Raw genomic sequence first — 57671 nt, 5'->3', positions numbered from 1 at the left:
CCGCTTTATCTTTTTGCACAGCGCCACTGGCGGCACGTCCCTGGATGCGATCCTGAGCATATTCGAGTGCGTTCTGGTAGGACATCTCACTGCTGCCAAGCCCCTGAATCCCCACAAACAGGCGCTCGTAGTTCATCATGGTAAACATGGCATTCAGGCCTTTATTCAGTTCTCCCACCAGATAGCCTTTGGCCCCATCAAAATTCATGACACAGGTGGCGGAGCCGTTAATGCCCATCTTGTGCTCAATGGAACCACAGGCAAGGGCATTTATTTCACCCAGAGATCCATCCTCATTCACCAATACCTTAGGTACCAGAAACAGTGAGATGCCTTTAGGCCCGGGAGGTGCATCCGGCAGCTTGGCCAGCACCAGGTGGATAATGTTCTCAGTAAGATCGTGCTCCCCACCGGTAATAAAGATTTTGGTACCGGTGATGGCGTAGCTGCCATCGCCATTGTCTTCCGCTTTGGTACGGATGATGCCAAGATCGGTGCCCGCATGGGGTTCCGTCAGACACATGGTACCCGCCCACTCACCGGAATACATTTGCGGCAGGTACGCTTCTTTTAACGCATCGGAGGCATGGGCATCAATGGCCAGACAGGCACCGGCCCCCAGGCTGGGGTAGAGAGTGAATGCCAGGCTGGCACTGCAGACCATTTCATCAAATTGGGCAGCCAGTACCTTGGGCATCCCCATACCACCGTAAACCGGGTTACCACCCAGCCCGCTCCAACCGCCTTCAGCGAACAGTTTATAGGCTTCTTTATAACCTTCCGGTGTGGTCACCTGACCGCTATCCCATTGACACCCTTCTTCGTCTCCCGGGCGGTTCAAAGGGGCAATGGTGCGAGAAGCCAGTTTGGCGGCTTCTTCCAGAATCGCATCTGCAGTTTCCTGATCCACCGTTTCACTGACAGCAGGCCACTGAGCCCACTGCTCAGCTACGTTGAATACGTCGTACATTACGAAGCGCATGTCGCGAAGGGGGGCTTTGTACTCGGCCATTACTCTCCACTCCTGGAATTTTCTTCTTACTATTGGAATACAGCCATTATGCCTTTGAGTTATACGCACAAGGACACAAAGTGGCTCATAGCTGTTTTACCGGCAGCCTGTCAGGTTTGAGCGTCCATAATGGTGTTGGTAATAAAAATGTCTGCTTCTGAAGAGAAGAGCGGGGCTACTTGACGAAGAAGCGGGAGACCCATTTATCGCACCGCACCAGGGCAGCTTTCAGTCACACAGGCTGTTGAGTTCCGTGACGCCATGTTACCTGAAGAGTCCCTGTGTTTCAGCAAAAGACTGTACTTGTGCTTCGTTGTCGTATTTAGAAATTAAAGAAAACCTCCACGCCGATGTAGCGATGATCAACGTCGAGTGACGTTTTCCGGTAAGGGGAAAAACTGGCAGCCGGAGGCATAATGCTTAACCGAATGGACAAGTTTTGTATTGTTCCCTCACCACTGTCACCACCGACCCACTCACTGATTTTGCCAACCGGGTCCAGCAGAAACAGTGCGGTAGAACCTAACACCCTGGAGCCCATCACCTCACGGTCATTGTCCAGAATTTTCTGTTTTTTCTGATAAGCCCATTCCCCATACAGCCACCCGCCGAGAGGAGTCACAATGATATCTTGAATGGATGGTGGCTCACACATCGCTTCAATGCCGTATTCATACAGGAAAGTGGACATCAAAAATGAATAAACAAACGAGTTCCACTGGTTATAGCCCGATGACCGGGCCATAACGTAGTACACACCACCAAAATAAGGGTGCCCGATATAATTGATGTACCATTTATCGGTGTCCCATACAGGCCCTGACCTGACATTGCTCCACCACTTTTTGATGGGCCTGATTTCCGATTTATCCCAGTTGGAAACACTTTCTGGTAACAGAGCGATCACTCCTAAAACCCCCAGCGCCAAACCAAACGTCACTTTGGTTTGGTACCAAAGTCTGGCCTGATTCTCTGCCGGTTTTTTATCGAATAGCGTGATGTCCCAACTTTGGTCTTTATCCCTCAAGAACCAGCGCCAGTCGTCAGAAGGCAATGGTGATTGCTGCACAAATGGTGGTGGGTGTTGGCTAAATACTTCTGCCTGACGGGTCAGATCATGATGCACAGCAGCCAGTGAAGGCCCTTGAGCAGGGTTGAAATCATCAGGAACAACAGGCGGCGATAATCCCGATAACAAAAAAAAGAAGGCAAGAAGAATTAACAGGCTTTTTATCGTTTGGGTATTCTTCTTCATGATGCGATATCAACACAGCGTGATTGCTGAATTCAGCTCCAAGGTCTTATAAGTAGTTAACCAAATGAAATTAAATTTTATAGACCATATTTTTATAGCTGGCAAAACAGTCAATGCGGCTAAAGACTGAGTTCAAACGCACCAAAAGAGTGAAAAAAGCAAGAACATCCTTTTTTACTGAGATCTTCATGAACATCCATCATAAATAAGTGCCAATTGCCGATAAAGTAAGCTAACTTAATTTAACCGTCTTCTTTTTGTTTGATCATTTGATCGGATCAAACTGTGTTGGTTCGATTGCTCGGTTCCGGAAGATAAGCTGTCCTGCAGTTCCGATATTGTTGACCAGATACTCAGGCATCTTATGCGATATCTTCTCGTCTTGATCACTGCAATCCTGCAGATTTTTTTTTCTACCTTGTTTAACCAGTTAGCCAGCAAATTGCTCAGACCTCGTGGTCGAATCATCTCCAGAAAAGAGCGTATCAAGCGCAGCTGGGTCAGAACGATCTGGCTGGTAGCAGGCACTCTCATGCTATTTAATCCGGCGCTCCCGGTGATTATGATTATTGCCTTACCCACTACTTTTCTGAGCTTTATGATTCTTGATGAAATGCGGTAATAATCTGCAAAAAAAAGGCTACCAACCGGTAGCCTCTCTGTTTATTGTTTTGCTTATGGCTGATTCACTTTCAGCCGGTCAGACCAGCGAATTAAACGTCGCCAAAATCATCCGCTTCCATGGCCATCAGGTTGTCGGCACCAGACTCAATGCACGCCTTGTGCATCTGGGCTCTTGGTAACAGACGCTGGAAGTAGAACTGTGCAGTCTGGATTTTAGCCTTATAGAACCCTTCTTCAGTGGTACCATTTGCCAGGGCTTCTTTTGCCGTCAGTGCCATCCGGGCCCAGAAGTACGCCAGGCAGGCGTAACCGGAGTACATCAGGTAGTCAACGGAAGCTGCCCCGATTTCTTCCCGGTTCTGCATGGCCTTCATACCAATCTGCATGGTCAGATCGCCCCACTCCTTATTCATGGCAGCCAGCGGCTTGATAAACTCCTGAAGTTCTTCATTGTCTGCCTGAGCCTGACAGAACTTATGAACCATCTTGGTGAAGGGCTTCATGGTAGCCCCCTGAGTCATCAGGACTTTACGACCCAGCAGGTCCAGCGCCTGAATACCCGTGGTTCCCTCATAGAGCATGGAGATACGGCAATCACGAACATTCTGCTCCATCCCCCACTCACTGATAAAGCCATGGCCACCATAGCATTGCACACCATGGTTAGCGGCTTCAAACCCGGTCTCGGTCATGAACGCCTTAACAATAGGCGTCAGGAAACTCATTTCCAGGTCAGCCTGCTTCCGGACTTCTTCATCAGGACTCCTCACCAGGTCAGCCATTTGTGCCACGTAGTAAACCAGTGCCCGGTTACCTTCCGTCAGTGCCTTGATGGTCAACAGCATACGGCGAACATCCGGGTGGACAATGATCGGGTCGGCAGGGCCATCAGGATTCTTCGGACCGGAAAGTGAACGCATCTGCAGACGGTCACGGGCATATCGAACAGCACCCTGATAAGCGATTTCTGCATGGGCAAGCCCCTGAATACCGGTGCCCAGACGGGCAGAGTTCATAAAGGTGAACATATAGTTCAAACCTTTATTGGGCTCACCAATCAGATAACCGGTGGCTTCATCAAAGTTCATCACACAGGTGGCGTTACCATGGATACCCATCTTATGCTCAATGGAACCACAGCTGACACCATTTGTTTCACCCGGAGCATCCGGGCGATGACGGGGAATAATAAACAGGGAGATACCTTTGGTGCCTTCAGGTGCCCCCGGCAGACGGGCAATAACGATATGAACAATATTCTCTGCCATATCGTGCTCTCCGGAGGAGATAAAGATTTTCGTGCCGGTAATACGATAAGTGCCGTCTTCCTGGGGTACGGCTTTGGTTTTCAGCATACCCAGATCAGTACCGCAGTGAGGCTCAGTCAGACACATCGTACCGGTCCACTCACCGGAAATCAGGCGGGTAAGGTACGTTTCTTTTTGCTCGTGGGTACCATGGGCTTCCAGAGTATTCATTGCGCCATGGCTCAGCCCGGGATACATCCCCCAGGACCAGTTCGATTCCCCCATCATTTCACTGAGCACCAGGCCCAGCGAAGCAGGGAGACCCTGACCACCATGCTCAGCATCGCTGGACAGCGATGGCCAGCCACCTTCAACAAACTGCTGATAGGCTTCTTTAAATCCAGTGGGAGTTTTAACGCCTTCTGGTGTCCAGGTACAACCTTCCTCATCACCCACACGATTCAGCGGTGAAAGTACCTGTTCACAGAATTTGGCACCTTCCTCCAGGATGGCGTCCACCATATCCGGAGTGGCATCCTGGCCTTGAGGGAGGTTTGCGTAGTGTTCCTCATAGCCCAGAACTTCATTACGGACAAAGCGGATATCTCGCAGGGGGGCTTTATATTCTGGCATGATGCATCCTCGATATTCTTTTACTTATGGATAAAGATGAGTGTAGCACGATTCAAACAACTGTTTGAAACTTACGTTTAGATCGAATAAATGTCAATACATGCCAGCAAAAGTTATTACGGGTGAATTCAAGTCAATCAAGCCAATGGTGAAATATCCAGATACCCGGCGACCTGACTGGCACTGGTCTCCTCAAGAAAGGGCACCACACCAAGACAGGGTGCTGGAATCAGGCTTTTCAGTGTATCCAGATTGTCATCATAACGGCTCATATCAGGATCCACCTGATTCGCCACCCAGCCTGCCAGCCTGACACCATCACGGAGAATCGCTTCAACGGTAAGCAAGGCATGGCTGATACAGCCCAGTTTCATGCCAACCACCAAAATGGCAGGAGTATTCAACGCTTTTGCCAGTCCGCTGATCATCTCCCGTGAGTTCAGGGGGACCCGCCAGCCACCAGCGCATTCGATTAGAGCCAGATCATTTTTTTGCATCAAGGCTCCACGGCTGTAGCCCACAAGTCGATCCAGGGTCATACGAACACCGGCTTCCTGCGCCGCAATATGGGGGGCAATGGCAGGTGCCAGAGCCAGGGGGTTTACCTGTTCGTAAGGTAGAACAAGCGTCATGGCTTCCATCAATGCCAATGCATCGTCGTTTCTCAGGCCGTTTTCACTGTGCTGACATCCTGCAGACACCGGTTTTAAGGCCAGCGTCGTTAACCCTGTTAAGCGCGCTGCCTCAAGCAGTCCACAGGTGACGACGGTTTTCCCGGCATCCGTATCCGTACCGGTGACAAAATAAGTTTTTCCCATTTTCTACTCTTCACACACTGGCTTCTGCAAGACGCCGTAAAGAACCTGATAGGTCAAAGGCAACCCTTCAGGCTGTCGTATTTGTTCATAAGCCTGTTGCAACGCTTCAAGCTTCCGTCGGGTCACCAGGCCACCTTTGTCCGCCAATACGGTATTTACCCCCAGAGCCTTTAAACTGCGCAACAGGGAGATCACATCGGGATAGAACAGTGTTTCAGGCTTCAGAGAGAACGCCTGGCAAACCAGATTACTGGCGTTCAAACGCTGTTTCTGAGTATCAAAACTGTCAAAGTGGTTAACCCGATTATCTTCCCCCGCCAGACGCCATGCATTATCCAGCTCTGCCAGGCTGCCTTCAGCCAGGGTAGAAAGACAAAAGTCCCACCAGGCTTCAGTACTCTGCACACCTCGCCAAGCACCTGCTCAAAGTTGCACCATTGAATAGCCAGGCTGGAATAGATCAGATCCACAGCACCGGACTGCAAGGGCATGGACTCAATATCACCAGAGCACCAGTCAACCCGGGGATGGCTGGTATTGTGCCGGGCAAATTGCAGCATCCCCATGGCCAGGTCCATACCAATAATCACGGCATGGTCATATCGTTCAGCCAGCGTCAGTGTGTGCAAACCGGTTCCGGTACCCAGGTCAAGAATACGGTGGGAGTTTAACGCTTTTGAGCCTGGCTGCTCTGAGCTGAGCCGGGCCGGTAATCCCAGCATCGTCCGGGCAGCGACCCGCTTCTGTAATATGGCCGCCTGATCATAACTGTCAGCAGCCCGGCTAAAATTTTCAGCGATACGCTGCTTTACCCGAGCGTTTGCCCGGTCTGTTGTCACGCTGATGGCAGAGGAGGCAGGCCGAAGACCTGCCATGCCACCGGCAACCTCATTATGGACAGGGATCGAACTCATGTTCCGACATCCCCGCTGGACAGCCGCCGCACCTCACTGATCACCGGCTCGGGATCATCCATAAAGAAACAATGCCCGCCATCAAGCACCTGAACCCGATGCTTGGCAAACGCCTGCTCAATGGCATCGGCTGCCCCCACTGGAACAAGGGCATCGTCTTTACCAAACAGATGGGTCACCGGGCAGCGAATATCACCAAATACGGAACGAAGATCACTCTTGCCCAGTATGCCCAGCAGGCTTAGCAAGGTGCTGTCTTCGGCCTGATGATCAAGGTCAGCATCAGACAGTAGTGCCTGCAGGGCTTTCGATAGCTCTTTCCGCCGTGGACTGCCGGAGCTGCACAGCAGAACAAACTGTTGCAGCGTCTTGTCACGGGACTGGGACATGCCTTGATAAAAACTGGCAAACAGCGTCGGATCCATTGCCTGCTGCCAGCTGTCACTCTGCACAAAACAGGCATTCGCCCCCAGGTTAACGACAGCGGCCACATTATCCGGATACCGGCTGGCATACAGCGCTGCCAGCATTCCGCCTAGCGACCATCCCACCAGCACCGCAGGCTTCTCAAACAGCTGGTGATCCAGATAAGTCAGCAATGAGTGCCAGTCATGGCTGGTTTTATACGCTTGTGACTCACGCACCAAACCTGGCAACTCGACAATGGAAACCCGGCGATGGTCAACATCCAGGGCGTCCGCCAGTGACGCCATGGCACCGGCTGGCATGGCCCAGCCACTGATTAAAACAATCGGGTAGTTACTCATCAGGACAACACTCCTGTCATCGATAAAGATGCGGTGGCAGGTTGATCAGAAACGTCTGCAACACCTGTCGACTGTGCAGCCATTTTAAGCGCATCCAACAGGCGATCAACATGATGCAACTTATGGGATGCACTGAAGGTAATACGTAATCGGGAAGATCCTTCAGGCACCGTCGGAGGACGGATTGCCGTGACCAGTATCCCCTGCTCAGACAACCGGCGGCTTATGGCCACCGCCCGTCTTGCACAACCAAGCAGCAACGGTTGTATCGGTGTTGATGACGGCATCAGAGGCAACCCCAGCTGCTCACAACCGGACCTGAAATAGTGAATCAGTGTCTGCAAATGTTCCCTGCGCCACTGTTGTTCCCGTAGCAGCTTCAGGCTGGTCAGGGTCGCCGACGCCACCGCCGGTGGCATGGACGTGGTATAGATATAAGTCCGGGCAAATTGAATAAGCGTCTCAATCAAAGCGTCACTGCCCGCCACAAATGCACCATAAGTTCCAAACGCTTTGCCCAATGTCCCCACCAGCACCGGCAGATGTTTCTGATCCAAGCCATAGGCTTCGGCAACACCACCGCCATTAGCTCCCAGGCAACCAAAACCGTGGGCATCGTCCACCATCAGCCAGGCCTGGTGTTGCTCAGCAAGATCCGACAGCGCCTTTACCGGCGCAACATCGCCATCCATGCTGAACACCCCATCCGTTACGATCAATTTGCGTCGGGCATGGGTTTTCTGAAGTCGGTTAGTGAGGTTATCCACATCATTATGCAGGTAACGCTGAAACCGGGCACCAGACAACCGTCCGGCATCCAGTAATGAGGCATGGTTCAGGCGATCCTGAAACACCGCATCCTGCTTACCCAACAAGGCACTGATCACGCCCAGGTTAGCCATATAGCCGTTGGCAAACAGCAGCACACGCTCTCTGCCGGTGAATTCCGCAAGTGCGTCTTCCAGCTGATGATGCGCCCGGCTGTGTCCCACCACCAGATGGGAAGCACCGCCACCGAGCCCATAGTGATCCGTTGCCTGTCGAAAGCTTGCGATAACATCGGGATGGTTTGCCAGGCCGAGGTAATCATTGCTGCAGAAGGCAAGACAGCGGTGGCCATTGATAATGACCTCAGGCCCCTGGGGCGAGTACAGGGTTTGCCGACGGCGATAGAGGCCAGCAGCATGGCGGGCCTCAAGCTCCTGTTCCAGATTAAAGCTCATCAGCCATGACCAGCCATGTTTCGATCCGACTGGCTGGCCATGGCATCGTAGTAATGGTCATTGCTTTTTTCAGCGTCGTACATCGCTTTGATCGGGCACTGTTCAGGAGGCTGCACCGCGGATTGCTCACCCCAATCATGCCCTTGATTAATGCCAAGCTTGGCAAACAGCTGCCGGTCCTTATTCGCCTCAGGGTTCGCGGTGGTCAGCAGTTTATCGCCAAGGAAAATTGAGTTGGCCCCCGCCAGAAAGGCCAGCGCCTGAAGCTCATCACTCATCTGCTCACGCCCGGCCGACAGACGAACGTTGGACGCTGGCATCATAATTTTGGCCACGGCGATGGTACGGACAAAATCAATACCATCCACCGCCTCAGCGTCTGCCAATGGCGTGCCAGCGACTTTCACCAGCATATTGATGGGCACACTCTCCGGATGCTTCGGCATATTGGCCAGCTGAACCAGCATCCCGGCACGATCGCGCTCGTTTTCACCCAGGCCCACAATGCCACCACTGCAGACATTCATCCCCGCCTCTCGGACAAACGCCAGAGTATTCAGCCGGTCAGCATAAGTTCGGGTGGTAATGATGTTGCCATAGAACTCTGGCGAGGTATCCAGATTGTGGTTGTAGTAATCCAGTCCTGCCCCGGCCAGCTCTGTGGCCTGATCTTCACTCAGCATGCCCAGGGTCATGCAGGACTCAAGACCCAGTGCTTTCACCCCCTTAATCATTTCAATAATGTAAGGCATGTCTCTGGCGGGAGGATTTTTCCAGGCCGCCCCCATGCAGAAGCGGGTAGCACCGGAAGCCTTGGCGCTTCTGGCCTCCTCCAGTACCTTCTGCACCTCCATCAATTTTTCCTTTTCCAGACCGGTATTGTAGTGACCACTCTGGGGGCAATACTTACAGTCCTCCGGACAGGCACCCGTCTTGATCGACAGTAATGTGCTAACTTGCACCTGGTTTGGATCAAAATGTTCTCTGTGAGCCAGCTGGGCCTGAAAGATCAGATCATTGAACGGCTGTTGGAAAAGTGCCTCTACTTCTGACAGCGTCCAGTCATGACGAGCGACACTGTGGCCAAAAGAGCTGGGGGCATTTTCTGCTGGAGCTGAACTGGTATTGGACATGACATCCTCTGGGGGAGGGAACACCGATCACGGCAGGGAAGAAAACCCTTGTTAACGGAGACCTGAGATTTATTGTTTGAGTAAACAACCATGAAAATGAAATTACCAATAGAACGACATTTTCACAATAAAGATGCAAAAGATGATAACGGAATTACTGCCACCGTCAATCTATGAAATTCTTTAAGGTTTACAACTGGTCTAATTTTAAACAACAAGTACAGATCAAATGCATTCTTTGCCGGGGACATACCACGCTTGCCCAACCGCTTTGCCGATTATGCCTGGCAACATGCCCGGTCCCACTGTGCTTTTGCTCCTGCTGCGGCTTGCCCATTCAAGACAGCGACACGGGCATTTGTGGCCAGTGCCTGAAGCAACCGCCCTTATTTGACCACTGTCTTTCACCATTTTTGTACCAGTTTCCCGTCAACCGGATATTACAAATGGTGAAATACCAGTCCAGGCTGGAACTGATAAAACCAATGGCCGCATCCCTGGCTGAATGGTTGCTGGACTATTACCTTGATGATCAGTGGCCGGAAATCATATTGCCGGTACCACTGCACCGCAAACGCTTGCGGGAAAGAGGTTATGACCAGACGCTCCTGCTGACCAAAGCCCTGAAAAAACTGCTCAGTGTCAGAGACCTGGACATTGAACAACAGTTGATCAAAAGAACCATCCACTCTGTGCCACAGCAAAGCCTGGATGCCACCGCCCGACAAAAAAACATTCGCAACGCATACACTTTAAACGGCACCCCGCCGTGGCACCACGTTGCCTTAGTGGACGATGTGGTAACCACCGGTGCCACCGTCAATGAAATCACCCGACTGTTGAAAAAAAGTGGTGTAAAACGCGTGGATATATGGAGTGTTGCCAGAACACCGGAGAGCTGATGATTATTAAAGCTGCTCCCGAACAGCCTGCGAGTACTGCATTCAGGGTCATCATCCACATTCACTTCAAAGCAGAATTCCACCCGGCGTCAGTGGCCAGTCTTTACTATTGGTTATAGAATCCCCTCCACAGAACTCAGACTCCTTCGGAGGCCCGCATGAACACGCCTACTCAACATCCATACGACCAGCTGACGCCTGACCGGGCACTGGACGCCGTTGAGAGCGCAGGATTTCTGAGCGATGCCCGCATTATGGCCCTGAACAGCTATGAAAACCGGGTTTACCAGGTTGGCATTGAGGAAGGTGAACCCCTGATTGCAAAATTCTACCGCCCCGAACGCTGGTCAAAAGATCAGATTCAGGAGGAGCATCAGTTCACCCTGGATCTCAAGGCGATGGAACTGCCGGTGGTCGCCCCGATGGCTGACAAAAAAGGCAACACACTGCATGAATTTGCAGGCTTTCTGTTTGCCCTGTTTCCCCGTCAGGGTGGCCATGCACCGGAACTGGATAATCTGGATAACCTGCTGACCCTTGGCCGCACCCTGGGACGCATGCACAAGCTGGGATCAGCCAGTGACTTCCAACACCGCCCGGCGATCAGCTTGCAGCGATACGGCATCGATAATGTTGAATACCTGCTGGCAAACGACTTTATTCCCGCTTCTCTTCTGGAAGCCTACCAGACCCTGACCCGGGACCTGCTCCATCGCCTGGAACTGATGACGCAACAGCATAGGTGGCAATCCATTCGGGTCCACGGTGATTGCCACAGCGGCAATATTCTCTGGCGGAATGAGGCACCACACTTTGTTGACTTTGACGATACCTGTATGGCTCCGGCAATTCAGGATCTGTGGATGCTGTTATCCGGAGATCGCCAAGAGCAAACCCTGCAAATGGCCGAGATTCTGGAAGGTTACACAGAGTTTATGGATTTCAGCCCTTCTGAGCTGAACCTGGTGGAATATTTTCGTACCCTGCGACTGATCAACTACAGCGGCTGGCTGGCCAAGCGCTGGGATGATCCCGCCTTTCCCATGGCATTCACCTGGTTTAATACCGAACGGTACTGGGCAGAGCATATTCTGGAATTGCGGGAACAACTGGCCGCCCTGGACGAGCCACCACTGTCCGTCTTTGGACAGGTTTAAAAAAAAATCAGTCTTCCTCAAACCGGTAAGCATCCGGTGCCAGGTTCTCAAAGCGGGTGAACTGGCCAATAAACGCCAGTCGGCAGGTACCGATGGGACCATTCCGCTGCTTACCGATAATGATTTCAGCAACCCCTTTGTACTCGGTATCCGGGTTATACACCTCGTCCCGGTAGATAAACATGATCACGTCGGCGTCCTGCTCGATGGCGCCGGATTCACGCAGGTCGGAGTTGACCGGGCGCTTATTGGGTCGCTGCTCAAGAGAACGGTTCAACTGCGACAGGGCAATAACAGGAACATTGAACTCCTTGGCAATGGCTTTCAACGATCGGGAGATTTCCGAAATCTCATTGGTTCGCCCCTCACCAAAACCGGGAATCTGCATCAACTGCAGGTAGTCAATCATGATCAGGCCCAGGTCACCGTGTTCCCGCACCACCCGGCGAACCCGTGAGCGCATTTCCGAGGGGCTGATACCCGCCGTATCGTCAATAAACAGCTTCTTGTCTTTAATGCGCTCAACCGCCGACAACAGTTTTGGCCAGTCTTCTTCTTCCAGCTGACCACTTCTGACCTTGGACTGGTTGATCCTGCCCAGAGAAGAAAGCATACGCATCATCAACTGCTCACTGGGCATCTCCAGGCTGAATACCATAACGCCCTTCTCACTGTTCAACAGGGCATTTTCCACCAGGTTCATGGCAAACGTGGTCTTACCCATGGAGGGACGGGCAGCCACAATGACCATATCGGAAGGCTGCAGACCGGAGGTCATTTCATCCAGATCTTTAAAGCCGGTGGTGGTACCGGTAATGGCGTTACCGGCATTAAACATCTCATCAATTTTCTTGACGGTGTTTTCAAGAATCTCCCGCACCCCCATCGGGCCACCCGTGTTTGGGCGCTCTTCGGCAATATTGAACACCAGTCGTTCGGCTTCATCGAGAATCGCCTGACTGTCTTTCCCTTCGGGATTATAGGCACTGTCCGCAATCTTCTGGCCGGTATTGATCAACTTACGCAGTACCGAACGCTCAAAGATAATCTCCGCATAGGCGCGAATATTCGCCACACTGGGCACACTGCCCGCCAGCTCCGCCAGGTAAACCAGCCCGCCCACCTCATCCAGCTCACCCCGGTTTTCCAGAATCTCGGCAACCGTCAGAGGATCAAAAGGCTTGCTCTCATTGCTCAGTGTACTGATGGATGCATAGATACGCCGGTGCCCCGGATTGTAGAAGTCATCCGACGTCAGCTTATCCACCACCCGGTCCAGGGCCTGGTTATCCAGCATCAGCCCGCCGAGCACGGACTGCTCCGCTTCGATGGAGTGAGGGGGTGTTTTAATGGCAACCGTGGCTTCGTCGATGGGAAGCGCCAGCTCACGGGGACGTACATCCAGCATAGTGACGATCTGAGAAAAAAGATTAAATGATGATACGAATTCAGGAGGTAAAAATACAGCGACAATATCTTTTATGATCCTGTTCAAGCCATTGACTTCATTATCAGGTCTGTCGAACAAGGCTGCTGTATTTGCTGATTCAGCGGGCAGGCCGACTTCAGCGTCATAACAGGGATGTGGCAGGCAAGCCACTGAACAATGACCAGCCAGATCAGCGTTTAACCCCTTGCTTTTATCTTCTGACGCCTGACCCGCAACAAGTTCAGAAGAACCTCCCACATTCAAGTTTCAAGACCTGGCGCTGGTTTCTCGTCACTCTTTCAGTCTTGTACCTGGCTCATTTCATGGGCTGGTTCCTGCGTAGAAACACTCTGCCTGTTCATTCGTTCTCTGATTCCCTGAATACCCTGTGATACCGAGTTGACCGCAGCGCTTGCCAGTTCTTTACCACGAGTCAGTGGTTTCATCGCCAGCTTCTTACCACGCAATCCCTCCCGGTAACCGGTAATCCACTGATGGGTTGAATAGCCGGCAATCCCTAATCCCAATCCGCCCGCCAGCAGGGAACCTGTGGTAATTCCTCCCACCGTAGCGGCTGTTGATGCTGTAGCGTCTGTTGACACCGTGTCGGCTGCTGCCGCAACTGTTGGCTCTTTAGCGGCTGTTGATGCTGTAGTGGGTGTTGACTCTTTAGCGGCTGTTGACACGGTAGCGGCATTTACTGGGCAAAACGATAAATCCAACGCATCCCGAAATTCAGTTCTTAAAGAGCAATTGGCTGTTAACACACGTGGTGCTGCTTTTTGGCAAAGAAGCTGATAATTGGAGATAGATCCTGAACCCCTTTCAAAGCCATTGACACTGCTGTTCACCGCCTTGGTGTTGGTAACCGTTCCAAAATAAACCAAGCCCCCGATGCTGGCGCCTGCATCATTACCCGAAGTTTCGACCCTGCTGTTCACCGCCGTGGTGTTGGCAATCTTTCCGACAACCTCCCCCCCCGATGCCTGCGTATGCATAGTTACCCGAGGTTGTGACATTGCTGTCTACCGCCATGATGTTGGCAACCTTTCCTTTAACCAGCCCCCCCGATGCCTGCGTATGAATAGTTACCCCAGGTTGTGACATCGCTGTCTACCGCCATGATGTTGGCAACCATTCCTTCAACCAGCCCCCCCCCGATGCCAGCGTGATTTCCCGGACCTCTGGTGAGAATATGAACATCTTTCGCCCAGGTATCTCTGACAGTGCCACTATCATCAACAAGACAGGCTGCTAACCCGGTCGTCTTCTGGGAAATTATATTGGCACCAGTAAAGCGAAGGTTACTGATGTTGCCTTGCTGAGTGTCAACAAAACAGTCAGACAGGCCTCTGATGGTACGGCACTGCCCATTGTACTCCCCGGTGAATGGGCCGAGAATTTGCCAATGGGTATATGGTTATTGACAACAATATCCGCTGTCTGTTGATAGGTATCGTCCAGTGAATATACTCCACCAATCTTGCTCAAGTCTTCTGCATCATTAATATAAATCGTTTTCGAATTGGCATACTGAAAAGTACTGGCCAACGTGCCAATGGCAAGTAGTCCTTTGGTTCCCTCACCCCCTTGATAGCGGACCGTGGATGGCTGTTGAAGGGGTACTTCTTTTCGAGCCGGGTTCTTTATCCTGAGCCTCTTCCCGGGTTTCTTTTGATGTCTGTGGTAATTCCGGTTTTGCATCCGGCCCGGGCAAACCGCCTCCGGACCAGGCATTGGCCATATCTTTCACTATGAAAAGGATGGAACTCGGCGGCAGGATAGCTACTGTGACCAGTCGCACAAGATCTTCCACTGCTTTGCGGGAATTGAAACTGAGGCAAGGATCTTCCGTTGGAATCAATGATTTCGCAAATGCTTTACAAACAGCAACGCCATGGCCGAGCCAGGAACGTTCGATGCCATTCCCTGAACATTGGGAAGCACTGTCGCAAATTGGTTGCTGAGTGGGTTGCTGAATGGGTTGCTGAATCATAAACAGGGCTCTTGATGTTGTATTGCATAACAGTGCATTAGAACTGTGCACAAAAAATTACCGGGCACTCTCTTCGATCATGCGGTGTCGTAAAAGTTTCTGATTCATTTTTTTATTTAAGGGTTCGTGTTGCAGGCGTCGTATTATTTTTAAAAAATCAGGGTCAGGTCTTTTATTGTGCAAATAGCTCTTCTTATCAGCAAAAACGACAATGGTTATTCATAATTAAAGACCTGACCACGACTTCCTCGATTTCCTTATATTGTCTTGATAGTGTCTTCTATCTGGCTGTTGCTGAGTGCTTTTTATACGCTTCCTGTTTGGTATGAATGTGAAATTCTTACAATGATCAATACTATCATTTAAAAAATGAACAAATGTCGTACTCTCTTCACTTTTTAAAAAGTGGGTGTCCTTTTATTGTCTTATATTGTCTTACACGTGCTGGATACGCTGTTTCCCCACTTGCTGTTAGCTGATGTGTGCCGATATCCATACCAGCTGATAAGAAACGGATTCAGAAACATGCCGGGAAAAATCACTGTTGGAGGTCAACAGTCACTTATAGCGCCGCCTTCGAAACAAGACGCTGAGCTACAGGCCAAAGGAGGTCAGCGTTTTCGAGTCGCCGGGCGGTTACGCTTGATCACTTCCTTCTCTTCTTCAATTTCAAAACCAGGGAAAGCCGTTAAACAAAACGTCGATAAATTGAGTACACAACAACTGGGCAAAAAAATAGGACTGCGCCGCTCTAATGCATTGCGTTACTCCAGATTGCCATCAATACACAAACGTTCTGCACCAGGGTCAATCAACACGGCTGCTCGCCCATTCCAAAAAGCAGTCAGTCAAATAGCTGAAAAATTTGCCAGTAAGGGTACAGTACCAAAAGAGTTGATAACAACTCAGCGCAATGCCATTGAAAAAGTCACCATTGGCGGTGATGAGATATTTGGCTCCTTTGGTTCAGTGATTCGTGGTGCCAAAGAGGAAGTATTGATCCAGACTTTTTCCTGGGAGCCCAATTCACCCGGGGTTCAGGAACATATCATTCCGGCTATACAGGCATTACAGGCTGAAGCGAAACGTCACCCTGATTCTTTTTCCTTACCATTGAAAATTCGAATTCTGGTCAATCAGGCCAGAGGCCCGGCAGCCAAATTTATGAAACGTAAAAAAGGCAATCGTGCGCCAACGATAGAAAATTTACTGCCTAATCTGGGTAACATTGATAAGAACCTGCTGAATATCAAAGGAGGCGTCCACGTTAATAAACTGACTGATGGACTGCACAGCAAGACAGTTATTGCAGATGGTCAGCGTGTTGCCATTACCGGTGCTAATGTCCAGAAGCGCAATCATGCCACTGATGAACGAAGTGGATTGGCAGCTTACGATACGGGCGCTGTTTTGCGAGGGGAAGTCGGTTTGTCACTTCGAGCAGGCTTTGAACATAACTGGGAAAGAAGCCTTGATGCTCAGGATCAACCCAACAAAAAACTTCGAAGGTTAAGTGTGAGCCCTGACTTTGACAATGACTCAACGCTCACTGAGACACCCATAACAGTACTGACTCGAAAAGCCAATATAGACCCTTTCAACAGATCACTTGCCAGCCCACAGGCACAGGGCTTTTTGACAGCAATTCAAAAAGCAAAGAACCGTATTTCCATTCAGTCGCCCAACCTGAATAATCCGGTTCTGATCAAAGCGTTAGTCGCCGCAGCCCAGCGCGGGGTGAAGGTCGAGCTGTTATTGTCCAAGCGTTTCAATGAGCAGCGTGAAAGCGCGCTGGGCGCTGGTGGTACCAATGCAAAAGCGGTTAAAAAGCTGAAGTCACTCTCCAAAAACAGTTCAAACCTGGATATTCGCTGGTATGTTGCCCCCGGGGGGAATGAGCCGGTCGAGGAGAACCGATTAGGCGATGGCGCCAGTCATGCTAAGTTTGCCAGCTTTGATGACCATATGGTGGTGATTGGCTCTGCGAATCAGGACAATCAAAGCTGGTACTATGCGGATGAAACCTCACTCGCAATCGCTGGAAGGGACAATACAGTCTACGTTCGTGATCGTCTGTTTCAGCCAGCTTTTGACCGAAGTGTTGCTGCCGATTAGCTCCGCAGCCCTTTACTGGTTCTGAGCAAGTACATCGCCCACATCGCCATTCCAACCACCGCAAGGATCACCACAAAAATGCCCAACCGACAGAAAACAAATAAACCTGGATAATTTTTCCGTGGACTCTTTTAGTACTTACTATGTTATGCTGAGCTATGAACTGATGCTGGAGATCGACCTGTGTGATCTCCCTGAAGAGCAACATTGTGATTACCACTGGTTTACCGTTGATGAGCTGTTGTCATCTAACCAGGTTCATCAACATACGAAAGATTATTTTCGATAAGTTGTGGGGTATGAGCTATGAGCTTTTAGCTGTTAGTTAGTTCTCATCCAAAAACTCTGGCCCTTGGGCCACATAGCCTACAGGGATTTGACGTGCTCTGAATTTACAGGAAAGTCACATCAACCCCGCTGTAGCCCCCGAAAACTGGTCGAAAAAGGCGTCAAAAAAAACTTGATTTTGCCCTCCAAACCCTGCCGTGCCCGGGTTGTAGAGTTTTTGGACGGGAAGTAGTTATGCAACCATATCTTCGCCAGTAGCTTTATGATGAATGGTAGCAACATTCGAGCGCTGCAAAGCATCCTCGGTCATTCCGACATCAAGATGACCATGAAGTACGCCAAATTCAGCAAAGAACATTTAAACGACGCCATCAGAACAAATCCATAAAGCAAAATGGGGTCTTTTTGGATACCTCGGCAAATTGGAATAAATGAGTAGAATAAAAGGATGGGAAATCAAGGAGTTAGAAAAGATAAATGGCGGTGAGGGAGGGATTCGAACCCTCGGTACGCGATTAACGTACACACACTTTCCAGGCGTGCTCCTTCAGCCACTCGGACACCTCACCATTTGCTCAAAACGTTTATCGCCCTGAACAGGTGGCGTACTTTATATCACCTTCCGCACAAAGGCAAAAAGAATATATACCTACCGACAAGAAAATTACCGAAAGCGATTCAGACCGGACATTTTTCCGGACACGATAGCCTATTTACTGAAACTCCAGAGCCAGCTGCACCGGTCTATGCCGCTGGAGCATCTGGTATTCACTACATTTTATGGTTTGCAGGCCTGGTATCCTTGCTCAGTTGTAGGCACCCGCTGAGTAGGTCAACTCATAGCTGTGGCTGTAGATTTCCAGGATGTTGCCAAACGGGTCTTCCATGTAGATCATGCGGTATGGTTTTTCACCCGGGTAGTAGAACCGTGGTTTTGCCATACGCCGCTTTCCACCTGCGGCCACAATCTTTTCTGCCAGGCCTTCGACATCAGGATCCTGTACGCAGAAGTGGAAAATGCCGGTTTTCCAGTATTCGAAGTTATTTTCAGGGTTTTCCTGGTTTTTAAATTCGAAGATCTCAACACCGATCTTGTCACCTGTGGATAAGTGAGCAATGCGGAAGTGCTGCCATCCGGCACCAAACACATCGGTGCACATTTCACCAATTGCACTATCGTCTTCTACAATCGTGGTGGGCTCCATAATCAGGTACCAGCCCAGCACTTCGGTGTAAAACTGAACGGCCTTGTCCAAATCCGGAACAGAAATACCGATATGAGAAAAGGTTCTTGGGTATACTTGGTCTGTCATTGTCTTCTACCTCAACAGCAATGGCATCATTTTAGAAGCTAGCTCCGACAACAAAAAATTATCATTTTTGATCCTATTGATAACCTTCCGTTATGGTAAATCCCCTCTGGCTAAAGACCTTTATTACCCTGGTTGAGCAGAAACATTTCACTCGTACCGCCGGCTTGCTGCACATGACGCAGCCGGGCGTCAGCCAGCATATCCGCAAACTGGAAGCGTATTACCAGGCCACGTTGATTAACCGCAATGAAAAAGGCTTTGAACTGACACCCGAAGGAGAAAAGGTACTTCGTTTTGCCAGGAATCTGGTCGCCAGCGAAGAACAGTTGAAAGAGTCCCTGAAAGAGGACAACCCTTATGAAGGGATCTGCCGGCTCAGCAGTCCGGGAGCGCTGGCCATGAGGCTTTACCCTCAGCTATGTGCCCTGCAGCAGCAATATCCACAACTGCTGATGCAGTATGAGGTGGCTCCAAACCACAGGATCTCGTCAGATCTGCTGAGCAATACCATAGATATTGGCCTGATTACCCATCAGAGTGATGAACCGGAACTGATTACCTGCCCTATCGACCAGGAGCGACTGCTGCTGGTAGTGCCCGCTCATTTTCGTCATGCTGGCTATCGTGAACTATGCCAACTGGGTGTCATTATGCACCCCGATGCCAGCCATCATATCTCCTCGGTGCTTAGATCAAACTATGCTCAATTCCGGCATCTTTCTGAGTTGCCGGTAAAAGGGGCGGTTAATCAGATCAACCTGATTCTCGAGCCAGTCGCAGCCGGTAATGGCTTTACCGTTTTGCCAGAGTCCATGGTGGAGGCTTTTCATCAGCAACAGGCGATCAGCATCCTGAACATGACCACTGCCGTCTATGAAACCATTTACCTGGCTCATAAGCGGCATCGCCTCTTGGCAAGCCGCTACCGGTTTATTCTGAATGCGCTATTCCCGAACCAACTGTGATTCGGGAATGGCAGGAGATTGTTGAATCTGCCTTTCACCACCCCGATTGATATTTTCCTGAAACCTGATGTCAAAGGACTGATCAGATCTTCAGGAGCACCGATATGCCGCCAGTTCAATACCAGTCTAAGAACCTTAATCACCTTGGCCTGGTTGCCGCCATGTGCCGGGAGCTAAAGATAGCCGAATATTTCGATGCACGCATAACCAATGACTCTGATGCACGCAATGTCACCATTGGACAGGCTGTGGTCGCAATGATCATCAATGGGCTGGGCTTTACAGGGCAGACCCTCTATCTGGTCCCTGAGTTTTTTGAGGACAAGCCGATTGATCGCCTCATTGGGGAAGGCATCCAGGCAGAACACTTAAACGACAAAATACTTGGCCGGGCTCTCGACAGTCTTTATGAAGTTGGCGTCAGTGACTTATACCTGAATCTTGCCATTAAGGTCGTCAACCATCTAAAGCTGCCCTGCAAGGCATTAAACCTGGACGGCACCAGCCTTCATACAGACGGTGTCTATAACAGTAATGAAAACCCTGATGACTTGAACTGCATCCATATCTGCCGCGGCTATAGCCGTGATCACCGGCCTGACCTGAATCAGGTTGTCTTGCAGTTAATCACCGAAAATGAGGCGGGTATCCCTGTGTTTATGGCACCTGCGAGTGGTAATGTAAACGACAAAACTTGCTTTCAGGAAATTATCAAAAATCATTTGTCGTGTTTTAAGGCAGCTTTGAATAACCGTTATCTGGTCGCAGATGCAGCCATGTACGTTGCTGAAACCCTCCAGTTGCTTGATAAGCAAAAACAGCTGTTTATCTCCCGGGTGCCGCTGAATATCAAGGATGCCAAGGAGCTGGTCGGCAAAGCGCCTGCGATGGCACTGGAGCCTGTTGAAGGCTATGAGGATTATTCTTTTACTGAAGTACCTGCCTGTTATGGTGATGTTCGACAACGATGGTTCTTGTTTCTCAATAAAAAGCGAAGGCTCAGTGAACAGAAAACGCTAACCAGAAAGATGCAGAAACAGTCACTGAAAGAAGCCCGCGATCTGGAAAAGTTGGGTAAAAAGGCTTTTCTGTGCCGGGACGATGCATTGGAGGCTTTTGCCTTGTGGCAGAAACAATCGAAACTCTGTCAAAGTGAAACGGAACCTGAGGTTATCTGTAAACCCTGCTATCCGGGCAAAGGGCGTCCATCGTCAGATAGTAAGCCTGATCACTTCGAATATTTTGTACAGAGCACATGCTTTGTTTCCTGCGAGAAAGAGAGAATTCGCTGGCCTCACTGGGTTGCTTTATCTTGGGCACCAATGATTTGGACCAAAAGGGTTTGAATACCCACAAGGGCATAAATGCCGCTGAGCTGTTGTCTACCTACAAGTCACAACAGAAGGTTGAAGGTGGCTTTCGATTCCTGAAGAGCCCGGACTTTCTGGTTTCCTCACTCTACCTGAAGAAAGCGGAACGAATTGAGGCCCTGTTAATGGTGATGACACTGTGTCTGATGGTCTATGCTGCTATCCAACACAGAATAAGGTATGAATTGAAGAAGCAGAGCCGTGTATTCTTAAACCAGAAAAAAAAGCCCTGCCAGAATCCAACGGCGAGATGGGTGTTTTTCTGTTTTCAAGGGGTTAGTGTATTAACGGTCAATAATCAGGAACAACGTGTGGTCGGTTTGAAGGAAAGACAATGGACGATCATTCAAGTTTTAGGCATTTTATATGAGTCGGTATATTCCTGATTGGGGTGGTGAAAGGCGGTTGAATGTAGTACCAGCAGGCCACCAGCTGACTGAAATTTCAACTGCGGCAATGTGGGGAGAAATACGCAATCTATGGCGTATCTTCTGACCGGAACTGCTGCTCATAGTCTGGCCAGGAATAATCAGGATTCTCCTGCTCCAGCCTCGCCAGTTCAGCTTCAAGAGATGGTAGCTCCCCTTCAGGCGAAGACATGTCAATGCCCAGTTCTGAAAGCTTGGACTCCAGCACAGAAAAGTCCGGCGTAGTCGGGAGTTCATCTTCATCCGCAACGCTGGAGTCTTCAGTGGGAAAATAAGTCTGGTGCAGGCTGTCAGTGGCCTGGGCAAATGCCGGACCGGGCCTTGCCTCCAGTGAAGCCAGATCCGGTGAGCTATGGTTGTGATGATGGGCATCAGGCTGTTCTGTATTGTCAGGAGTCCGGTCAGCAGCTGCATCCGTTTCGGCCTGTGGATAACGTTCCGCGTCATCTGAGACCGGGTTATCCACAATGGGCGGGATTACCGGCTCTTCCTTGACGGCTTCTGCCGTGCCCGGCTGTTCAGTGGTGTCGGCGGAAGAAGAGGCCTCTGCGGTCTCAGATGCAGACTCTTGCACAGAGGGCTCAGCCTCCTGAGGGGCAGTCATGTCATCAACCGACGCAACGGCTGGCGGTGCCTCCGCCTCAAGTGCCAATAACTCTTCTGCTTCCAGTGGCTCCAGGTCGGCTGTTTCCAGAGTTTTGGTGGGTAATTCTTTCTTGACCCGAACCCCCAGAGCCAGAAACTGATCCGCCTGGGCAATCAGGTTTCCACGACCGTGCTTCAGTGTGCCCATGGCATCGTCGTAAGTGGTGCGGGCATTTCCCAACTGGATATCCAGCTTTTCCATCTTCTCAACAAAAACACGAAGTTTGTCGTACACCTGGCGGCCTTTATCAGCCAGCTTGCGGGTGTTGGCATTTTGCCGCTCAATGGTCCACAGGTTGGCAACGGTGCGCAGGGTGGCCAGCAGGGTAGTGGGTGTGACAACCACGATGCGTTTCTCAAAGGCATCATTAAACAACTTCTGGTCATACTGGAATGCCGAAATAAATGCCGGCTCTACCGGCATGAACATAAAGACAAAATCAGGGGCCTTTATTTCCGGCAGGCTCGGGTAGTCTTTCTGGTTAAGGCTGTTGATATGGTTGCGGATGCTCTGGATATGGCGGGCCATGGCAGCATCACGGTCAGCATCGGTCTCAGCGTTGACATACGCCATGTAGTCCACCAGCGACACCTTGGAGTCGATAATCAGATGTTTGCCTTCAGGCAGGTGAACAATAAAGTCAGGCCGCTTGTTCTGGCCTTCTTCATCCCTGAAGTTGGGTTCCCGCTGGTATTCCTGCCCCTTGATCAGGCCACTGCTGTCAAGAATGGTCTCAACCTGCATTTCACCCCAGTTGCCCTGGAGTTTCTTGTCACCCTTAAGCGCCTTTGCCAGGTTCTCGGCATCGTCGGTCATCTTGCGGTTGAGCTGATGCATGGTTTCCAGCTGCTGTTTCAAGGCCGCCCGGCTGGCACTGTCTTCCCGGTGAGCCTGTTCAACCTTGTTACGGAATTCACCCAGCTGCTCCCTGAACGGTGCCAGCAGTGAATGCAGCTGCTCATGGTGCTGATCAGAGAGCACTTTTCCCCTGGCTTCAAAGATTTCGTGGGCCAGGTGTTTGAACTCCTGCTTGAGGGCTTCCTTGTTTTCCTGAAGCTGCATCAGGGCTTTCTGATTCTGCGCCTGTTGTTCTTCAAGGCGGGTTTCCAGTTCCTTTACCCGCTGCTCAGCCTGGCTCCGGCCAGAGCGCTCAGCAGCCAGTTCTTTTACCCGATCCTGAAGATCCCTGTTTTTTTCTGCTTCACGCTTGCGCTCTGAAATCAGCATGGCCTCCAGTCGCCCGACCTTCACCTGATGCTGATGGGCCAGCTCGTTGAGACGTGACGTCTCCTGGTGCAGAAGGGCTTTGCCAGCGTCCAGCTGTTCCTGCATGACCACGCTCTGTTCCGTCAGCTCGTCCTGCAGATCGGCTTTCTGGTCTGTCAGCTGGGCAATCTGCAGATGCTGGGCATCCACCTCCCGTTCCATTTGCAATCGAAGGCTGTGCTGGGTCTGTCGGCAGACGAACCACGCCATTGCAAACGACAGCAGTGAAGCTAGAGCAACTACGACGAGGGCAGTAAGCGTCATGAAACAATCTCTCTGGAATTACACTGAATGACTTTTTGACAGGTTCATCGAGATAAAAGTTCAGGTCAATAGTAAAAAATCTTGCTAAAGACCTGACTTGCAGCATTTATAGCTGAAAAAATGGCTGCAACAGCCGTGGAACCAGACCTTTGAAGCGGAGAGGGCCGTCCGTTGCAATCAGGCAGATACAGCCTTCGTGGGTATCAGCAACCGGCTGATGGGTGATATCCGGGTCAACATCCGCCACATCGCCCACAGAGAACCGACCCAGTTCATCGCTGTAGGAGCCCTTAAGGACCAGGGTGAGTTCAGAGCCACTGTGGCCGTGGGACGGCATAAAGGTGCCCGGGGAAATTTTCAGCAGTCGCAATTTGCCCTGAGAAGCTGGCAGAACAAACTGCTTCATGCCCGGAGCCATGGTACGCCAGTGGAGATCACTGAACCATTGGCCAATCATTGGACGCAGAGGAGCCGGAATATCGCCGTCAGGTTGATCGTCTGGTGTTGTCCGGGTCTCAAAATATGCCTCGTCGACCGGTTCATCCAACATGGCCAGCATCGAATCCCGGGAGCTTTTGGATATGGATTCCACCGGTTCCTGCTCCATCAGCCCAAGGCCGATCAGCTCAGCGTCTGCAACCTTGTCATGACAGTGGTCACAAACCGCCAGATGACAAGCAACGACCATGGACAGTGCGTCCGGCAGGCTGCAGGCACCGTAGCTGAGCAGGGTACTGTCATCGGGGTGGTGATTGCAGTTCATGACCCACCTCCAATGCGAACCCGTAATTTATCAAATGCGAGCCTGAGGCCAGACTTGACACTGCCAATGGGCATGTCCATATCTTCGGCGATTTCTCGATGGGATTTTCCTTCGTAATACACTTTATAAACCAATTGAGCCTGTTGCTGAGGCAGGGCACCCAGAGCATCTTTTAATCGCCCTGAATCACAGGCCGCCATGCTGGGTGTGTAACCTGCCTCGGGATAACTGTTCAGCGGGGAGAGCATGTCAGGCTTCTCTTTACGAAGCCGATCAATCCATAGATTTCTCGCGATACGAAAAATCCATGTGGACGCTGTTGCTTTTGCCGGATCATAGCTGGAAGTCTTGCGCCATACCGATAACAGAGTTTCCTGAACCAGTTCTTCAGCCAGTTCTTCATTCGCCCCTTTCCTGACCAGAAAGCTTTTCAGCCGCGGGGCGAAGTAGTCGTAAATCTGCATAAACAGCTGTTTATCGCGACTTTTCGCCAGATCAACAAGAGCGTGCCTGAAGTCCTGCTTTTGCGCTACCTGATCAGGTTTGAATTCCATAGAGGTTTCAACAAGCCAAAGATGTGCCATAATTCTTTAAATTTCTTATACATAAGTGGTTATACGTAAAAAGTGCTAACAAGGATCTTTTACGATGAATACAGCCACTGTCCTGCATAATACTTCTATTAAACGTCCTGCGTAGCATTTCCTCAACAGAAAATAGCGGTTTCTCTGAGGATCTGCTTCATTAATGCTTGACGCTAATATCTCCACCAATTTGGGTGATACCCAGGTTTGGTAACAGCTTAGGAATTGTCTTTTAATATGTTCCCGATTTCCGTTCACCCTGAGTGCTGAGCTTGTCGAAGTATCGAAGGGTCGTGCCACCGAACTTCGATAGTTCGACAAGCTCAGCACTCAGTCCGAACCGAGTCAGGCAATGAAAATAGGGAAGTTATTTCCAGACAACTCATTAGTTGCGGGAAAAATACTGAACAGAGAGATACATTCAACTCCCCGGGGTCCGTGGATCGAATGGGGAAGTTTCTCTCTACCTCATCTGAGAGGTAGAGAGAAATTGATTGAACAGCTAAGTTCACTCAAATCCAGGAGACTGACCGAGAATAGAATGCTCTACACCACAACGGCTCCTGCACCCATGCACATCAGACGTACTACAGCAATTGAGGGAGACGCAGGTTTTTAGGCTCAGGTTTATTACTCTCCACCCAGTCAATCAAACCACTCTGGCTATTTACCTCTGGTAAATCTGTGACCGTTTTCACCCATAAGATACCCACCTCTCTTGCATATATCTGGCTGGTCAATCTTCGTGAGGAAGTTCCATGTTTGCTCTCTGTATGAAGGGCCAGCGGATTTATTCCACTGGTGCCCAAAGACTCTGAATCTGATACGACGTCAGAATCCAGCGCACCACCATCAGGCACCACACTATCAGTGACATCTGGCACCTCAAAATAACGCCGCGTTCCGTCCTGCTGCAACATATTCAGCACGGCTTCCGACTGCCTCCTCAAATCAATCCCGAAGGGGATACCAAAACCGGCTTCTGCGGATGTCGCTTCTTCAGTGCTCGCACCCAGAGCTTTGAGCACTGGTGCGACCAGGGTAAAACCAATATTTTCCAGGTTGCTATGGCTATCCCCTCCTGAACCATGGGCGAAACTGACTGTATTTTGTCTGTCCAGATTTTCATTTAAAGACCAGCGTGCCTCATAAAAGGGATTCCCTTGCTTTAAGCCCTCAGGCATCCGGAGATTTGCCCCCAGAGGGCTGTAGTATCGTGCACGAGGGCTACGCAGGTAAATTTGACGATGGCCCTCAGGCAAGATGCTATCAAGTCTTACCTGAAAGCTGGCACCGTTAAAATCGCTCTGGTCAGGAGCAAAGGCGTACACCTGCACCAGCTTGATCTTTGTCGGGCAGTGATTGCCGCAATTATAAGCTTCCATCATTCTTTCCTGGACATCGAAAGGCAGAGATTTAAAAGGAATATCTGTACTGGTGACAAGGGATTTGATCTTCTCAGATGAAGGCTTGATGCCCACACCGGCGGTAGAGTAACTGTTATGAGATATGATCGTGTTGGTGAAGTTCAACGCATTGGCAAATGACGCCAGGCTATCGCCATTGGCACGAACAGGTCTGGTCATCACAGGCCCTGCATGCAGAAGAGTACTTTGCCTGACCGGAGTATGTGCAACTGGTGGCTGGAGGACGTTTTGGCTGCCCGGCACTCTGGCCTGTGATGCAGCAAATTGGCCTAACAGTGCGGACATATTGGCTGTTGCCGCTGCAAACCCCTCGTTTGAAACGGTTCCCTTCTTGCCGAATTCATCCATCTCTTTTTAAACGCAGCGACCCCTTTTTGCAGCAAAACCTCCGGTTGCGGCTCAGCTGGAGTCACCTGCCCCTGGCCCCCACCTGATTCAATGAGACTTAACCGTCTATTCAAATGGCCAAGTCTGGTTGACAAACCTGACCGAAAAGGTCTGAGTGCGTCATCAGTGAGCCTGCCAATCATCTGTGTTGCTTTTTCCAGATTACTTCTCGCCGTGGTAATAAGTTCATCTTTAGCAGAGGAATTCGGGTTACTGGTTAAAGCTTCAATTGGTGCTTCTGCAACATCCAGCACTTTACTGATGTTATCTACTTCGGGGTGATCCTGATTACCACTTACAGTCTGAGCGCTGGCAGCAGTGGGTTGACCGCTGCTTGCCCCTCCTCCCTGAAGCTTATCCAGTCTGCTGAGCAAAGACGAACACATACTTTGCAATCGTTCACGTTCATCACGAAGATCCCTCCCAGTCAACTCTTGAATTATTTTTTCACTGATCTGATGCAGATTCGCCTGAACTTCATCCATGTGAGTTTGATTAAGAGGAATTCCATTAACGGCTTCACGATTTTTTTCTTGACCGCTTAACCGGACTTCAGCCTCGCTAATTAATTTCTCAATGTGCGCAATCACCTTCTCAGCATCCCCCCGGGCAGAAGGTTGCATTTTTGCAGCGGCTGCCGATGCAGCGGCTGCCGATGCAGCGGCTGCCGGCGCAGCAGCTACGGAGTCTTCAAATTTACTCAACCTCTCCCTCAAATTACTCAGCCTGGCAAAACAATTATCCGTACCCTCTTTCAGAGAGAGTGACTCAACAACCAGCAATGCTGCTTTGGCCTGTTCAACGTGATGCGACTTAGGACTACCGCTAACGTCAAATTCCATCACTGTTATGATATTTTCAGCTCTCTCAAGCTGAGCGATTAAATGATTTTGTTGGACGTTTTTCTGAATTTCAGAAAAACTTTGTTTTAGAATACTGGACTCCTTAATCAATTGATTTCGCTGATCTCCAGAAGGCATCTTTCTGACAATTGCATCAAGTGAGTCACATTTGGCAGAAAAAGAACTAACTTCCGCTGGTAATTGTTGATACTGAAAACCCTCAAGGTCACTTTTCAGGCCTGCCAGGATTTCGGTAGCAGTAACCACTGAAGACCACTGACGGATACTGATATTTAATTCGCTCAATTGCTCCTTGAGTTCTTCCTTATGGCGTCCGGACTCTGGAGAACTGAGCTTGCCAATCTGATCATCCAACGCTTTAACTTTCCGTTCCAGCGCCTTTATTTCAGTTTTATTGTCTGATTTTGGCTCATTCTGTGCCAACGTCTGTTTCAGCCCATCTATCTGGCCATGGAACTCAATGATCCTGACACCCTCTTGCATGGCTAACTGTTGTTGCTGGAGGCCAGCAAGATTGGCTTTAGCCTGATTGAATTGTTCCTGTAGATTCAACGGCAAGTTAATACCAAGTCGCGCTATGTCTGTTTGAACCAAACTTAATTGGTACTGGAATTGTTGACTTTGAAAATCCTGCGTTACTCCCTGCTGTAAAAAAACAATTTGAGTGTTCAACTCCGCTAACCTCTTTTCAGCTTGAACTGCATCGTAGTTCGGTGGCGCTGAGGGTGTCATTGTCGGAGCATTCCCAGAAGGTAACAATGGTTTCCCCTCCATGGTAAACGCCGGATTTTCAGCAGGTGGCAAGCCTGGCTCATTTACTCCCTGACTCTCTTGCCCAAGGCTACCAATGGCAGAGCGGGCGGCATCCAGTTTCTGTTGATATTTGTTCATTTCACCAGCAAAGAACTTCATGTCAACAAAATGGGGCTTGTGGATTTTCCCATTCACTCTTACTTCTGTGCCATTCAAAAGATCACACAAACCTTTCGCGACCTCCAGATTATCGCCACTTCCCCCCTGATCAATCGCTTTCTCGCTTTCTTCTTTAACTTTTAGAAAAACATTCAATACGGCACTGGGTTTGCGATCCGTTAATCCTGCACGGCGCTCACAGTCAACGGGCAATCCATAGGCATTAAGGTCTCTAACAAGAGTATCTCTTTTCCAGCCTTCGCCATGATTACGTGCAGCCTGAGCACAAGTATCCAATGCGAGCTGCCTCATTCCCCCTTGCGTCATTTCCTTGAAAAAAATACTTAAATCATGCTTATCAACAGTTCTGCCATTAAAAACTACAGCTGTCGTATTTGAACCCCCACCCTCGCTAAGGCCTGGTATTTTATTGAAACCTGATACCTCTGGAGGCTGTGTCGGAAATGCCGGACTCTGGGTAGGAAATTGTGGTGTACTCATGAGAAATGCTCCTGGTTGAAATTTTTTCTGACGAGTTTGATTCTTCGGTCAAAGAAAAGTTCAATTATTTACTTAGATAGCTTTTTCATTTTAATCTTTTTTCATAGCAGGTCTTTTGATTGAATAGGCAGATGATCTTTTATTACAAACTCACACATTCATTCAATTGCAACCTGAAAGCCAAAAATCACAATCGCTTTTAGCTTTACACAATTAAGGTTTGAATTTGGCACGAAAGGCTAAGAATAAATCTGAATAATAAAACGCTTAGAGACTGTTGTAAAAGTTACTGACCATTAACTCAGGATAAAAAACTCAACGTCGTCTATAACTACAGTATCTGATTAGTTTAAGGAGGATAATTATGTATCCATCCGACCTGACCAATGACGAGTGGGCAATCCTCAAGCCTCTATTCCCTGACCCTGGCTATGATACTCCAAAAAATGGGCGACCACGCGACTGGAGTTATCGTCTGATATTGAATGCCATATTCTATCTCACTAAAACAGGCTGTCAGTGGCGAATGCTGCCTTCTGACTTTCCACCATGGAGTACTGTCTACACCTATTTTCGAATCTGGAAACAAGATGGCACATGGAAGAAGGTGCATGATGCTCTTCGTGACCAGGTGCGAATTCAGGCGGGCAAAGAGCCACAACCAACAGCAGCAAGCATTGACTCCCAATCCGTGAAAACCTCGGTAAAAGGGGGGGATCGAGGCTATGATGGCGGGAAGAAAATAAAAGGCAGAAAACGTCATATAGCTGTTGATACTCTTGGCCTGATTCTGGTGGTATGGGTACACGCAGCCGCATTTAGTGATAGTTTTGCAGGTCAATTCATACTGGCTCACCTTAAGAAATACTTTAAAAACATCCGGAAAGTCTGGGCTGATTGTGGCTACCGGGGTTACCTTGAAGAGTGGTTTTATCGCTTCAAACCCAAAAGGGAACTTGAAATCACAAAACGCCCACGGGGAAAGTTTGTCGTTCAAGCCAGGCGCTGGGTTGTGGAGAGAACCTTTGGCTGGTTTGAAGGATCCAGACGTTTATCTAAAGACTATGAACAGCTGCCAAGGAGTTCAGAAGCCTTCGTTTATATATGCATGATTCGCATAATGCTACGAAGGTTTAAGTAGTTTTAAAACAGCCTCTTAGTTTTTGAATAAGTTTGAATCCTCAGTCAGGTGCCTGTGTGCTTCAGAGATTTTTTGAAAGAACTGATTGCTCTCTACGTTCCCGGAATTTTTATCCGGGTGATGCTTTAATGCCAGTTTACGATAGGCTTTTTTTACATCATTCAGGCTGGCATCTTTCGTCAATCCCAGGGTTTCCAGTGCCTCTTCATTGCGCTGTTCCATCTCATCTACCGGTACCTGCGGTCTGGCATCTTTTGGCCGAATTTCCTGGACAGATTGGCGCAGTTCATCCACATTCCCGGTGGACAGTTCTATTAAATTATCCGCCACGGCTTGCGCCTCTGCCGGAGCAAAGCCTTTTTTCTCAATCTCCTGAATCATCCAGGGACGCAGTTCGTTTTTGATGTATTCCGGGCTTGCCACTGCGCTACCACGGACATCAGGAGTAGCAACAACCCACCGCTGAAAATCCGTCAGATTAGTGCCTGCCATGCTCAGAGCATCGGTAATGGCCTGGCGGGCATGATCAGGATCATAGCCTTTGGCGGTAAATTGCCCCATTGCCCACTGATAATTTTTCTGCTGTTCTTGCCTGAAGGCGGCCTGTGGGCTCAATGGTGTGCTGTTTACCATGACTTCCACTGCTCGATAATCAGAGCCACACTGGGATAACACCGTATCGGCCATTGTTTTGGCAACATGGGGAGCATACCCTTTGCCTTGAAATTGCTTGGCACTCCAGTCAAACCACTGCCCACGAAGAGGGTCTCTGGCTACCGGCTGGTCAACCTTGCTACTGTTGTTGACTGGCTGTTGCTGAGGTTGAGGTTGAGGTTGAGGTTGATTGCCTCGTAACCCCGGAACCTGACGAGGCCGTTCCGAAGATTTGGTGATTCTCCTCGAATGCAAAGGCCTGGTTGTGCCTCTCATTTTCTCCGTGGTTGCATGCCCCAACTCCCTCATAAACCACGTGGTTTCATGCCCCAACTCCCTCATAAACCACGTGGTTTCATGCCCCAACTCCTTCATAAATCCCGTGCTTTCATGCCCCAACTCCCTCATAAACCCGGTGCTTTCATGCCCCAATTTCCTCGCAAATGTACGAGCCATGCGACAGGAAGCATTTTTAAATTTTTGAACTTTTCGTCCGGATCTGGTTTTGCCCGTAGGCACCTGGGCAGGTTGTGTATTATCATCTACAGGGTATTTATTATGTCCGTTTATGCCCCCAACACCATCCATTGATCGCTCCCTTTCCCGATGATCAGAGCATGAAATTTGCTTTTCAGGCAATTCCTCAAGCTTTACTCAGCCCGAAATCAAGAAAATATATATGATTTCATTTGGTGATTTACTTAGTCGGGTTATCGGGGTAATTGATGATAGTCTTAACTCCCTGCAGGCAGTAATAACTGCGGGAAATATTCTTCTTGAGAATTCTATACCGGGGCTCTCCAGCCCGAACTCGTATAGTTTAAGAGCATTTTTGTCATGCTCCACTTGCCTGCTTGCACTCATGCTCTTCTTTTTACAGTGGCTGAAACATTATTGATTGATTTTCCATATAAATGGGTGAACCATTACGACACTCTGTTCGTAAATTTTTTGGCATAGTACCTTACTGCTCTGATGAAAGGTTTTTGTAGATAAGAATTACTTATTGCCGCTCAAACCTTTTTTATAGCGAATAAAATCAACAGGGAGTCTCATTTGTGTCCACAAAAGGAATGAACATAGCTGTCGTCGGTTCCGGTATTAGCGGACTCTCCTGCGCCTGGCTACTTTCCAAACAACACAACGTTACCTTATTTGAAAAGGATGATCGCTTCGGCGGCCACAGCCATACTGTGTCTGTGGGCGATGAGAAGCCCATTCCCGTCGATACCGGCTTTATTGTTTTTAATGAGAAAACCTATCCAAACCTGATCGCTTTTTTCAAACACCTGAAGGTGCCTTTTGTCCCTACGGATATGTCTTTTGCCGTTTCTCTGAACAACGGCTCTACTGAGTACGCTGGCACTGATCTTTCCGGACTATTTGCCCAGAAGAGCAACTTGCTTCGTCCGGGCTTCTGGCTAATGCTGGCTGATATTCTGCGTTTCTATCGCAACAGCGAAAAATGGATGGGCAGCCTTGAGCATGAACAAGGCATAGATGCCTCCCTGACCCTTGGCCAGCTGCTGCATCGTGAGCGCTTCAGTCAACGGTTTATTCATGATCACCTGATTCCCATGGGCGCTGCTATCTGGTCAACACCGGCGGACAAAATACTGGACTACCCGGCTTTGGCTTTTCTGCGCTTCTGCTCAAACCATGGTCTGCTGCAACTGTCGGATCGCCCTCAGTGGCAAACCGTGAAAGGAGGCAGTCGGGAGTATGTTCAGCGGATTATTGATGAGCTGGGTACATCGGCGCTCACCAATCGCTGTATCCGCAAAATAAAACGGTTCCCTGACCGGGTTCAATTGACCGATTTCCAGGGTAAAGACTGGCATTTTGACCATGTTGTCATGACCTGCCATGCTGACACCACGCTTAGCCTGCTTTCTGAGCCAGACGAGTTTGAACAGCATTTGCTGGGCGCTTTTACGTTTCAACGGAACAAGGCTCTGCTGCACAGCGATGAACGACTGATGCCTGACAACAAAAAGGCCTGGGCCAGCTGGAACTATCTGGGTTCACATACATCAGACCCCGGCAATGAGCAGGGGCCAGCGGTTACCTACTGGATGAATAATCTGCAGCATCTCGACGGTCCGCCACTGTTTGTCACGCTGAATCCCCAGCAGGAGCCGGCCACCGATCTGATTCATGGTTGCTACCTGTATGACCACCCCGTGTTTGATCGCGCCGCGATCGAAGCCCAGGAGAAAATCTGGAAACTCCAGGGCAGAAACCGTACCTGGTATTGTGGTGCATGGATGGGCTATGGTTTCCATGAAGATGGGCTACAGTCCGGCCTGGCTGTCGCGGAGAGCCTTGGAGGCATTCGCCGCCCCTGGAAGGTCAAAGGGGAAAATGACCGGCTCCATCGTCCGGATCTGTTTGGCCGCAGCTTTTTTGACCCGGGTGTTGACAGCACGCAACTTGAATCCTCTGAGCCTCGGCAGCAGGAATCTTGAGAATGGAGTCTTCCTCAGGTTCTTCTATTTATGTTGGCGAGCTGATGCACCACCGGTTCAAACCGAAGAAACATCGGTTTTCTTATCAGGTGGCTTCCTGGTTGCTGGATCTGGATACCATTGAGGCGTTGGATAAGCAGCTCTCCCTGTTTTCCCTTAACCGGTTTAATGTTGTGTCTTTCTACCCCCGTGATCATGGTGATGGCTCAGAGACACCGTTGCGGGAACAGATCAACCGGTTGCTTCACGACTATAATATTGAGACACCGGATAACGTCAGCTTACTTTGTTATCCACGGATGTTTGGCTACACCTTCAACCCTTTGGCGGTATACTTTTGCTATCGGGATCAACAGCTGACCGCCATCGTCTATGAAGTCAGCAATACCTTTGGCGAAAGGCACTCCTATGTGGCGGCCGTCGAGTCTGGAGAACAGTCTGGAGAGCAGCCTGAAGATCAGCCGGACGATAAACGACTGATAGAGCATAGCAGGCAGATTGTTCAACCAACCATTCAACAACAGGCCGATAAAGCTCTGCATGTTTCCCCTTTCTTTCCCATGGACTGCTATTACCATTTCCGGATCCAGCCCCCCAAAGAGAAGGTTACTCTTGCCATTAACCTGAACGATGCCAGCGGCAAGCTGTTCACTGCCGTGTTCAAAGGGCTGCGCAAAACCATCACCGATCGTTTTATCGTAAAACAGACCATGCTGCTGCCACTGCAAACCGTGAAAGTCATGGCGGCCATCCATTGGGAAGCCTTGCGGCTCTGGCTAAAGGGCATATCGATTTACTCACACACGCCAAGATATTTCTTTTTCAGCCATACCCGTGCAGAAACGCCAAAAGCAAAAGAAAAAAATTTTGCATCCTACGCCGCGATGAACGGTGAGAAAGCAAAATATTTTTCACAGAACAACACAGCGAACAGGGGAAAGAAAATATGAACTCGACCAGCTCCACGGAGATCACCAGCAAACCCTGGTTTCCTGCGCTGAGAAATGTACTCTCCTGGCTGGAAAAGCGATTGGTCAAGGCGGGGGTGAGCAGAATTGAGCTGCGCATTGATGGCAACGAAAGTGTGATGGTGGGGCAGTTCCGGTCAGGCACCCCCATCCCCTGTCTGCAGATCCATAGTCCGGTGGGATTATTCCAGCAAGGCAGCCAGGGATTACTGGGCTGGTCTGAGTCGTTTATTAATGGCGACTGGAGCTCTCCGGACCTGAAAGCGCTGACCGACTGGGCCATGGCCAATGAAGACAATCTGCAGGAGGTGATGACAGCCAACTGGTTCAGCAATCTGTTTAACCGGGTGTTGCACAAAATACGCCGCAACAGCCGCTCCGGCAGCCGTCGCAATATTGCCGCGCATTATGACCTGGGCAACGACTTTTACCAGCTATGGCTTGACCCGACCATGACCTATTCAAGTGCCCTCTATTTTGATGAGCATGAGGATCTGGAAACCGCACAGGGCAATAAGTACAACACCATTATTGACTGGCTTGAGCTTCGTCCGGGGCATTCCGTGCTTGAGGTAGGCTGCGGCTGGGGCGGCTTTGCCCGGGCACTGAATCAGCGGCACCAGGGCGCATACCAAGGGATAACACTGTCGCAGGAACAGCTGGCCTATGCGCAACAGATGTCGGACAACCAGTCCCATCAGTTCAGTCTTACGGATTACCGGGATATCCATGAGCAGTATGACCGTATCGTTTCCATCGAAATGATTGAGGCCGTGGGCGAAGAGCACTGGCCGGTCTATTTTGAAAAACTGTACCGCAGCCTGAAACCCGGAGGTTCCGCTGTTATCCAGGCCATTCTGATTGACGACGACCGTTTCGAGGAGTATCGCCGCGGTGTTGACTTTATTCAGCGCTACATCTTCCCGGGCGGCATGTTGCCCAGTGACAGGGTAATGAAAGATCAGGCCAAAAAGGCCGGTTTGGCCATAACCAATACCCTCTCTTTCGGTCTCGACTATGCAAGAACGCTGGATGAATGGAAACGGCTTTTTCTTTCGGCCTGGCCTGCCATTGAACAGCTCGGATTTGATCAGCGCTTTAAACGCCTGTGGCAGTTTTACCTGGATTACTGCACGACCGGTTTCCAATTCAGGAGTATTGATGTTTGCCTCTACAAACTCACCAAACCTGTGTCAGGGGAGGCCGCATGATGCGAGTCGCGTTAACAACAATAAAAGATTGGACGTCGGGACGAGCCTGGCTCCTGACCCTACTGTTTATGCTGACGGGGTGCTCAGCCATGAATATTGAAGATTATGCAGCTAGTGAACCAAGTCTGAAAATTGAACACTACTTTGCCGGGGAAACCGTTGCCTGGGGCATGTTTCAGGACCGGTTTGGCAATGTTCAACAGCGGTTCAAGGTGTTGATGACCGGAGACGTCAAAGACGGTGTACTGACTCTGGATGAACGCTTCATCTATTCCGATGGTAACGAGTCAACCCGTATCTGGAAGGTCAACATTATGGGTGACGGACAGTACCTGGGCACCGCCGGAGATATCGTTGGCCAGGCCATTGGCCGCAGTGCCGGCAATGCCTTTAACTTCAAGTACCAGATGCGTCTGCCCATCCGTGGCCGGGAGTGGGTGGTGACCTTTGATGACTGGATGTTCCTGCAGGAAGATGGCGTACTACTGAATGTCGCCACCATGAGCAAATGGGGGATCAAGCTGGGTACGTTGACGGTCGCCTTTGAAAAACCCGGGCCAGAAGAAGAACCATAAGTAGTTAACTACTTAAAGGCAGCAGATATGAACTCTACTCAGGATATAGCGCCTTCTGATGCTCCGGTGGTCTGGATCACCGGAGCCAGCCAGGGCATTGGCGAAGCCGTTGCCATTGCCCTGGCCCGGGAAGGAGTGACCGTAGCGGCCAGTGCCCGAAATGAGGAACGGCTGGCAGCGCTGGCCAGGCAATCAGATGCACTGCCAGGCAGGATCGTTCCCTATCCGCTGGATGTGACGGATCAAACGGCCGTGAATGAGGCGGTCAACAACATCATTGCCAATCATGGTGCCATTGACCAGGCGATTTTGAATGCCGGTACCTATATCGCTTCGCCCGCAGCAGAATTTACCAGCAATGTGGTGCGCCAACAGATGGAACTGAATCTGATGGGTGTCTGCCACTGCCTTGAGCCACTGATCGCTGCCATGAAAGAACAGGGTAAAGGGGTGATTGCCATTAATGCGTCGCTGGCAGGCTATCGAGGCCTGCCCAAAGCAGCTGGCTATGGTGCCAGCAAGGCGGCGTTAATCAATATGGCGGAATCCCTGAACTCGGAGCTCTGGCGAAAGGGTATTGATATCAAAATAATCAACCCGGGTTTTGTCAAAACACCATTGACCAGCAAGAACCGGTTCCCCATGCCTTTTCTGATGGAGGTGGATAAAGCGGCGGAGGTCATCGTCCAGGGGATGAAGGGGCGGCAGTTCGAGATTCGCTTCCCGCGCATGTTTGCCGCCATCATGGCGCTTCTGCGTCACCTGCCCTACTCGCTGTATTTCTGGTTGGTCCGTAAGACCGGATAAGCACCAATTCACTCAATCGCTGGACAGCCTGTGGCAAACCCCATAGACTCCGCCAGTGTTGGTTGGGGTGTTCTGCCAGTAATGGCAGAACTGAGATACACCCATTGAACCTGAACCAGATAATGCTGGCGTAGGAAACCGACGGGTCTGAGAGCTGCTAAACCCCTGATGTACTGACCATCGTGCATGCCTGTTAATCAATGCAGTTTATTGCCTCGACAGGAACCGCAACACCCCGCCCGTTGTTCCCGCCAGTCCTAATGATATGGAGTTTCTCTTGTGGAGCGGCGCGAGCTTATGTCTTCTACACCCATCGCATTGACCATTGCCGGCTCTGACAGTGGCGGTGGTGCCGGCATTCAGGCAGACCTGAAAACCTTCTCGGCCCTTGGTGCCTATGGCTGCAGTGTGATCACTGCGCTGACCGCACAGAACACGGTGGGTGTTCAGGGTATTTTTGATGTCTCACCCGCCTTTGTCCGGGAGCAGCTGGACTCGGTCTTTTCCGACCTGAACATTTCTGCCGCCAAGGTGGGTATGCTGAGCCAGCCTGAAGTGATTGATGCGGTTGCCCGCGCGGTCAGTGATTACCAGCCGAAATACCTGGTGGTTGACCCGGTGATGGTGGCCACCAGCGGTGATGTTCTGCTTCAGGAAGCCGCCATCGATAACCTGCGTCGCAAACTGATTCCCAAAGCCACCCTGATTACTCCCAACCTGCCGGAAGCAGCGGTGCTGCTGAACTGCCCCCGACCTGAGTCACTGGCAGCCATGGTCGCCATGATTGACCCGTTGATGGCCCTGGGAGCCAGTGCAGTATTGCTCAAAGGCGGCCACCTTACCTCAGACCAGGGCAATAACCAGGCCGTTGATCTGTTCCATGACGGTAACACCCTGCACCAACTTCAGTCTCCCTGGGTGGCAACCCGAAATACCCACGGGACAGGCTGTACATTGTCGTCTGCTGTCACCGCCTTGCTGGCCAGGGATTACCCTTTGATCGATGCCGTCCGCTCTGCCAAGGAGTACATTGCCGGTGCCATTGGCCATGCTGACCAACTGAACATCGGTTCTGGCCATGGCCCGGTCCATCACTTTTACCGAACCTGGTCATAGAGAATACCGCAACGCATGTTTGATGTGATTATCCGCCAGGCCAGCCTGAGATTTGGCAACCACTGTGTTTTTACCGATCTCAACCTGACCCTTAAAGGCGGCCAGTGGACCTGCCTTCTGGGCGGCAGCGGGGTGGGCAAAACCAGTCTGCTGCGTCTGATTGCCGGTCTGCCTGCGGGCGAGACAACGGGGGAAGTGGTTAGTCAGGACGGCTTTTCGGTTCATCACCGAATCGCCTGGATGGCGCAGCAGGACCTGCTGCTGCCCTGGTTTTCGGTACTGGACAATATCACCCTGGGGCAACGCCTGCGTCGCAATCTGACCGATGTGTTCACCCGTCGTCCACTCTTGTCAGCCGAGGTTCAGGAGCAGGCCATGTCCATTCTGGAAAAGGTAGGCCTGAGCGCAAAAGCCGACGTTCTTCCCCAGCACCTGTCCGGTGGTCAGCGCCAGCGGGTAGCACTGGCCAGGACGCTGATGGAAAACCGGCCACTGGTATTAATGGACGAACCTTTTGGCGCACTGGATGCCATCACCCGGCTCAATTTACAGGACCTGGCCTGTGAGCTGTTACAGAACCGTACGGTGCTGTTAATCACCCACGATCCCCTGGAAGCCCTGCGCCTTGGCCATGAGGTTTATCACCTGAGGGGGCACCCGGCCCGACTGACGGATGCCATTACGCCGCCGGGCAAGACACCCCGCTCACTGGCAAATAATGACCTGATGAGATTACAGGCCAAACTGCTGGATCGTTTACGTCATGAGTCGTTTGATGAACAGGCTGGAGTGCCATAAATAATGAAAGACTCCGTCAAACCCTTTGTCGTTCTTATTGGCCTGCTGGTGCTCTGGCATACCCTGGTGATGGCCTTTGAGATGCCATCCTACATCCTTCCCGGTCCGTTAGCAGTGGCCAACAGCATGGTTGAAAATGCCAGCCTGCTGTGGGAACACACGCTGGTTACCCTCAGTGAAATGCTGCTGGGTCTGTTACTTGGTGTTCTGCTGGGCATTATTCTGGCGCTGGTGTTGGTCTATTTTACCGCGTTAAGACCCTGGCTCCTGCCGCCATTGTTGATTACCCAGGCCATTCCGGTCTTTGCGCTCGCACCGATATTGATGCTCTGGTTTGGTTACGGCCTGACGTCGAAAGTGGTGATGACCATTCTGGTGATTTTTTTCCCCGTGGCCACCTGTTGTTATGACGGACTGCGCCATACCCATCAGGGCTGGCTGGATATGGCCCAGACCATGGGCGGCAACCGGCTGGCCATTCTGCGGCATATTCGCTGGCCAGCGGCACTGCCAGCCCTGGCTTCCGGGCTGCGGGTAGCCGTTGTGGTGGCACCGATTGGTGCCGTTGTCGGGGAGTGGGTTGGCTCCAGCGCTGGCCTTGGCTACCTGATGCTTCAGGCCAATGCACGACTCTGGACTGACCAGATGTTTGCTGCGCTCACCGTGCTGGCCTTCTGTTCCGTGACCCTTTACTACACCACCGACCGTGTTTTACGCAGACTCATTCCATGGCAACCGGAGACTTCCCAGGAATAAGAAATGAATAAACTGATGCGACACACTTTTTTATGGGCAATGGCGTGGCTGCTGTCCGTCAGCCTGCAGGCCAGCGCCAGTCAGGTATCCAGCACCGCACCGGCCAGGGAGCTGAAAGAGCTGACCCTGATGCTGGAATGGTTTGTCAACCCGGATCACGGCCCCATCATCATTGCCCGGCAGAATGGCTACTTTGCAGACCAGGGGCTGACGGTGACTATTCAGGAACCGGCAGACCCCAACCTTCCGCCCAAACTGGTGGCGGCGGAAAAGGTGGACCTTGCCGTTTACTATCAGCCCAGCATGATTCACGGGGTGGCCAACGGTCTTCCCCTTGCCTGGGCCGGAACACTGGTGGCCACCCCCCTGGACGGCCTGCTGGTTCTGGATGACAGCCCGATCAAATCCCTGAAGGATATGAAGGGTAAAACCATTGGTTTGAATATTGGCGGCATAGAGAATGCCATTCTGGACACGCTGTTTGCACCTTACGGGTTTGGTGCCGGGGATGTAAAACTGGTCAATGTGGGCTGGAACCTCTCCTCTTCCCTGATGAGCGGCCGGGTGGATGCCATCATGGGTGCGTATCGTAACTTCGAACTGAATCAGCTGGCGATTGAAGGGCGTAAGGGCCGTATGTTCTATTACGAGGAAAACAATATCCCGCCTTACGATGAACTGATTTTTATCGCCAACAGCAAGCAGCACGATAAAGACGCCATTCGTCGTTTTCTCAGGGCGATTGAACTGGGCACTCAATATATTGTGAATAACCCGGAAAAATCCTGGGAGATCTTCCGGGATTACAGCCCGGAGAAGCTGGATAATGAACTGAACCGCCGCGCCTGGTTTGACACCATTCCCCGTTTTGATCTGCGACCTGCTGCCAGGGATGCGGGCCGTTATCAGGCATTTGCTGACTATCTGCAAGCGACTGGAGAGCTGAAAACCCAGGTCAACACCAAGGACTACATGCTGGATTTTTAATCCGGAATGGGTTTCACCGGCTATCGTAAAGGCTGCTTTTGCGATAGCCACCTCATTTTTAAATTCCTCCCTGAGCGTGCCGACAGAAAGCGAATGGATTGAAATCTCTGTTGTTTAACTCCGGAAAAAGGATATAAGCCCCATGGACAGGTATAAAAAACCAGTACTCAGATTCATTGTCATGGCCGGGCTTGCAGCCGCCCTGGCTTCCCCGGTGATGGCTGAAGAAGTCATGGTCCGAGACAATATGCTCTCTGTGAGTGAAAATTATGATTCTGTCGGCATCGATAACGCTGGCTCAATCAACATAAATGGCAATATGAATGTCAACGGCCCTTTTACCAATAGAGCGGGTGGCTCAGTTAATGTCGCTATGGGGCTGAATATTTCCGGAAGTACATTGACCGCCACCAATGAGGGAACACTGACTGCAGGCAGTTACTGGAGTGATGGGCACTTTATCAATAACACGGGGGCGGTCGCATCCCTTGGGGTGATAAACAGCAGTGGTAATGTAACGAATAAAGGTACGTTATCGTTTGAACAGGGATCCGTTGTGGCTGACTTTGACGGCTCCGGAGGAACCACTTATATCACCATAACAAAACTTAATTTTTTTCAAAATCAATATAATAAGCCCCTGATTAAGGCCACGGGAAGAATCCGACTTGATTCTGACTCAAAGATCGTTCTCAACGTAGCCGAGGGTGCGATGCCCGATAGCGTGGACAGGGTTGCTATTGCCCTGAGTGGTAAATACCTGAAGTTTAATCACGATTCGACGGCCTCAGAGCTTGATCGTGCGGGCCGCCATCTTATCACTTCTGGCAATGACTCCCTGGTGGTAGAACATGTCGAGATGGATATCTTTGGCATCAGCGCAGACCTTAAAGTGAAAAAGAAAAAATAGGTAAGGAATAAGCTCTGTGTTCAAAATCAACACGGTGTCAGCAAATTTAATGGCGGAGCCTGATTGTCCGGAAAACCCGGTCCGCCTGTTTTTAATAATGGTTTCAGCCGGACTTGCGGTAACGCTGATTGGCTGAAGCATTTTCTATTTCATTACCGGGCATACGGAAAGGGTTATCTCTCTGAACGGCAACAGGAGCCGCACGCTGGCCATGCCTCGCCAGGTCCCTCAGGCTAAATTGACTGTTAACGCGCGCTAACGGCAATGGGAACGACTCTTCCTTGCGAAGAAATTCAATGGCTGCCAACGCCTCATCCTTAGTCACCTGCAGCCTTTCCCCACATCCCCCCTCAGATAACATTCCACTTTCAACCGCGCTTCCTCGGCGGCATGGGCGCTGGCTAACTCATCTTTGAAATGCTCTATTGCCAGCATGGACTCATTATTTTGATCTGGCACCCGGTTGAATTCTTGAATAACGTCATCCGGGGTCACTTTTCTGTTGTCATGTGGAATTTTCTGCAAGCACAGTTTTTGCAGGAAGAGGCCACCCCGGAGCGACGTTTCATCGTTGCCATAGGCTGCAAGCACATCTGAAGAAGTGATTTGTCGTCCCTGTAATGGTTTTTTTTCCCAAAAGGCATCTTCAATACATTTGCCTTCATTTAAGGGGGTGGCTGTATCTCCATGAGGCGGACGGTTTGAGATGCCTTTACCACTGAATGTACCTGTCGAATGGTCAGAAATGCCGCTTGCACCGGCTTCTGGATCAACCCGGCCAGCAGTGTTTGAATGGGAGAAAAATGATGGTAATGCGGTGGGTGATGGTTTCAAAATAAAGCCCAGTCTGGATTATAAACACGACCATTTGACCCCAAAACAATTATTTGGTTCATCAGCGCAGACCTCAGAGTGAAAAGGAAAAAATAGGTAAGGTATAAACGCTACCCATGGAGGAGGTATTCCTTTTCAAAAACCTTCTTACCAGGATGAAAATCCAGATTTCAATCTGCTTCAACCAGCCGACCGTCCCTATCCACTACCCAGGTACTGAAATCATGGGCCATGCCTGTATTTCCTGAATAGTACATTTCAGCTTCTGCCTTTAACGCATGGATACTGTTGGCTCCAGCCTCAGCAGAGCGCTGATAGCGGCCACTGAAGTGGGTAAGAATCAAATTGGGAACACCGCTGGCCTCTGCTGCTTCAGCAACCATTCGGGCTGAGCTGTGCATCCAGACTGGTCCGGCTTTTTGCAGGGCGGCTTCGGTGAGTGTGGCTTCGTGAACCAATAGATGGCTGCCTTGCAGTGCATCGATAAGCAATTCCGGCTTATCGTTATCACCCGCAATAATGGCAACCCGGCTGTTGGGTGGTGGTTGCAGAACCTGTTCAGGGAGTATCGTCCGGCCATCTTCCAGAGTAATGGCCTGCCCTTGTTGCAAAAGCCCCCATAGCTCTCCCCTGGGAACGCCCAGTGTCGTCAGTTGCTGAATGTTCAGCTGGGTGCTGAGTGTTTTTTCCGCAAAACGATAGGCAAAGCTTGGCACACGATGGGAGAGCTGGTGAGCCGTGACAGCAACCCGGGTATCCTGATAGTGAAAAGTCGGCTGGTCGCTGCGAATAAACTCAATACTGAATGGCAGTTCCAGGACATCGGCATAGTGTAATGCCGCCTCCACAAACTGCCGAACGCCGTCAGGCGCACAGATGGTCAGGGGTGCCTGCCGACCCTGCATGCTGGCAGAGGTGATCAGCCCGGGCAGGCCATACATGTGATCGCCGTGAACATGAGTAATAAAGATGGTTTGAAGATTGTTGAGGGTATAGCGACAGCGAAGCAGCTGATGTTGCGTACCTTCACCGCAGTCCACAAGATACCATTGTCTGGCATCATCGATGGCCAGTGCCAGTGCCGTGACATTTCTTTCGGTGGTGGGCATGCCGGCCGAAGTTCCCAGAAAAGTCAGTTTCATGAACACCTGCTTTAATCACAATGCAGTTTCTATTGTACCAGAGGAATACTTCGAACTTATGAAATTTCTTGCCAATTTAGCTGTCTAGTTGATATCGATCACGTTAATTATTGTTTATTTGGGCTTTCTTGATGATTTATCCCGGATATATTTATTTAGCTCCAACACCGACCTTCGTAGGTTATGACAACATTGAGTTACCACGGATTGCAGGTGAACCTGCCCGCTTTTGCACACATCATTGCACAGAGGTGGTACCCATGAGGGCAATGGCTGACAGTGCGGGTGCCCGGATTGAAGGTGATGCTTGCTGTTTTGAGAGAGGTTATCGTTCTGTTCGGCCTGTTTATTCCGAGGGGTATTTTGGCGAGGGCTCCACAGGTCAGCAATATTATGGTTTCAGCGAACATGATGAACCATCGTTCAACATAATGGATGATCAGACGCTCGAACGATACGAAATGCCAATAGTAGAAACTGACTTTCCCGGAAATAACAGTGAGCAAAGATCCCCTCCGACTGCTAACGATATGGACTGCTATAACCCTCCGGAATCTGCAACAGAGGATTCTTGTACCCGGGAGCAGGAGTACTGTCAACGTTTAGCGGAGCTAAAAGAATATAAGGGGCTGATTGAGGAATCGAAAAAATTCTTACCTAAAAATGCCCTTAATGAGTATATCCGGGATTTTTTGTCGGGAAACAGGAAAGAGCTGGAACTGTCCAGACTCTTTAGACAACATCCAACGCCACGGCCACTGTGCGGCATAATTAGCTCATCTGATCACATCTCCAGGGAGAAAGCCAAGAAGGCTCACCGCATAAGGGATAAACAAAAAAAGGAACTCAGGACAATCCTGGAAAGCCAGAAACCCTCTGATTTTGGCATTAAATCCCGTAAATGGACCATGAGGAATGTCAAAAACCTGATCAATAACCTATTTCAGTTAGATTTCGAGCAGGATAGTGCGAAAAACCTTTTGTGCAAAATGAAAATATCGCTCAAGGCAATCAATGACAGTCACAAACTGACTCCGGGGAGATGATGTTGGGACGGTACTTTTCACTCCCTGATTGTGGCTGAAGATTTGCGGTGCTGTTATGAAAAGTGGTATCACCGGTGCCGGTAGAGCTGAGTTATACCGCAACCCTATGCGAAATATCGCCTTGCCTGCACTAACCGCCTGCGACATTCATTGAATTGAGTGTCACCCCTGCCTATATCTGATCTTTAATTGCAGGCATACTGATAGGATTTTCGTCAATAGCCAAAGACGCCCACCATGATGCTTTTCAATTCGCTGCTCACGGGCAGATATAAAAAAATGTTCACAGCACTGTTGTTTGCTGCCTGCTCAATCATTCCTCAGTTGGGCATCAGTAATGAACAGGTGACGACCGAGGCAGAAATCAAAGCCATTGAAAGCGATATCCAACATACGAAAGAGCTGTTGGAATCCCTCAATGCGGCACGAACTTCTGCCCAGAAACAGGTGCAGAAGAACGACAAGGCCATTCAACAACTGAACACCGATATCATCACGCTGGAAGCGCGCCTTAAGGAGGGGCAGGGCGAAATAAAAAAGCTCCGGAGCCGTCAGCAGCAACTGACGGCAAAGAGTGAACAACAGAAGATTCAGGTTGCCCGGAGTCTGCAATCGCTTTATAAGAGTCTGGGTGACAGCCGCATCAAGCTATTGCTGAACCAGGAAGATCCGGACAGTGTTTCCCGACAACTGGTTTATCTTGATTACTTTCAAAAGGCACAACTTCAGTCTATCCGTGAGTATGAGAAAACCCTTGCGGAACTGAAAATAGTGGAACATGACCAGCAAACCCTCCTCTCCCGACTGAATCAGGAAAAAGCCGTGATTGACCAGAAAAAGCAGTCCCTGGTCAAACAGCAGTCTGAACGTAAACAGCGGTTGAGTGAGTTGGCAAGTCGTTATCAAAAGGGAGGAAAAGCACTTAAACAACTGGAACAGGAGCGAGAAAAGCTGGATAAGGTGCTGGCCAGTATTATCAGCCGACAGCTCGGTAACAGCGAGTCTTTCAACAGTCGTAAAGGCAAGCTGTTATGGCCGGTAAAAGGACGTGTGTTGTTTAAGTTCAACGATCAGAATCCGGAAACACGCATGCGCTGGCAGGGCATGTTCATTGCCGCAACCTCCGGAACAACAGTTAATGCCGTGCATGATGGCCGGGTTATCTTTGCCGACTGGCTGAGCAGTTACGGCCTGTTGGTGATCGTTGACCATGGCGATAATTTCCTGACGCTGTACGCTCACAATGACACCCTTCTCAGGCAGGAAGGTGATACCGTGCTAGCGGGTGAGCCACTGGCGTTGAGTGGTCAAAGTGGCGGGCAGCAGACTGAGGGGGTTTATTTTGAAGTGCGTCTGAAGGGCAAACCCCAGAACCCATCTTTATGGCTTGGCCGTAAGTGAGGAAGGGAATCCAAACCATGTACCACTGTCGGAGAGTATCCCGAACTCAGTGTAGTTTCAAACGGTGATACCGATAAGTAATTTCTATACTTCACTGAATTAAATAATGCTCGGGAGCATTCATGAATTTGATTTTTAACCTCCACCGGCTTATCAAGGTATCGGCCCTGGTGCTGGCTACCGGACTGGCATTCAATGGCTGGGCTGATAAGGCTGTTCAGGAAGAACAGACCCCAAAGGCACCTGCCGCTGACATCAACAGCCAGTCTCCAGTAGCCCAGAACACCGGGCACGTTGAGCAGCCAAAAGGAAAGCTGCCGCTTGATGAACTTCGGGCCTTCACTGAAGTCATGGAACGCATCAAAAAAGCCTATGTTGAGGAAGTCGATGACAGGACGTTGCTGGAAAATGCCATTCAGGGAATGCTCAGCGGGCTTGATCCTCACTCTGCTTATCTGAAACCGGATGACTTCAAGGAGCTGGAAGAAAATACCTCCGGAGAATTTGGTGGCCTGGGTATTGAAGTGGGCATGGAAGATGGCTTTATCAAGGTGGTAAGCCCCATTGATGACACACCTGCCGCAAAAGCCGGTATTCAGGCAGGGGATCTGATTATCAAGCTGGATGATGTATCGGTTAAGGGAATGAGCCTGGGAGAATCGGTGGATAAGATGCGCGGTAAGGCAGGCACCCCGATCAAGCTGACGATTGTCCGGGAAGGGGTGGAGAAGCCCCTTGAGATTGCCCTGGAGCGGGCGGTTATCCGAGTCCAGAGTGTCAGGGCCAGGCATCTTGAGCCGGGTTATGGCTATATTCGTGTCAGTCAGTTCCAGGCGGATACCGGCCATGAGCTGGTGGATACCTTGAAAGAACTCAAGCAAGAACAGAAAGACGGCAAACTTAACGGCCTGGTCCTTGACCTGCGCAACAATCCGGGTGGTGTGCTGCAGGCTGCGGTTGGCGTTACCGATGCCTTTATCAGCGAAGGGTTGATTGTTTACACCAAAGGTCGTATTCCAAACTCTGAGTTGAGGTTTAGCGCCTCGGTTGATGACCCGTCAGAGGGCGTTCCATTGGTGGTGTTAATTAACGGTGGTTCAGCCTCTGCCTCCAAGATTGTTGCCGGAGCCCTGCAGGATCATAAGCGAGCTGTGCTGATGGGAACCGAGTCTTTTGGCAAAGGGTCGGTACAAACCGTTTTACCGTTGAGTGTTGATGCCGCCAAGGGATTAAAACTGACCACTGCCTTGTATTATACGCCCAATGGCCGATCCATCCAGGCCGAAGGAATTAAACCGGATATTTTGGTCCAGCGTGCCAAAGTAACCCCGATTGATGCACCTCAGCAGTACAAGGAAGCCGATTTGCAACGACATCTCAGCAATGGCAATAAAGAGGATGCATCCAACAGTAAGAACGCCATGGCCAGTAAGGCAGAGAAAGAGGCAGCGGAGCTATTGGCCCGGGATTATCAGCTGAATCAGGCGTTGAATGTATTAAAAGGGATGCACATTAATACGATTACTGCCGTTAAACCGGAAGAAAAGAAGACGGCTGCGCTTAAGCCAATGAAAACTACACCGTAGAAGACGCCTGCCCTGGTTCCCAAGCCCCCGTGGGAACCAGGCCATGGACTTATGGGAAAAAATTTTCCTTCAGAAGTGCATTTTTCAAACCATAAGGCAAATTTAAAGAAGATATTGTTCGTCTATCAAGCAAATCATGCAGCCTCCTCTTGCACAAACTTTCCAGACTGAGAGTAGTTTCTTGCGGGTTGAAACCAAATTTCTGAGTGACTGTACTGATAACATTCGGTGACAGGCTTCTCTCTGGACAGCTGCCGTAGTGGATCAGTTCAAAAGCAATTTTCCAGAACCCTCGTTTGTTGGCCCAGAACAGAGGAGTACCATCTCTAACGTCACGACTATGAACATCCGCCTTATACCGCAACAATAACAGCACCACCTGGTAATGTCCTGCAATAGCCGCCTGCGTCAAAGGAGTAGCAAGACCAGAGGAGTGACTATTAACATCCGCCTTATGCCGCAACAATAACTGCGCTACCTGGTAATGCCCTTGAGCCGCCGCCTGTGTCAAAGGAGTATCATTACCCTTGGTGCGGCTATGAACGTCCGCCTGATGCTGCAACAGTAACTGCACCACCTGGTAATGTCCTGCAGCCGCCGCAAGCGTCAAGGGCGAATTCTTCCCAAAGGTATGGCCGTGAACATCGGCACCGGATTGCAACAGCAGTTCAACAAATTCAATTCGCCCAAATTCAGCCACAGTGGCCAGCGGATTGGGTGGATAGACACCACCTAAGGCATTACAATCAGGATCTGCACCGAATTGCAACAGAAGTTTCACTAAATCAATATCCCACTTTTTGACTGCCCCTGACAGTGGTGAAAGTGGTCTGAACCCTCCGCCGTTTACATCATCCGCATTATGCTTCAACAGCAATTTCACGGTCTCGATGCAACCTTTCTCAACAGCTACTCTAAGCAGACCTTTCTCCATACCCGGACCTTGCCAATGCGCGCCATGTTCCAGCAACAGCTTCACCAGCTGAACATGTCCATGCTTGACAGCTTCGCTCAGGGAATTTGACCTGAAATAGCCGCCATCAAAACTGTTAATGTAGGCTCCATGACTCACCAGTAGCCGGGCAATCTCAATATAACCCTTGCCCGCAGCCTTGCACAGTGGCGTCCCCCTTCCAGAACTATTACTGTTGGCGTCGGCTCCCATAGTCAGCAACTTTCGTACGCTCTCGGTATGCCCATGCATGGTAGCCTGAGTCAGTGGCGTTCCGCCTCCGTAGGCAAAGCTGTAAATATCCGCTCCATGCTCCAGTAACAGGCTTATCGCCCCGACCTGTCCGTTCCTGGCAGCCTGAGTCAGGGGAGTCGGCCAGCCAAGGGTATTGCCGTTAATATCCGCCTGGCAATCAATCAACAGTTGCATAAGTTCAGTGTTACCAAAGGCAGCAGCCGTGGCCAGTGGCGTCATGCCCTTGCAATCGGCGTGGTCAACACGAGCTCCAGACTCAAGCAGTAACCTCGTGATGTCAACTAACCCGTACATGGCTGCCCGAGTCAATGGGGTAAACCCTTCTCTGCCGGGGAACCTGAGGGCTTTATGCTGCTTCCGCAACCCTTCCTCGCGGCCATTAACCTCGGTGCCATTGCGCAACAGCCATGCCACCATATTGATATCCCCGCACTCAACTGCACAATTCAGAGGGACCTTACTGGCAGCGCCGGTGCAATGTGCAACCATACAACGGTTGTCGCCGGTTCCTGCAGCAGCCAGACCGTCAGTCCCGACTCCGGATTGCACGGCTACAGACCGATTATGACCATAAGTGGGCTGTAACCCGGCTCTGCCGGCTATTCCCGGATCGTCGGGAACAGAGATACGGGGAATCTGTTTTGCATAGGTCGGTAAAGAAGTGTCGTCCACTTTCTCCGAAGTTTTCGAGGTTCCGGCAGCACTGGCTGGTAGCAAACCAGGGTAACCCCCGGTATTTAGTGGTTGCATGGTAACTTGCCATCTGTCCGAACAGGTGGATGCTTAGAGCAATCGCTCTGTAAAAAAGTTCCGCCTTGTTATCCGAGGTCGGTGATTTTTGTCCAGGAGGCTGACCGAGAATAGCGCCCGTCTGGGAGGCTGTCCGAGAATAGCGCCCGTAGCGAGGATGGCAGAAAATTGAGAATAAAAAGTCGGAAATTTTTAGTGAATAGTGGTTCTATTTGCTAAAAATTTCCGACTTTTTAAACCAATTTTCTGCCACCGCACGACTGCATGGATGCAGGAGCTAGAGCAACGCAGGAGCAGTTGCCGTGTAGGGCAGTCTATTCTCGATCAGCCTCCTGAATGTGACACGAAAGCACGAGACGAAAGCAGGGTTCAGAGGGTTCAGGTCTTTATGGCGACAGGCTAAGCCTGAGAATGTGGGAGGTTCTTCTGAGTAACTTAACCCAACTTGCCGACAAGCACGCTACCAGTTATGAGGCCGTTTCAGCAGACACCAGAGTGAATCCCATTTCCATGGCTTTTTGTTTCAGGTTTTTCATAACCCGATCCTTGTACTTACGTTCATAGTAATCCTGACCTTCATCCACATACTGGCAGCCATGTTTGAATGCAGGCTGGCACTTTGTTATGGACAGGCTGAACACTCATATGTGTGAAGCCGCAGTAAGGACAGTAATGTGAAAATTGCGTCCGGAGACGTTTCTTTCACACGGGTACATGTAGGGTACGGAGCCTGAAGCCATTAATTGTTGCGTTTTTTGATATGCAGATATTTATCAGCCGAGGGCAGGAGCATCAGCGTTATTTCCTGCGTTTCTGTCTAGTGGGAGGATCAGGGTTTGTAGTGGACAGCCTGTTGTTAATGATCCTGATGAAAGCGGGTATGGAGGTGATGGATGCCCGGCTTATTGCTTTCTGGGGAGCGGCAAGCTGTAATTGGCTCTGCAACCGGGTGTTTACCTACGGGCAAACCCTGGCAGGCCAGACTGTTTTATCCCTTATAAGGCAGTGGTTCAGTTATATGGTGCTGTCGGGAGCAGGTTTTCTGCCCAATGTAGGTACATTCTGGCTGTTGATCCACTTTACGCCGCTGTCGTACTGGCCGCTGCTGGCTCAGGCACTGGGTATTAGTGTGGGTCTTATTTTCAACTACCTGTTAACCCGGCGGTTTATTTTTATGAAAACCTGAGGAAATGCCTTGTAGCATTTCGAGGCTATTGGTCAGGACCGGGATTGAACTGTACCGATGCGGTACAGCCCGGTTGCCCGTTGTTACCGGTCAGTGAAAATGTCCAGCCATATTTACGACATATGTCATTAACGATCAGCAGTCCGATACCATATCCTTCATGGGTCTGTGATTGTGTGTTCAGGCCACTTCCGCTATCAATGACCCTGAGGTATTGACCATTGACCTCCACCGTGACACTGCCGTGGGACGTATGGGCCATTGCATTACGCACCAGGTTAGAAAGCAGGATCCGTATAACCGATTCTGGTGCCCGGACAATGGGTTTGCTGATTAGAATAACCCCGGCATCAACTGCTTTGCTGGTCAATAGCTGACGGTTATCTTCCAGCACCTGCTCCAGAATCTCCCTGCCAATGCTTATCGGGACAGAGTGCTCCTGTCCCGCGTCACGAATAAGACCCAGCAGGGTTTCTACAACGTCATTCATATCTGTTGTGGCCTTGATCAGACGCTGCTGCTGTCGCTGGATAAACGATGGTTCGGTAGAGATCGTCAATAATGTCGCGACTCCACGCATAACCGTCAGTGGTGTCCTCAGTTCATGGCTTGCGAAACTGGTAAAAGATCTTTCACGCTCAATCAGGTACTTCAGACGTTGTCGGTAATGATTGAGGTTGGTGACCAGTTGTCGTACTTCTTCCGGTGCGGACTTTGGAATGTCCAGTAATGATAAATCGTCGGATTCAGCATGATGCAGCTGATGACTGAGTTTTATTAAGGGAGCCGTCAGCCTCCGAACAATAAAAACCATGGAAAGGCAGGTCAGGGCAAAAAGAATAATACCGACGATGGAATATACACCGATTTGCAGTGCACTCTGATGTTCATTGGCTTCCAGCTGGGAGATATTTTCAATAATATAAATCAGCTCGTCCCTGGCTACCGACGGTTCATAAACTGTCAGCGCCATATATTCTTCCGAGTCGTTGTTCAGGGAGATTTCCTGAACTCCATGCCACCCTTGATTAATGTTCTCGCGCAAATGATCCGGTAAATGACCGTGCCCTTTGTAGGCTGTGGTCAGCGAATCTATGGATAACACTCCGTTATTATCCATATGGTATTGGAAGCCACGCAGGGCGATATCACGGTATAAGCTCAGGCGGCGTTCTATCACGGCGTCTTCAGAGTCCTTGATAGCCACGCCAAAAAGAAACATTTGAATCAGCACAACCACGGAAGCCATCAGGATAAATGCCGAGGTGATCTGAAATCGGAAAGACCGCCTTGAGTATTGATCAATACCTTTACGCCCCGTGTTATTCATTGCAGTCAAGCCGGTAACCAGTTTTGGGGACTGTGACAATCAGTGCTTTATTGAAGGGCTTGTCTACCTGGCTCCGGAGTTGATAGATATGGTTGCGCAGGATATCACCATCCGGAGGATTGTCCTTCCAGAGGCTATAACTTATCTCTTCCCGGGTAACCGTAGCAGGGGCTTTACCAGCCAACAGGGCCAGAATGCGGAATCCGGTGGGGTTGAGGATAATTCTCTGTCCCTCGCGGAACACTTCCCGTGTGCGCATATCCAGTTGCAGAGAGCCACAGCGCAATGTCTGCTGGAATCGTTCCGGGTGAACCCGGCGGACCAGTGCTTCAATCCGAGCCTGCAGGATATTCAAATCGAAGGGTTTAATAACGTAGTCGTCTGCTCCCTGTCCAAAGCCACATAAGGTATCTTCCCGGGTATCCCGGGCGGTCAGCATCAGAATGGGGGCGGTGATGCCCTGCTGGCGCAGCTCGGCGCAGATTTCGAAGCCACCCATGCCTGGCAGCATGACATCCAGAAGGATGATGTCATAACTGTTTTCCAGGCCTAAAGTCAGACCCTGTCGTCCATCGGCGGCATAGTCCAGCTCGTAATCAAGGGCTTCAAAGTAGTCGAAGAGGATACCGGCAACATCACGGCTATCTTCCACCAGTAGTAAGCGCATAGGGCGTATCCTCTCAACGCATCTGGGTTTATGTTCGGATGGATTGATTCATTCCAGGGGTGTACCGAGGCGGAAATTATCATAAAAAAAGTGAAATTTATGTCTCGGACATTTTTTTCACGCCCTGCCACTTAAGATGCTGACCATCTATTAGAATTCAGGGTGTATGTTCATGTCCCTCTATGCAATGTCCTCTTACCAGTCGAAGGAATACGACTATCAGCTTATAAAAGAACAATCAAAAACGGATGTTGAGTTATCTATAATAGTGCCTTTGTTCAATGAAGCGGCGGTGGTTGAGCAGTTTCATCGTCGTCTGACTTGTGTTCTGGATGCCATGTCCACCGGTTCGGAAATTATCTACATTGATGATGGCAGTAGTGACGAAACATGGCGCAAACTCCAGCTGTTATCCCAGAATACCAGCGAGCAGGCGTTAATCAGGCTCAGTCGTAATTTTGGCAAGGAAGCCGCCATGAGCGCTGGTATTGAAGCTGCCCGGGGCAGCGCAGTGATCCTGATCGACAGCGACCTGCAGGATCCACCGGAACTGATTCCCGATATGGTGGATATGTGGCGTAAAGGCTACGACATTATCAATATGCGCCGTCGTGAGCGCCACGGTGAAAGCTGGCTGAAAAAAACGTCGGCAGCCGTTTTCTATCGGTTGCTCAACCGCCTCTCAGATATACCGATCCCGGGAAATGTTGGTGATTTCCGCCTGCTCAGTCGCCGTGTGGTTGATCATATCAATGCACTACCGGAAAAGACCCGGTATATGAAAGGGCTTTTCTCCTGGCCGGGGTTCCGGCAGAAAGTACTGTTCTTTGATCGCGATCCCCGGGCAGCCGGAGAGACCAAGTGGAACTACCTTAAGTTACTTGGCCTGGCATTTGAAGGGATTACCTCATTCAGCATTCAACCCCTGAGGCTGGCGTCCTGGGGTGGTTTTCTTACCGCCACCCTGGCGGTGCTTTATGCCCTGGTGATTGTGTTCCAGGCGCTTACCCTGGGTATCGCACCTCCGGGATACGCTTCACTGATGGTGGCAACACTGTTTTTGGGCGGCGTTCAGCTGCTGGCCATCGGCCTGTTGGGGGAGTACGTCGGGCGTATTTTTATTGAAACCAAACAACGTCCCCTTTACCTGGTGATGAAAAAATCCATTAAACCTGCAAGTCGTCGTCTCACTGGGGTTGCTTCATGATGCACAGTCAGAAGTCGTTGGCATTACGTATGATGCAGTTATCCATAATGGTGGCTGTGGTTGCCCTGACGGTTCGCTTAATCAGTCTCGGTCTCTATCCGCTGATGGATACCACAGAAGCGCGGTACGGTGAGATTGCCCGTATTATGGCGGAAACAGGCAACTGGATTACGCCCCAGTTTGACTACAATGTCCCGTTCTGGGGTAAGCCTCCCCTTTACACCTGGCTTTCTGCCATCAGTTTCAAACTCTTCGGTGTCAGTGAATTCAGCGCCCGTTTTCCACACTTTCTGACAGGGATGCTGGTACTGGCGCTGGTCTGGAAACTGGCCGCTGACCAGGGTGACCGTATCCGGGCAGCCATGGCGTCAGCTGTGCTGTCAACCACCGTCGTTTTTTCCATCAGCATTGGTGCGGTGATGACCGATACGGTTCTGTTAGCCGGTACCACCCTGACCCTGGTGTCATTCTGGCAGTCCTGGTTTCGTCCCGGTGCAGCTATCTGGGGTTACCTGTTTTTTGTGGGACTGGCTATCGGCTTGCTGGCAAAAGGTCCCATTACCTTTATTTTAACGGGAATACCCGTGTTTCTCTGGTGCCTGCCTGAACAACGGTTGCTGACTATCTGGTCCAGGCTTCCCTGGATAAAAGGCACTTGTTTAATGCTGGCAATTACCGTTCCCTGGTACGTTCTGGCAGAGCGGGCAAGCCCCGGTTTTCTGGATTACTTTATTGTTGGTGAACATTTCCGCCGTTTCCTGGTAGGGGGCTGGGAGGGCGACCTTTATGGCTCTGCCCATATTCAACCCAAAGGCATGATCTGGCTGCTCTGGCTGGGAGCCGCCCTGCCCTGGAATATTGTATTACCCCTGGCCTGGTGGAAAAGTCGACAGATGACGGATAGTCATACCAGTCAGTGTACAGAGGCTGCTAACCAGACCCGGCAGTGGCGGCTGTTTCTCTGGTGCTGGATGTTAAGCCCGATGCTGTTCTTCACTATGGCCAGTAATATCCTGTGGACATATGTATTGCCGGGTATTCCGGCTCTGGCTTTGTTGATCGCCGACTACCTGGGCGACATGGTTAATAAGATGTCCGCCGCTGGGCGGACTGTGGGAAATTCTCGGAAACTCCGTTACTGGCTAGCCTTGCCCGGCAGCCTGGTGCCTCTATTGATCCTGGTGATCTGTATCACCATCAAGGATCACAAAAACTCCGCCGCAGGCATCCTCGATGTGTACAGGCAGCAACCGGATTTTTCATCCTCCGCCCTCTATTTCTGGCCGAAACGACCTTTCTCCGGACAATTTTATTCCAGTGGCAAAGCTATAGAAATCAGGGACGAAGAGGCACTTCTTGCAATACTGGATAAAGCGGTTATCGAACCTTCTTCACAACCCATTTATCTGGCTCTGAAACCAAAAGATTATCGTCGTCTTCCCCCCGGAGTTCAGCAACAACTCAGGCTGATTGTGGAAGGCCGTGAGCGAAGTCTGTGGACAACAAACGCTATCCAGCCTGTAAACGGAGCCAGAATATGATGAAACAACTCACTGCTTTATTGGCGTTCGCTTTGATTTTGGTGCCGCCCAAACTCACATTGCCCAGCTTGAGCCAGCCAGCTTCCTGAGTAATCATCAAATCTGTTCAACAACATTAACGACAAAACGAGCCATATGGTCTTCAGGAAGATAATCCTGAATGCTGGCCGGAAACAGGTCGGGAGTATTTCGGTCAATGGGGTTGAATTTCCATTTATTCATTACGGTGTAAAGGCTGATGTCACTGGAGTGTGGATTCTACATGTCTTTTACAGTTAAGTCCGACCTAGAAACGATAAGAAACCCCAAAACTGATCACAGGCTGCCAGCGGGCAGTTGTCGTTTCATCAACGTTGTTTCTTGAGATGGATTTCAAACTGTTAACCGTAGGGGCAGCAAGATTGCTGCCCTCATTGTTTTCATAAACAGCACCAATATCAACCCTAACACCCAGCCTTGCCTGATCCACCATTTTCTTCCAACCTACCCCAAGATAAGTCTTGTTGTTGTAGCGTGAATTCTGTGAATCTTTTGCAGCATGGCGAAAACTGCCAGCCGACATACTGAAGTTGTTATCAAAAGGCTGATAATCAATGCGCAGGCCTCTGGCGTTATCGGCCGGGCTTATTAATGATTGGTTGCTTAGTTCTAAGGGAGAGGGCTTATCCGGGGAGTCTGCCGCGTGTTGCTCAGGCAGCAGTTCAACAGAACCGGCCATCTGCCCATGGTCGTCTGCTTGCGCAGAGCCGAGAACAGTGACTCCCAGGGCAATGATCAGCAGATGACTATTCATGGCACTTTCCCTCCATCCTTTTCTCCATAGGTGTGTGAAGAACCGGAAAATGGTATGCTTGATGCCTGTGGATATTGAACTGCATTTTTATAACACAACTCATTTTATCGTCGCTGTATTTATCACAAGAAGCAACTGTTCTTTTGCACAAACTCTATCTATTTTTTAATGCACTGTTTTTGTTCATTGACTCATTTTATGAAGTGTTCACGCCATGTACTAAGTATTTTTCGCAATACCCGATGAATTTACCACTCTGATACCCGATTCTTCTCACTGGTAGACTTAGCGCCAACTTCGATTGGCTGTGGATAACCCCATGCAAGTTCAAAATATGCCCAACTATGGTGCAGTTCCTCCTGCGGAAATGGCAAAGCTGGCTGAGCAGGCAGTAATAGGCAAAGCCAAAAAACACCCTGAGATAACCATGATCCTGGCGATTATGGCCGGTATCTTTGTGGCCATTGCCGGCATGTTCTATACCGTAGTGATGGCCGGTGCCCAAAGCATGCCTTACGGTATGTCCAAACTGGTGGGTGGTATTGTCTTCAGTACCGGCCTGATGCTCGTAGTGCTCTGCGGTGCCGAACTGTTCACCAGCAGTACCCTGCTGCTGATGGGCAAGGCAACGGGTAAACTGAAGTTCCGTAACATCGTCAAAAACTGGAGGCTGGTTTACGTTGGTAACTTTATCGGCTCTATTCTTTTTGTCCTGCTCCTTATTGGTGGCGGGGTCTGGGAAGGTGGCAATGGTCAGGTAGGCCTCTCTGCCATGTATATTGCCAAGGCCAAATTGGGCTATCCATTCTTCCAGGCCCTGATCCTGGGTATTCTCTGTAACCTGCTGGTTTGCCTGTGCTACTGGATGACCCTGAGTGCACGCACGGCTGCGGGTAAAATGATGGCCTGCATTCTGCCGGTAGCAGCATTTGTGGTTGCCGGTTTTGAGCACTCCGTAGCCAATATGTACCTGCTTCCGATGGGTTACATGGTTAAGACTGTGGCGGGTCCTGAGTTCTGGCAGGCCATTGGTTACACCGCTACCGATTTCGACACGATCACCCTGGCCAACATCTTTATGAATCTGCTGCCAGTTACCATCGGTAATATCATTGGTGGTGGTGTGATGGTGGGTTTGAGCAAGTGGTTTGTGCACCTTCGTGTTAAAGGCTAATCACGGTTTAACTGAATGACCTCTGATGAGGTCATTCAGTTCCAGCTTTGCCAGTGTGGGAATGCCTCAACATCTGTTTGATGCCCTGCGCTGTTTTTCTGCCAATCCCCCTGGTTTGTGCCAGCTCTTCAACCGAACTCAACAAGACAGCTTCAATCGAACCGAATTTCTGCAACAGAGCCCGGGCTTTCAGCGAGCCAACACCCGGCAAACA

The 57671-nt window shown here is 50.3% G+C and carries 53 protein-coding genes, 1 tRNA gene, 1 pseudogene and 1 riboswitch (2 of these 56 cut by a window edge); of the genes and pseudogenes, 25 read left to right on the top strand and 30 right to left on the bottom strand.

Annotation, left to right across the window (positions count from 1 at the left end; genetic code table 11):
* The 9 genes from O3276_RS19315 to bioB all read right to left on the bottom strand — a co-directional run.
* A protein-coding gene (locus O3276_RS19315) for an acyl-CoA dehydrogenase C-terminal domain-containing protein (RefSeq protein ID WP_269672776.1) crosses the window boundary here: on the bottom strand, window positions 1-1012 show its 5' portion. Its footprint begins 767 nt before the window's first position; only the first 1012 of its 1779 coding nucleotides appear in the window; the start codon lies at window positions 1010-1012; its stop codon lies beyond the left edge, outside the window.
* A gap of 322 nt (window positions 1013-1334) precedes the next feature.
* The gene (locus O3276_RS19310; RefSeq protein WP_269672775.1) at window positions 1335-2267 is read right to left on the bottom strand and encodes a DUF3943 domain-containing protein; all 933 of its coding nucleotides are present in this window, start codon (window positions 2265-2267) and stop codon (window positions 1335-1337) included.
* 713 nt (window positions 2268-2980) lie between these two features.
* Window positions 2981-4771, bottom strand: coding sequence for an acyl-CoA dehydrogenase C-terminal domain-containing protein (locus tag O3276_RS19305; protein WP_269672774.1), 1791 nt, complete (start codon window positions 4769-4771; stop codon window positions 2981-2983).
* 137 nt (window positions 4772-4908) lie between these two features.
* Window positions 4909-5589 (bottom strand): dethiobiotin synthase, encoded by a 681-nt coding sequence (bioD, locus tag O3276_RS19300; RefSeq protein WP_269672773.1) that lies wholly within the window; start codon window positions 5587-5589, stop codon window positions 4909-4911.
* A gap of 3 nt (window positions 5590-5592) precedes the next feature.
* Window positions 5593-5850 (bottom strand): methyltransferase domain-containing protein, encoded by a 258-nt coding sequence (locus O3276_RS19295; protein WP_269672772.1) that lies wholly within the window; start codon window positions 5848-5850, stop codon window positions 5593-5595.
* Window positions 5847-6503, bottom strand: coding sequence for a methyltransferase domain-containing protein (locus O3276_RS19290; protein ID WP_269672771.1), 657 nt, complete (start codon window positions 6501-6503; stop codon window positions 5847-5849). The genes O3276_RS19295 and O3276_RS19290 overlap by 4 nt, the downstream gene beginning before the upstream one ends.
* Window positions 6500-7270 carry an alpha/beta fold hydrolase gene (locus O3276_RS19285; protein WP_269672770.1) on the bottom strand — a complete coding sequence of 257 codons (771 nt, stop codon included), beginning with the start codon at window positions 7268-7270 and terminating at the stop codon, window positions 6500-6502. Before O3276_RS19285 ends, O3276_RS19290 begins: the two co-directional genes overlap by 4 nt.
* The gene (gene bioF, locus O3276_RS19280) at window positions 7270-8493 is read right to left on the bottom strand and encodes an 8-amino-7-oxononanoate synthase (protein WP_269672769.1); all 1224 of its coding nucleotides are present in this window, start codon (window positions 8491-8493) and stop codon (window positions 7270-7272) included. The genes O3276_RS19285 and bioF overlap by 1 nt, the downstream gene beginning before the upstream one ends.
* Window positions 8493-9626, bottom strand: a complete 1134-nt coding sequence (gene bioB, locus O3276_RS19275; protein WP_269672768.1) for a biotin synthase BioB — start codon at window positions 9624-9626, stop codon at window positions 8493-8495. Before bioB ends, bioF begins: the two co-directional genes overlap by 1 nt.
* Window positions 9627-10072: 446 nt before the next feature.
* Between bioB and O3276_RS19270 the strand changes: the two genes are divergently transcribed.
* Together O3276_RS19270 and O3276_RS19265 are read left to right on the top strand one after the other, a co-directional pair.
* Window positions 10073-10528, top strand: a complete 456-nt coding sequence (locus O3276_RS19270; RefSeq protein WP_269672767.1) for a ComF family protein — start codon at window positions 10073-10075, stop codon at window positions 10526-10528.
* A gap of 158 nt (window positions 10529-10686) precedes the next feature.
* Window positions 10687-11685 (top strand): SrkA family protein kinase, encoded by a 999-nt coding sequence (locus O3276_RS19265; RefSeq protein WP_269672766.1) that lies wholly within the window; start codon window positions 10687-10689, stop codon window positions 11683-11685.
* Window positions 11686-11692: 7 nt separating this feature from the next.
* Here the strand turns inward: O3276_RS19265 and dnaB are convergent, their stop codons facing one another.
* The 4 genes from dnaB to O3276_RS19245 form a co-directional block, all read right to left on the bottom strand.
* Window positions 11693-13093, bottom strand: coding sequence for a replicative DNA helicase (gene dnaB, locus O3276_RS19260; protein ID WP_163372945.1), 1401 nt, complete (start codon window positions 13091-13093; stop codon window positions 11693-11695).
* Window positions 13094-13413: 320 nt separating this feature from the next.
* Window positions 13414-14133 carry a hypothetical protein gene (locus tag O3276_RS19255; protein WP_269672765.1) on the bottom strand — a complete coding sequence of 240 codons (720 nt, stop codon included), beginning with the start codon at window positions 14131-14133 and terminating at the stop codon, window positions 13414-13416.
* A 259-nt stretch (window positions 14134-14392) separates the two neighbouring features.
* Window positions 14393-14605 carry a hypothetical protein gene (locus O3276_RS19250; protein WP_269672764.1) on the bottom strand — a complete coding sequence of 71 codons (213 nt, stop codon included), beginning with the start codon at window positions 14603-14605 and terminating at the stop codon, window positions 14393-14395.
* A gap of 91 nt (window positions 14606-14696) precedes the next feature.
* Complete coding sequence (locus O3276_RS19245) at window positions 14697-15110, bottom strand: hypothetical protein (RefSeq protein WP_269672763.1); 414 nt, start codon at window positions 15108-15110, stop codon at window positions 14697-14699.
* A gap of 420 nt (window positions 15111-15530) precedes the next feature.
* On the opposite strand from O3276_RS19245, the gene O3276_RS19240 reads away from it, so the two are divergent.
* The 3 genes from O3276_RS19240 to O3276_RS19230 all read left to right on the top strand — a co-directional run bounded on the left by O3276_RS19240 (window position 15531) and on the right by O3276_RS19230 (window position 17901).
* Window positions 15531-17225, top strand: coding sequence for a phospholipase D-like domain-containing protein (locus tag O3276_RS19240; RefSeq protein ID WP_269672762.1), 1695 nt, complete (start codon window positions 15531-15533; stop codon window positions 17223-17225).
* Window positions 17226-17346: 121 nt separating this feature from the next.
* Window positions 17347-17514 (top strand): NUDIX hydrolase, encoded by a 168-nt coding sequence (locus O3276_RS19235; protein ID WP_269672761.1) that lies wholly within the window; start codon window positions 17347-17349, stop codon window positions 17512-17514.
* A gap of 261 nt (window positions 17515-17775) precedes the next feature.
* Entirely contained in the window at window positions 17776-17901 is a 126-nt protein-coding gene (locus O3276_RS19230) for a tyrosine-type recombinase/integrase (RefSeq protein WP_347710307.1), read from the top strand.
* A 90-nt stretch (window positions 17902-17991) separates the two neighbouring features.
* Here O3276_RS19230 and O3276_RS19225 read toward each other — a convergent pair.
* Both O3276_RS19225 and O3276_RS19220 read right to left on the bottom strand, forming a co-directional pair.
* Window positions 17992-18082: transfer RNA gene (locus O3276_RS19225), tRNA-Ser, on the bottom strand.
* Window positions 18083-18319: 237 nt separating this feature from the next.
* Window positions 18320-18826 (bottom strand): lactoylglutathione lyase family protein, encoded by a 507-nt coding sequence (locus O3276_RS19220; RefSeq protein WP_269672760.1) that lies wholly within the window; start codon window positions 18824-18826, stop codon window positions 18320-18322.
* 92 nt (window positions 18827-18918) lie between these two features.
* Here O3276_RS19220 and O3276_RS19215 point away from each other — a divergent pair, with 92 nt between their 5' ends.
* Both O3276_RS19215 and O3276_RS19210 read left to right on the top strand, forming a co-directional pair.
* Window positions 18919-19791, top strand: coding sequence for a LysR family transcriptional regulator (locus O3276_RS19215; protein WP_269672759.1), 873 nt, complete (start codon window positions 18919-18921; stop codon window positions 19789-19791).
* Between the two features lie 104 nt (window positions 19792-19895).
* Window positions 19896-21547, top strand: a pseudogene (locus tag O3276_RS19210) (IS1634 family transposase).
* A 91-nt stretch (window positions 21548-21638) separates the two neighbouring features.
* Here the strand turns inward: O3276_RS19210 and rmuC are convergent.
* The 5 genes from rmuC to O3276_RS19180 all read right to left on the bottom strand — a co-directional run bounded on the left by rmuC (window position 21639) and on the right by O3276_RS19180 (window position 28998).
* Window positions 21639-23765, bottom strand: a complete 2127-nt coding sequence (gene rmuC / locus O3276_RS19200; RefSeq protein ID WP_269672758.1) for a DNA recombination protein RmuC — start codon at window positions 23763-23765, stop codon at window positions 21639-21641.
* Window positions 23766-23871: 106 nt separating this feature from the next.
* Entirely contained in the window at window positions 23872-24528 is a 657-nt protein-coding gene (locus O3276_RS19195; RefSeq protein WP_269672757.1) for a ChrR family anti-sigma-E factor, read from the bottom strand.
* The gene (locus O3276_RS19190) at window positions 24525-25082 is read right to left on the bottom strand and encodes a sigma-70 family RNA polymerase sigma factor (RefSeq protein ID WP_269672756.1); all 558 of its coding nucleotides are present in this window, start codon (window positions 25080-25082) and stop codon (window positions 24525-24527) included. Before O3276_RS19190 ends, O3276_RS19195 begins: the two co-directional genes overlap by 4 nt.
* Window positions 25083-25699: 617 nt before the next feature.
* Window positions 25700-26698 carry a hypothetical protein gene (locus O3276_RS19185; protein ID WP_269672755.1) on the bottom strand — a complete coding sequence of 333 codons (999 nt, stop codon included), beginning with the start codon at window positions 26696-26698 and terminating at the stop codon, window positions 25700-25702.
* Between the two features lie 110 nt (window positions 26699-26808).
* A complete protein-coding gene (locus O3276_RS19180; RefSeq protein WP_269672754.1) occupies window positions 26809-28998 on the bottom strand; it encodes a hypothetical protein in 2190 nt (729 codons plus the stop codon).
* A 568-nt stretch (window positions 28999-29566) separates the two neighbouring features.
* On the opposite strand from O3276_RS19180, the gene O3276_RS19175 reads away from it, so the two are divergent.
* Window positions 29567-30343, top strand: a complete 777-nt coding sequence (locus O3276_RS19175) for an IS5 family transposase (protein ID WP_269671653.1) — start codon at window positions 29567-29569, stop codon at window positions 30341-30343.
* 15 nt (window positions 30344-30358) lie between these two features.
* Here the strand turns inward: O3276_RS19175 and O3276_RS19170 are convergent, their stop codons facing one another.
* Complete coding sequence (locus O3276_RS19170; protein ID WP_269672753.1) at window positions 30359-31273, bottom strand: J domain-containing protein; 915 nt, start codon at window positions 31271-31273, stop codon at window positions 30359-30361.
* Between the two features lie 782 nt (window positions 31274-32055).
* On the opposite strand from O3276_RS19170, the gene O3276_RS19165 reads away from it, so the two are divergent.
* The 10 genes from O3276_RS19165 (at window position 32056) to O3276_RS19120 (ending at window position 41593) form a co-directional block, all read left to right on the top strand.
* On the top strand, window positions 32056-33465 hold the full coding sequence (locus O3276_RS19165; protein WP_269672752.1) for an NAD(P)/FAD-dependent oxidoreductase: 1410 nt from the start codon (window positions 32056-32058) through the stop codon (window positions 33463-33465).
* Between the two features lie 2 nt (window positions 33466-33467).
* Window positions 33468-34415, top strand: coding sequence for a DUF1365 domain-containing protein (locus tag O3276_RS19160; protein ID WP_269672751.1), 948 nt, complete (start codon window positions 33468-33470; stop codon window positions 34413-34415).
* Window positions 34412-35644, top strand: a complete 1233-nt coding sequence (locus O3276_RS19155; protein WP_269672750.1) for an SAM-dependent methyltransferase — start codon at window positions 34412-34414, stop codon at window positions 35642-35644. Before O3276_RS19160 ends, O3276_RS19155 begins: the two co-directional genes overlap by 4 nt.
* Window positions 35641-36219 (top strand): DUF3833 domain-containing protein, encoded by a 579-nt coding sequence (locus tag O3276_RS19150; RefSeq protein ID WP_332328138.1) that lies wholly within the window; start codon window positions 35641-35643, stop codon window positions 36217-36219. The genes O3276_RS19155 and O3276_RS19150 overlap by 4 nt, the downstream gene beginning before the upstream one ends.
* Before the next feature lie 27 nt (window positions 36220-36246).
* The gene (locus tag O3276_RS19145) at window positions 36247-37026 is read left to right on the top strand and encodes an SDR family NAD(P)-dependent oxidoreductase (RefSeq protein ID WP_269672749.1); all 780 of its coding nucleotides are present in this window, start codon (window positions 36247-36249) and stop codon (window positions 37024-37026) included.
* A 53-nt stretch (window positions 37027-37079) separates the two neighbouring features.
* A riboswitch (TPP riboswitch) is annotated at window positions 37080-37180 on the top strand.
* A gap of 143 nt (window positions 37181-37323) precedes the next feature.
* Complete coding sequence (thiD, locus tag O3276_RS19140) at window positions 37324-38142, top strand: bifunctional hydroxymethylpyrimidine kinase/phosphomethylpyrimidine kinase (RefSeq protein WP_269672748.1); 819 nt, start codon at window positions 37324-37326, stop codon at window positions 38140-38142.
* 15 nt (window positions 38143-38157) lie between these two features.
* Window positions 38158-38940 (top strand): ABC transporter ATP-binding protein, encoded by a 783-nt coding sequence (locus O3276_RS19135; RefSeq protein WP_269672747.1) that lies wholly within the window; start codon window positions 38158-38160, stop codon window positions 38938-38940.
* 3 nt (window positions 38941-38943) lie between these two features.
* Window positions 38944-39696: an ABC transporter permease gene (locus tag O3276_RS19130; RefSeq protein ID WP_269672746.1), complete on the top strand. Its 753-nt coding sequence runs from the start codon at window positions 38944-38946 to the stop codon at window positions 39694-39696.
* Window positions 39697-39699: 3 nt separating this feature from the next.
* Window positions 39700-40683, top strand: a complete 984-nt coding sequence (locus O3276_RS19125) for an ABC transporter substrate-binding protein (RefSeq protein WP_269672745.1) — start codon at window positions 39700-39702, stop codon at window positions 40681-40683.
* A gap of 142 nt (window positions 40684-40825) precedes the next feature.
* Window positions 40826-41593 (top strand): hypothetical protein, encoded by a 768-nt coding sequence (locus O3276_RS19120; RefSeq protein ID WP_269672744.1) that lies wholly within the window; start codon window positions 40826-40828, stop codon window positions 41591-41593.
* A gap of 103 nt (window positions 41594-41696) precedes the next feature.
* Here the strand turns inward: O3276_RS19120 and O3276_RS19115 are convergent, their stop codons facing one another.
* The 3 genes from O3276_RS19115 to O3276_RS19105 form a co-directional block, all read right to left on the bottom strand.
* A complete protein-coding gene (locus O3276_RS19115) occupies window positions 41697-41918 on the bottom strand; it encodes a hypothetical protein (protein ID WP_269672743.1) in 222 nt (73 codons plus the stop codon).
* The gene (locus O3276_RS19110; RefSeq protein WP_269672742.1) at window positions 41915-42427 is read right to left on the bottom strand and encodes a hypothetical protein; all 513 of its coding nucleotides are present in this window, start codon (window positions 42425-42427) and stop codon (window positions 41915-41917) included. The genes O3276_RS19115 and O3276_RS19110 overlap by 4 nt, the downstream gene beginning before the upstream one ends.
* A gap of 170 nt (window positions 42428-42597) precedes the next feature.
* The gene (locus tag O3276_RS19105) at window positions 42598-43569 is read right to left on the bottom strand and encodes a ribonuclease Z (protein WP_269672741.1); all 972 of its coding nucleotides are present in this window, start codon (window positions 43567-43569) and stop codon (window positions 42598-42600) included.
* Between the two features lie 269 nt (window positions 43570-43838).
* Here O3276_RS19105 and O3276_RS19100 point away from each other — a divergent pair, with 269 nt between their 5' ends.
* From O3276_RS19100 to O3276_RS19090, 3 genes are all read left to right on the top strand, one after another.
* The gene (locus O3276_RS19100; RefSeq protein ID WP_269672740.1) at window positions 43839-44615 is read left to right on the top strand and encodes a hypothetical protein; all 777 of its coding nucleotides are present in this window, start codon (window positions 43839-43841) and stop codon (window positions 44613-44615) included.
* Window positions 44616-44894: 279 nt separating this feature from the next.
* On the top strand, window positions 44895-46016 hold the full coding sequence (locus O3276_RS19095) for a murein hydrolase activator EnvC family protein (protein WP_269672739.1): 1122 nt from the start codon (window positions 44895-44897) through the stop codon (window positions 46014-46016).
* 122 nt (window positions 46017-46138) lie between these two features.
* Window positions 46139-47602, top strand: coding sequence for a S41 family peptidase (locus tag O3276_RS19090; protein WP_269672738.1), 1464 nt, complete (start codon window positions 46139-46141; stop codon window positions 47600-47602).
* Between the two features lie 49 nt (window positions 47603-47651).
* Here O3276_RS19090 and O3276_RS19085 read toward each other — a convergent pair whose 3' ends face one another.
* The gene (locus O3276_RS19085) at window positions 47652-49559 is read right to left on the bottom strand and encodes an ankyrin repeat domain-containing protein (RefSeq protein ID WP_269672737.1); all 1908 of its coding nucleotides are present in this window, start codon (window positions 49557-49559) and stop codon (window positions 47652-47654) included.
* 760 nt (window positions 49560-50319) lie between these two features.
* On the opposite strand from O3276_RS19085, the gene O3276_RS19080 reads away from it, so the two are divergent.
* Window positions 50320-50745, top strand: coding sequence for a GtrA family protein (locus O3276_RS19080; RefSeq protein WP_269672736.1), 426 nt, complete (start codon window positions 50320-50322; stop codon window positions 50743-50745).
* 25 nt (window positions 50746-50770) lie between these two features.
* On the opposite strand, the gene O3276_RS19075 is transcribed toward O3276_RS19080, so the two are convergent.
* Window positions 50771-52075 (bottom strand): sensor histidine kinase, encoded by a 1305-nt coding sequence (locus tag O3276_RS19075; RefSeq protein ID WP_269672735.1) that lies wholly within the window; start codon window positions 52073-52075, stop codon window positions 50771-50773.
* Complete coding sequence (locus O3276_RS19070; RefSeq protein ID WP_269672734.1) at window positions 52068-52742, bottom strand: response regulator transcription factor; 675 nt, start codon at window positions 52740-52742, stop codon at window positions 52068-52070. Before O3276_RS19070 ends, O3276_RS19075 begins: the two co-directional genes overlap by 8 nt.
* 172 nt (window positions 52743-52914) lie before the next feature.
* On the opposite strand from O3276_RS19070, the gene O3276_RS19065 reads away from it, so the two are divergent.
* Window positions 52915-53949, top strand: coding sequence for a glycosyltransferase family 2 protein (locus O3276_RS19065; RefSeq protein ID WP_269672733.1), 1035 nt, complete (start codon window positions 52915-52917; stop codon window positions 53947-53949).
* On the top strand, window positions 53946-55490 hold the full coding sequence (locus O3276_RS19060; RefSeq protein WP_269672732.1) for an ArnT family glycosyltransferase: 1545 nt from the start codon (window positions 53946-53948) through the stop codon (window positions 55488-55490). The genes O3276_RS19065 and O3276_RS19060 overlap by 4 nt, the downstream gene beginning before the upstream one ends.
* A gap of 96 nt (window positions 55491-55586) precedes the next feature.
* Here O3276_RS19060 and O3276_RS19055 read toward each other — a convergent pair whose 3' ends face one another.
* Together O3276_RS19055 and O3276_RS19050 are read right to left on the bottom strand one after the other, a co-directional pair.
* Window positions 55587-55712, bottom strand: coding sequence for a hypothetical protein (locus tag O3276_RS19055; protein ID WP_269676064.1), 126 nt, complete (start codon window positions 55710-55712; stop codon window positions 55587-55589).
* Between the two features lie 64 nt (window positions 55713-55776).
* Complete coding sequence (locus O3276_RS19050) at window positions 55777-56283, bottom strand: hypothetical protein (RefSeq protein WP_269672731.1); 507 nt, start codon at window positions 56281-56283, stop codon at window positions 55777-55779.
* A gap of 319 nt (window positions 56284-56602) precedes the next feature.
* On the opposite strand from O3276_RS19050, the gene focA reads away from it, so the two are divergent.
* Complete coding sequence (gene focA / locus O3276_RS19045) at window positions 56603-57457, top strand: formate transporter FocA (RefSeq protein ID WP_269672730.1); 855 nt, start codon at window positions 56603-56605, stop codon at window positions 57455-57457.
* Between the two features lie 31 nt (window positions 57458-57488).
* On the opposite strand, the gene O3276_RS19040 is transcribed toward focA, so the two are convergent.
* Window positions 57489-57671: the 3' portion of an ERCC4 domain-containing protein gene (locus tag O3276_RS19040; protein ID WP_269672729.1), read on the bottom strand. It continues 492 nt past the right edge of the window; 183 of the gene's 675 nt are visible here — the last part of the coding sequence; its start codon lies beyond the right edge, outside the window; it ends in the stop codon at window positions 57489-57491.

It is taken from the genome of Endozoicomonas sp. GU-1 (assembly GCF_027366395.1).
Lineage (GTDB): Bacteria > Pseudomonadota > Gammaproteobacteria > Pseudomonadales > Endozoicomonadaceae > Endozoicomonas.
The sequence above is the reverse complement of the archived record's forward strand: the minus strand, read 5'-3'. Positions and strand labels throughout refer to the sequence as shown.

Coding starts and splice junctions, on each gene's coding strand:
- O3276_RS19310 (WP_269672775.1), bottom strand. CDS start 2,267: ATGAAGAAGAATACCCAAACGATAAAAAGCCTGTTAATTCTTCTTGCC.
- O3276_RS19305 (WP_269672774.1), bottom strand. CDS start 4,771: ATGCCAGAATATAAAGCCCCCCTGCGAGATATCCGCTTTGTCCGTAAT.
- bioD (WP_269672773.1), bottom strand. CDS start 5,589: ATGGGAAAAACTTATTTTGTCACCGGTACGGATACGGATGCCGGGAAA.
- O3276_RS19290 (WP_269672771.1), bottom strand. CDS start 6,503: ATGAGTTCGATCCCTGTCCATAATGAGGTTGCCGGTGGCATGGCAGGT.
- O3276_RS19285 (WP_269672770.1), bottom strand. CDS start 7,270: ATGAGTAACTACCCGATTGTTTTAATCAGTGGCTGGGCCATGCCAGCC.
- bioF (WP_269672769.1), bottom strand. CDS start 8,493: ATGAGCTTTAATCTGGAACAGGAGCTTGAGGCCCGCCATGCTGCTGGC.
- bioB (WP_269672768.1), bottom strand. CDS start 9,626: ATGTCCAATACCAGTTCAGCTCCAGCAGAAAATGCCCCCAGCTCTTTT.
- O3276_RS19270 (WP_269672767.1), top strand. CDS start 10,073: ATGGTGAAATACCAGTCCAGGCTGGAACTGATAAAACCAATGGCCGCA.
- O3276_RS19265 (WP_269672766.1), top strand. CDS start 10,687: ATGAACACGCCTACTCAACATCCATACGACCAGCTGACGCCTGACCGG.
- dnaB (WP_163372945.1), bottom strand. CDS start 13,093: ATGCTGGATGTACGTCCCCGTGAGCTGGCGCTTCCCATCGACGAAGCC.
- O3276_RS19255 (WP_269672765.1), bottom strand. CDS start 14,133: ATGTCACAACCTCGGGTAACTATGCATACGCAGGCATCGGGGGGGGAG.
- O3276_RS19245 (WP_269672763.1), bottom strand. CDS start 15,110: ATGATTCAGCAACCCATTCAGCAACCCACTCAGCAACCAATTTGCGAC.
- O3276_RS19230 (WP_347710307.1), top strand. CDS start 17,776: ATGATGAATGGTAGCAACATTCGAGCGCTGCAAAGCATCCTCGGTCAT.
- O3276_RS19220 (WP_269672760.1), bottom strand. CDS start 18,826: ATGACAGACCAAGTATACCCAAGAACCTTTTCTCATATCGGTATTTCT.
- O3276_RS19215 (WP_269672759.1), top strand. CDS start 18,919: ATGGTAAATCCCCTCTGGCTAAAGACCTTTATTACCCTGGTTGAGCAG.
- rmuC (WP_269672758.1), bottom strand. CDS start 23,765: ATGACGCTTACTGCCCTCGTCGTAGTTGCTCTAGCTTCACTGCTGTCG.
- O3276_RS19195 (WP_269672757.1), bottom strand. CDS start 24,528: ATGAACTGCAATCACCACCCCGATGACAGTACCCTGCTCAGCTACGGT.
- O3276_RS19190 (WP_269672756.1), bottom strand. CDS start 25,082: ATGGAATTCAAACCTGATCAGGTAGCGCAAAAGCAGGACTTCAGGCAC.
- O3276_RS19185 (WP_269672755.1), bottom strand. CDS start 26,698: ATGACCAGACCTGTTCGTGCCAATGGCGATAGCCTGGCGTCATTTGCC.
- O3276_RS19175 (WP_269671653.1), top strand. CDS start 29,567: ATGTATCCATCCGACCTGACCAATGACGAGTGGGCAATCCTCAAGCCT.
- O3276_RS19170 (WP_269672753.1), bottom strand. CDS start 31,273: ATGAGAGGCACAACCAGGCCTTTGCATTCGAGGAGAATCACCAAATCT.
- O3276_RS19160 (WP_269672751.1), top strand. CDS start 33,468: ATGGAGTCTTCCTCAGGTTCTTCTATTTATGTTGGCGAGCTGATGCAC.
- O3276_RS19155 (WP_269672750.1), top strand. CDS start 34,412: ATGAACTCGACCAGCTCCACGGAGATCACCAGCAAACCCTGGTTTCCT.
- O3276_RS19150 (WP_332328138.1), top strand. CDS start 35,641: ATGATGCGAGTCGCGTTAACAACAATAAAAGATTGGACGTCGGGACGA.
- O3276_RS19145 (WP_269672749.1), top strand. CDS start 36,247: ATGAACTCTACTCAGGATATAGCGCCTTCTGATGCTCCGGTGGTCTGG.
- thiD (WP_269672748.1), top strand. CDS start 37,324: ATGTCTTCTACACCCATCGCATTGACCATTGCCGGCTCTGACAGTGGC.
- O3276_RS19135 (WP_269672747.1), top strand. CDS start 38,158: ATGTTTGATGTGATTATCCGCCAGGCCAGCCTGAGATTTGGCAACCAC.
- O3276_RS19130 (WP_269672746.1), top strand. CDS start 38,944: ATGAAAGACTCCGTCAAACCCTTTGTCGTTCTTATTGGCCTGCTGGTG.
- O3276_RS19125 (WP_269672745.1), top strand. CDS start 39,700: ATGAATAAACTGATGCGACACACTTTTTTATGGGCAATGGCGTGGCTG.
- O3276_RS19120 (WP_269672744.1), top strand. CDS start 40,826: ATGGACAGGTATAAAAAACCAGTACTCAGATTCATTGTCATGGCCGGG.
- O3276_RS19105 (WP_269672741.1), bottom strand. CDS start 43,569: ATGAAACTGACTTTTCTGGGAACTTCGGCCGGCATGCCCACCACCGAA.
- O3276_RS19100 (WP_269672740.1), top strand. CDS start 43,839: ATGGCTGACAGTGCGGGTGCCCGGATTGAAGGTGATGCTTGCTGTTTT.
- O3276_RS19095 (WP_269672739.1), top strand. CDS start 44,895: ATGTTCACAGCACTGTTGTTTGCTGCCTGCTCAATCATTCCTCAGTTG.
- O3276_RS19090 (WP_269672738.1), top strand. CDS start 46,139: ATGAATTTGATTTTTAACCTCCACCGGCTTATCAAGGTATCGGCCCTG.
- O3276_RS19085 (WP_269672737.1), bottom strand. CDS start 49,559: ATGCAACCACTAAATACCGGGGGTTACCCTGGTTTGCTACCAGCCAGT.
- O3276_RS19080 (WP_269672736.1), top strand. CDS start 50,320: ATGCAGATATTTATCAGCCGAGGGCAGGAGCATCAGCGTTATTTCCTG.
- O3276_RS19075 (WP_269672735.1), bottom strand. CDS start 52,075: ATGAATAACACGGGGCGTAAAGGTATTGATCAATACTCAAGGCGGTCT.
- O3276_RS19070 (WP_269672734.1), bottom strand. CDS start 52,742: ATGCGCTTACTACTGGTGGAAGATAGCCGTGATGTTGCCGGTATCCTC.
- O3276_RS19065 (WP_269672733.1), top strand. CDS start 52,915: ATGTCCCTCTATGCAATGTCCTCTTACCAGTCGAAGGAATACGACTAT.
- O3276_RS19060 (WP_269672732.1), top strand. CDS start 53,946: ATGATGCACAGTCAGAAGTCGTTGGCATTACGTATGATGCAGTTATCC.
- O3276_RS19055 (WP_269676064.1), bottom strand. CDS start 55,712: ATGAATAAATGGAAATTCAACCCCATTGACCGAAATACTCCCGACCTG.
- O3276_RS19050 (WP_269672731.1), bottom strand. CDS start 56,283: ATGAATAGTCATCTGCTGATCATTGCCCTGGGAGTCACTGTTCTCGGC.
- focA (WP_269672730.1), top strand. CDS start 56,603: ATGCAAGTTCAAAATATGCCCAACTATGGTGCAGTTCCTCCTGCGGAA.